The organism is Kribbella sp. CWNU-51 (assembly GCF_054073265.1).
The window spans coordinates 115,344-171,739 of sequence record NZ_JBSXMZ010000024.1; the positions used below are offsets into that span (position 1 = coordinate 115,344).

Consider the following 56,396-nt stretch of genomic DNA (forward strand, 5'->3'; position numbering starts at 1 on the left):
CAGCCGGAGAGCGCTTACGCAAGGGGTTGGTTAAGGGAAATTACGCGGACAGGTCGCGCCCGTAACCCACAGTGTTTGCCGGTCCGATCCAGTCTCTGAGAACCCCGATCCCGCTCTACGGACGGTCACACCTGCCCGCTGTCAAGCAGTCCACGCAGCAACCCGGCCCGACCATTCGAGGGGATATCCGGCTCTTCTGCTGGATGTGTGGGCGAGGTGAGCCAGGCCGGCCGGTGTGCAGCTCGACAGGTGGTGTCGGTCCAGGGTGCTCGTCGGGCGAGGCATTCACGCCTGGCCCCGGCGCCCCGGTAGGGGCCAGGGCGGACACCTCCTGTCAAGCTGCACACCCCAGCCACCGTCCGCACTCCCGCAAACCACCGTCCACACGCGCGGGCTGCCACCGTCCGCGCCCGACCAGCTGGCACACCGCGGGCAAAGTGCGGTGACTGGCCGGGGGTTCGTCTTACCGGTGGTGGGACCGGTACCGGACCCCGGAACCTGGGACACCGCCTGGGCGCCTCGGACAGGCCGTGCCGTGTCCGAGGCCCCCACTACCTGTCCGAGGTCGAGCCTGGACGACCGGGGCCGGGCACCGCTGGCCGACAGCCTCGACCAGACGGGGGCGGGGACCTGGCATTTCTGATCCCAGCACACCAGGGGCTGTCTCAAGTCACCGGACCCGGGTCCGCCGGCCGACGCGGACATGGCAGGCAGGCCACCCACACATCGAGCAGAAGAGCCGGATATCCGTCGGACTTGTCCCTTCTCCGCTCGTATCCGAGGGGAGAAGGGACAACCCGATGAGATATCCCATCGAACGGCGCCGGTCAGTCGAGGGCTGCGCGGCCGGCCTCGAGGCGGGCGACCGGGATGCGGAACGGGGAGCAGGAGACGTAGTCCAGGCCCACCTCGTGGAAGAAGTGGATGCTGTCGGGGTCACCGCCGTGCTCACCGCAGATGCCGAGCTTGAGGTCCGGCTTGCTGGCGCGGCCGCGGTCGACACCGGTGCGAACCAGCGCGCCGACGCCCTCGCGGTCGATCGACTCGAACGGCGACACGGCGAAGATGCCCTTCTCCAGGTAGCGGGAGAAGAATGCGCCCTCGACGTCGTCGCGGCTGAAGCCCCAGGTGGTCTGGGTCAGGTCGTTCGTCCCGAACGAGAAGAAGTCGGCCGCCTCGGCGATCTGGTCCGCGATCACCGCGGCCCGCGGCAGCTCGATCATCGTGCCGATCGGGATGCTCCAGTCGACACCGACGTCGGCGAGCACGCGCTCCACCTCGTCCCGGACCAGATGCAGTTCCTGGACCGCGCCGACCAGCGGGATCATGATCTCCGGCCGCGGGTCCTTGCCCTGCGCCCGCAGTTCCATCGCCGCGGACGCGATCGCCCGCACCTGCATCGCGAACAGGCCCGGGACGACCAGGCCGAGCCGGACCCCGCGCAGGCCGAGCATCGGGTTCTCCTCGTGCAGCCGCTCGACCGCGGTCAGCAGCGCGGCGTCGTGCCCGAGCTCCTCACCACGCTCACGCGCCAGCGCGACCTTCACCGCGAGCTCCTCCATCGACGGCAGGAACTCGTGCAACGGCGGGTCGATCAACCGGATCGTCACCGGCTGCCCGTCCATCGCGGCCAGCAACTCGAGGAAGTCGCCCCGCTGCAACGGCTCGAGCTCCGTGAGCGCCGCCTCGAGATCGGCGTCGTTGTCCGCCAGGATCAACCGCTCGACCGACTCGCGCCGCTCCCCCAGGAACATGTGCTCGGTCCGGCACAGCCCGATCCCCTCGGCGCCGAACCGGCGCGCCCGGGCCGCGTCGTCCGCGGTGTCCGCATTGGTCCGTACGCCGAGCCGCCGTACCTCGTCGGCGTGGGTGATCAACCGGTGCACCGACGCCACGAGTTCGTCCCCGGCGTCCGGGGACAGCGAACCCTCGAAGTACTGCACGACCGGTGACGGGACGACCGGGACCTCGCCGCGGAACACCTCGCCGGTGGTGCCGTCGATCGAGATCGTCTCGCCGGCCTCGATCACCGTGCCGTTGACGTTGATGGTGCCTTGGGCAACATTCACGTCGAGTTCCTCGGCGCCGCAGACGCAGGTCTTGCCCATGCCGCGGGCGACCACGGCCGCGTGCGAGGTCTTGCCGCCGCGGCTGGTCAGGATGCCCTGCGCGGCGATCATGCCGTGCAGGTCGTCCGGGTTCGTCTCGCGCCGGACCAGGATCACCTTCTCGCCCTTGTCCGCCGCCTCGACCGCGGCCGCGGAGGTGAACACGACCGTGCCCGAGGCCGCACCGGGCGACGCGCCGATCGCCTTGCTGATCAGGTCCTTGTCCGCGTCCGCGTCGAACCGCGGGAACATCAGCTGCGCGAGCTGGGCGCCCTTCACCCGGCGCAGCGCCTCGTCGGTGTCGATCACGCCCTCGTCGATCAGGCTGGTCGCGATCCGGAACGCCGCCGCCGCGGTCCGCTTGCCGACCCGGGTCTGCAGCATCCACAGCTTGCCGCGCTCGACGGTGAACTCGATGTCGCACAGGTCGCGGTAGTGCCCCTCGAGTTTCGCCATGATCGCCATCAGATCGTCGTACGACGTCTTGTCGATCTGCTCGAGATCCGCGAGCGGGACCGTGTTCCGGATGCCGGCCACCACGTCCTCGCCCTGCGCGTTCTGCAGGTAGTCGCCGTACACGCCGGGCTGACCGGTCGAGGGGTCGCGGGTGAACGCGACGCCGGTGCCGGAGTCCATGCCGAGGTTGCCGAACACCATCGAGCAGATGTTGACCGCCGTACCGAGGTCGGTGGCGATCCGCTCCTGGCGGCGGTAGAGGATCGCACGGTCGGAGTTCCACGAGCCGAAGACGGCCTCGATCGCCAGGTCCATCTGGGTCCGCGGGTCCTGCGGGAACTCGCGGCCGGTGTGGTCGTGCACGGCCTGCTTGAACGTCTCGACCAGGCCCCTCAGGTCGTCGGCGTCCAGGTCGAGGTCGTTGCGGGTGCCCTTGGCCTGTTTGGCCGCCTCGATCGCGTCCTCGAAGACGTCACCCTCCATGCCGAGCACGGTCTTGCCGAACATCTGGATCAGCCGCCGGTAGGCGTCCCAGGCGAACCGCGGGTTGCCGGAGTGGTGGGCGAGGCCGTTCACCGAGTCGTCGTTCAGGCCGACGTTCAGGACGGTCTCCATCATTCCGGGCATCGACACGGCCGCGCCGGACCGGACCGAGACCAGCAGCGGGTCGTCGGCCTGGCCGAGCTTCTTGCCCATCGTCTGCTGGAGCAGGTCGACGTGGTGGTCGATCTCGTCGGCCAGCTCCGGCGGCACCGTACCGGTGGCCAGGTACACGCGGCAGGCGTCGGCCGTGATGGTGAAGCCGGGCGGCACCGGCAGACCGAGATTGGTCATCTCGGCCAGGTTCGCCCCCTTTCCGCCGAGCAGCTGCTTCATGCCCTTGTTGCCTTCGGCAAAGTCATAGACGAGTTTCGGCACGATCACTCCCTGGGTTTCAGGCGGTGCGTAGGCGCGGTGAGGTGGCCGCTGGCCCATCGACTCCGGTGGCGGGGGCGTGCTTTCAGAGTAAGCCAAAAAACCAGTCCAGTTGAACACTGGTCTCACGATGCCGACGTGACCCTTCCCACAGGTTGAAGGCCGGAAAACCCTTCCCTCGTTGACAACGGGAGACAATCGGCCTGTTCACCGAGGAAACCCCAGACCGACGCGAAAGCGCTCTTTCGTCTAGAGTCATCGGGGTGCGTATCGTCTCGTTGCTGCCGTCGGCGACGGAGATCTGCTTCGCGCTGGGCGCGGGCGACGACGTGGTCGGCGTCACCTTCGAGTGCGACTACCCGCCCGCAGCGCGGACCCGGCGGATCGTGTCGACGACGGCCCTGCCGGAGGGGCTGACACCGGGCGAGATCGACGCGTTCGTGCGGCAGCGGGTCACCGCCGGCGACGACCTCTACCACCTGGACGCGGGCGCCCTGCGCGACCTCGATCCGGACGTGGTGGTCACCCAGGACCTGTGTGCCGTGTGTGCGATCGATGTGGACGACGTTGCGGACGCGCTCGACTACCTGGGCTGCCGGGCCGAGGTGGTCAGCACCGATCCGCACGACCTCGACGAGGTGCTCGCCTCCATCGCAACCATCGGCAAGGCGATCGGACGCGAGAGTACTGCGCTACTCGACGGCCTTCGGAAGCGTTTGGGACAACTGCCTGGAACCACGACCGGTCGGCGGGTCGTGCTGTTGGAGTGGACGGATCCTCCGTACGCGCCGGGGCATTGGTTGCCGGAGATGGTCACCCGCGCGGGCGGGACCAACGTTCTGGGCAACGCCGGTCAGCGCTCGACGCCGATCACCTGGTCAGCCGTCGCCGCCGCACGCCCGGACGTGATCGTCTCCGCCCCCTGCGGGTACGACCTCGACGGTGCCACCCGACTGACAGCGGACCTCTTGGATCTCCTTCCAGCGGGCGTCCCGGTCTGGGCGGCCGACGCCAACGGGTACTTCGCCCGGCCGGGTCCGCGGCTCGTCGACGGGATCGAGATGCTCGCCGCCCTCCTCCACGCCGGCACGCCGGATCCGGGGATCGCGCGACGACTGCGGTAGTGGCGTTCGTCTCGCCGTACGGCGTTCGGCGGCGTGCGCGCGTACGTTCGTCAGTGCCGACGGTTCGCCCGGTCACGCGATCTGTGACCTGGCACCCGGTGCGAATCCGGGACTGCCCCGCAGCGGTGAACGGGAACGACCGCCGTCACGAGCACTGGACGCCCAGCGTCCGGGAAGCGACGGCAGCGCCGATACGTGCTTTCAGGTTCACAGCTGTCCTTCCGGGACGGTTTACGCATGTCGCCCGACAGCTTGCACCTTCATCGGTAGTATCACCGGTGATTTTACCACCCACTGACGGTAAGATCACAGTCTTCGGCGGGTGCGGAGGTAATCGCCGACGACCGCGGCGCCGAGGCCGTCCGGATCTGGGGCCAGGACGCGGCCGCCGCTGCGGCGGGCGAGGAGGTCGACGAACGCGTTCAGCCGCGGGTCGTCGCCGAGGCGGAACACGGTCAGCGAGGCGCCGAGCTTGGCCAGCCGGTCGACCTCGAAGATCGTCTTCCGCAGCGTCGCCGGCTCGGGCGGGTAGGAGAACTCGGCCGTTCCGTCCGGCTCGAGGTGCGCGGTCGGCTCGCCGTCGGTCACCATCAGCACGACCGGCTGCGCGTCCGGGTGCCGCCGCAGATGACGTCCGGCCAGCAGCAGGGCGTGGTGTGCGTTGGTGCCCTGCTCCCAGGTGCCTTCCATCCCGATCAACTGCGGCAACTCGACGACTCCGGCGTACCGCCCGAAGGTGATCAGCTGGAGCGCGTCGTTGCGGTAGCGGGTCGAGATGAGCTGATGCAGCGCGAGCGCCGTCCGCTTCATCGGCAGCCAGCGACCCTCCTGGACCATCGACCACGACGTGTCGACCAGGAGCGCGACCGCGGCCCGAGCCCGGTGCTCGGTCTCGGCGATCTCCACGTCCGCCACATCCAGCTTGACGGACCCACTGCGCGAGGCGGTCCGCAGTACGGCGTTCCGCACGGTCCGCGGAACGTCCCACGGCTGGGTGTCGCCGAACTCCCACTGCCGCGTGGACCCACTCAACTCACCGGCCGCGCCCGCGTTGGCCGCGTCGCGTTCACCTGAGCCCCGAGCAGTCCGCAGTACGTCGGCCAGCGCGGTCTGACCGAGTTGTCGCAGCGCCTTCGGCGACAATCGCAACGATCCGTCGGGCGCACGTTCCAGCAGACCCTGATCGCGCAGCTGCCGCTCGAGCTCGCTCAGCCGGCGCGCATCGACCGTCGCCTCTTCGCCGAGCTGCTGGGTGAGCGCATCGAGGTCGATGTCATCCAGCCGCGCACCCGGATAACTCTGCGAGAGTTGCTCGGCCAACGCATCCAGCTCGGCAAGATCCGACATCGCCCGTGCGCCCTCGGCGAGACCGAGTGGATCGTCCCCACTCATCCGCTCCGAACCGGACCAGTCCTCCCCCGGCCGGAGCGACTGCAGCTGAGCATCCAGCTGCGCGAGCTGCTGAGCCAGCTGCGGACTGCCGAACGCCTGCTGCGACAGCTCCATCAGCTCGGCCCGCTGCTCGGGTGTCATCGAGTTCATCATCCGCTGCGCCGCGGCCGCCCGCTGCGCGAGTACGTCGATCAGTTCGTCGACGTTCTGTGGATTCTCCGGGAAGAACTCGCCGTGCTTGGCCATGAACTCGTCGAACAGCTGCGGCACCTCCGGCCGCCCCTGCGCATGCGCCGCGAGCAACGCGTTGAGGTCGGTGAGCATCTCGTTGATCCGCTCGACGTCCTCCGGCGTGGTCTGCTGCAACGCCTCCTTCATGCCCTCGAACCGCGATCCGAGGAGCTCACGGCCGAGCAGCTCACGGATCTGCTCGTACTTCTCCCGCGCGTCCGACGACTGCCAGTCGTAGTTGGCCAACTCTCGTACGGCGGCCGCCGTACCGGCCGGGAGCGCGTCGAGCTGAGCCTCCCGGAAGCGGGCGTCGTCGGACGGGTTCGGGAACAGTTCGTGCCGCTCGGCCTCGAGTGCCTCGTCGAGCAGGCGCTGGACGTCCCGCAGCGTTCCGTCGAGGTTGTGCCGCCGCTGGATCTCGCGGCGGCGCTCCCACAACCTGCGGGTGAGGTCGTCCAGGCCCTGGGTGTTCCGGGTACCGCGCCGGAGCAACTCCTCCAGCGCGGACCGGGGCGACGATCCGTTCATCACGTCGCGGCCGATCTCGTCCAGCGCGTCGCGCAGATCCGCGGGCGCCTTGAGTGGATCCGGCCCGTCGTGCCACGGCCCATAAGACCAGCCCTCCGGAATGGACGCTGTCATGTCATCAGATCCCGTATATCGTGGTGTCGTCGTCGGCGTCCTTGGCGACGCGTTTGGACAGATAGAGCGCCTCCAGGGCGAGCTCGACCGCGGCGGCGATCCGGCCCGGCGACTCGTCCGGCTCGACGCCGGCGCGCGCGGCGACGTCGTGCAGCACCGGCAGCTCCGGCAACGCGGCCAGCACGTCCCGGCCGGGCACCCGCTCACCCGTGGTCACAAGGTTGCCGTCGGCAATCGCATGGGCCAGCGGGCTCAGGTCGAGACCGGCGAACCGCTCCCGCGCGGTGTCCGCGACCGACCGGCGCAGCAGGTACTCGAGCAGTTCGATCTCACGCCCTTCCTCACCGGGCTCGAACTCGAGCTTGCCGCGCAGTACGGCGGGCACGGCCTCGAGATCCACCGGACGGGCGACGGCCGGCTCCTCACCGGTGATCGCGCTGCGGCGCAACGCGGCGGCGGCGATCGTCTCGGCCGCGGCGACCGCGAACCGCGCGGACACCCCGGACCGCTGGTCGATCGCGGTCGACTCCCGCAGGTGCCGGACGAACCGGGCCAGCACCTCCAGCAGCGGTTCGCCGACCTCGGCGGTGAACTCGGCCTCCTGCCGGATGACGTCCACCTCGGCGTCGATGTCGAGCGGGTAGTGGGTCCGGACCTCGGCGCCGAACCGGTCCTTCAGCGGCGTGATGATCCGGCCGCGGTTGGTGTAGTCCTCCGGGTTGGCCGTTGCCACCAGCAACACGTCGAGCGGCAGCCGGAGCGTGTACCCGCGGACCTGGATGTCGCGCTCCTCCATCACGTTCAGCAGCGCGACCTGGATCCGCTCGGCCAGGTCCGGCAGCTCGTTGATCGCGACGATGCCGCGGTGCGCCCGCGGGACGAGTCCGAAGTGGATGGTCTCCGGGTCACCGAGACTGCGGCCCTCGGCAACCTTCACCGGGTCCACGTCACCGATGAGGTCGCCGACCGATGTGTCCGGGGTCGCGAGCTTCTCGGCGTACCGCAGGCTGCGGTGCAGCCAGGCGACCGGAAGATCGTCGCCGAGCTCGGCGGCGCGGCGGCGCGAGGCGGGCGTGATCGGGTCGAGCGGGTGCTCGGGCAGTTCGGCGCCCTCGATCACCGGGGTCCACTCGTCCAGCAGCCCGACCAGGGTCCGCAGCAGCCGGGTCTTGCCCTGGCCGCGCTCACCCAGCAGTACGACGTCGTGCCCCGCGAGCAGGGCGCGTTCGAGTTGGGGAATCACCGTGCGGGTGAATCCGACGATGCCGGGCCAGGGATCACGCCCGGCCCGGAGCTCTGTCAGCAGGTTGTCACGAATCTCGGCCTTGATCGACCGGGGTAGATATCCGGCGGCCCGGAGGTCACCGGCCTTACGAGGAAGTTCAGCAGGTGCACTAGTCACATGTGAGACGTTAGCTCGCCTGCCCCAGCAACGCCCGCGGTATTTCAGACCTTGGGCGTGACTCGGCCGGAGCTGAAGAGGTGAGTCGGGGTGAAGGTCAGCGGCACCCAGGGGTGGTTGGGCGAGGCTCTGACGACGAAATGGTCGCCGTCCGCGGGCTCGGTCGGGAGCAGGTCGTACTCGGTCGCGGCCTCCTCGGCGAACGCCAGCCGGTCGCCGGTGGCGTGCTCGACGAGGACGAGGCGGTCCTCCCGGCGTACGACGTCCAACCGCACGCTGGTCCGTTCGTACCGGCCGACGTGGCGATCGTCGGTCGGAAGGTCGACGGGCTGCGGCGGCGCCGGGTGCGCGATGCCGGCGTACTCAGTAAACACCTCGGACGCCAACGGCTCGAACAGCGCCGGACCGTTGCCGGAGTTGGTCAGCAGGCAGACCACCAGCCGCGCGGCGGGGTCGATGCGGAGGAACGCCGTCTGGGAGATCGTCGAACCGTCGTGACCGAACAGTGGCCGCCCGCCCCAGTCGTAGATGCGCCAGGCCAGGCCGAGGTTCGTGAAGCCGCCGACGCCGCCCGCGAACGGCACCTGCGGCTCCTGCATGGCCGCGTACCGGTCATCGGTCAGATGCATCAGGGCGAACTGCAGAACGTCACCGGCACCCGCCGTGATCAGCCCGGCCGCTCCGATGCTGCGAGGCAACTGCCACGTCTTCACCGGCGCCCCGTCGCTCGCGACGTGGCCGCGCGCGGCACGATGCAGGATCGCCTCCTCCGGCAGCGTGACCGTCTGCGTCAGGCCAAGCGGCTCGATCAGCCGGGCCTTCAGCGACTCGTCCCAGGTCCGGCCGTCGAGAACTTCGATGATCCGGCCCAGCACCACGTATCCAGCGTTGCAGTAGGAGTACGCCGTACCCGGCTCGAACAGCAGGTCCACGTCACCGAGAAGAGCGACGTACCGCTCGACGCAGTCGTCGCCGCGGCCGGTGTCGGTGAACACATCGCCATCGATGCCGCTGGTGTGGGTGAGCAGGTGCCGAACCGTGATCCGCGGATCAATCGGTGCCTCAGGCAACAACTTCACCACGGCGTCGTCCAGGTCCAGCCGGTCCTCGGCGGCGAGCTGGACGATCATCGTCGCGGTCCACGTCTTGGTGACCGAACCGATCTGGAACAGCGAGTCGGCGGTGGTCTCGACCCCGGTCGACGCGTTCAGGACGCCGTACGGCGTGACCGTCGTCTCCCCGTCGCGCCAGATCCCGAGCACCGCTCCGGGGACCCCGGCCGCCACTGCCAACTCACTCAACCGCTCAGACCAGTCAGGCATGCACCCAAACCTACTTCGCTGCCTCCTCGAGCAGTGCACGCAGGGCAGTCCAGGCTGCCGTCTCGTCGAGACCCTGCTCGAGCAGGACCTTCGTCGCGAGGCCTGCCGAGTCCCGGTAGAACGCCAGCAACAGGTGCTCCGTGCCGACGTAGTTGTGGCCGAGGGTGACAGCCTCCCCGACGGCACCTTGCAGGACATGCGCGGTACGGCGGGTGTACGGCGGATCCTCGGCGTCCAGGGTCTTCGGCGGATCGGTCGGCGTACCGGCCGGGCTGAGGACGTCGACGGCTTCGCGGACCCGGTCCTCGGTGATGTCGTGCCGCAGCAGGACCTTGGTGGCCAGCGCCTCGGGCTGGGTGTAGAACGCGAGCAGCAGGTGCTCGGTGCCGATGAAGTCGTGGTTGCGTTCGCGGGCGACGTCGGCCGCGGCCTGCACGACGGCCTTGGTTCGCGGGGTGTAGCGCTCGAACGCGGGCTTGGTCGTCCAGGAGTCGGCGAACCGCTTGTGCGCGGCCTGCTTGCTCACCCCGAGCACCGCGCTGATCTCGACCCACGACTTGCCGGCGCCGCGGGCGCGGTCGACGAAGAAGCCGAGCGCGGCGTCGCCGGTGCTGGTCAGTTCGCTGATCGTCGTCGCCGCGGTGGCTAGCTGCCGCAACTCGTCGTCGCTGCCGGCGTCCGCCTTGATCGTGGTGATGAGCTGCTGCAAATCAGGTCCAGGAGTCATGGCGTCAACCTTAGGTTGACGATAGCGTTGCGTCAACCCTGGGTTGACGATCTGGCTCTTCGTCGCCCGCAGTTGCATCCCGACTCCCCGGCGGACTGAACAACGAGAACGACTGAGGCGTACCGAAGGACGGGTAGAAGTCACCGATCGGCGGGTCCTCCCGGCCTCAGGCAGGCGTGGCGCCGGTCAGCGATCACCACTACTACTCGTCCTTCGGTACGGTGTGCCGCGTGCAACCTCTGCCGGATGTAATCAGTGACGGGTTGCGGGTGCTGTTCTGCGGGATCAACCCGGGCCTGATGTCGGCGGAGACCGGTCATCACTTTGCTCGGCCGGGGAACCGGTTCTGGCCGGCGTTGCACCTGAGTGGGTTCACGCCGCGGCAGTTGCGACCGGCCGAGCAGGATGAGCTGCTGACCTATCGGCTCGGAATCACCAACGTGGTCGATCGGCCGTCCGCGCGCGCCGACGAACTGACGCGCGCGGAGTACGTGGCCGGCGGGGAGAACCTGCTGAAGAAGGTGCTCCACTTCCAGCCGGAATGGCTCGCTGTCGTCGGCGTCACGGCGTACCGGGATGCTTTCGGCGAGCGGACCGCGCAGATCGGGCGGCAGGAGCGCCTGATCGGCTCCACCCGGGTCTGGATCCTCCCGAACCCGAGTGGTCTCAACGCCCACTACACGTTGCCGAAGCTGGCCGCCGCGTTCGCCGAACTCGAGCAGGCCAGTTGAGCGCCTTCCACAGCGCCGACACGGCCAACTCGATGGCCTTGTGCGCCTCGCTGCCGGCCTGACTCGGCAGGATGGACTCATGCGAGCCACGGATCTGCTGCGGTCGATCGACCACCTCCCGCACGGCCAACGCGTCCGGAGCGTCGCACTTGAAGGCCGACGCCTGCGTGGGACGGACGAGTTGCGCGAACTGCTCGGCGAGCTCAGCCGCGGTACGGCGTTCGAGCGGACCCTCGGTCTGGTTGTCGCCCAGGTGGCGGGCGAGGTCGACCACGTGACGCGCATGCTGCGCGATCCCGTGCCGTCGGTCCAGCAGCGCGCGCTCGCGGCGGTCCGCGCCGGCGTCCCGGTCTCGGACGACGATCTCCGGATCCTGTACGACGACGCACCCGCGGAACTGCGGACGAAGCTCATGCAGGTCATCCGGAAGAACGGCCGGACGTTTCTGGCCGCTCGCCTGATCGATGAGCATCGCGAACGCTGGGGCGACCGCGCCGCCGCGAGCCTGCTCAACTCCACCGACGATCAGACTGTCGAGCGTCTGCTCCCGGAGCTTGCCTACTGCCTGGGCAGCGGCCAGTGGCGGCGCCTGGGCGCCAAGCATCCGAAGGTGGTTCTCGCCTACGCGAGTACGACGTTGCCCACCGGCCCGGACAAGGACGAGTGGTGGCAGGGTCCGGCGTACGGCGTCGTCGGCGTACTGGACCGTGATCCGTCGCAGGCGGCCGCCCTGCTCACGACGGCACTGCCACCCGATCAGTTGCCGATGGCAATCGTCTCGGTTCTCGGCCGGCTGGTCGACGCCGACCCGGGAGGCGTACTGGCGATCCTGCTCGCACCCGATCGGGCGCCGGCACTGGGGACTGCACTGACAACCGCGGTTCGGCGTCGGCTGCACCGCTACTCCGACGACGACCTGATCAGGCTCGGCCGGCTCCTCTGGCCCGACCTGACCCAGTTGCTCGAAGATCTCCCGCCGTCTCGACGGGCGACCGTGTTCACCGCGGTCACCAGCAGCGTCGATCTGGGTCAGACCGTTCTCTCTACCGAACTGCTCGCCGTAGTGCCCCGCGAGCTCCGGTTTGCTCAGGCTCGCCGCATGCTCACGCTCGCGCCGATCGCGGAGGACCACCACGAGCGGTGGCGGATCACTGCCTTGCTCCCGTACGACGAGGCGTTCGCGCTGCTCGAGCCGGAGATCGCCCGGCCGGCCGCCGACGATCGCGCGCAGGTCTACCGGGCGGTCGTCGACGCGGCCGGTCACTCCCGGGAGGCCGCGGCGGTCGAGAGCGCGCTGTCGTGGGCGACGCGCGTACGGAACGACCGCGACAGCGTCCGGCAGGGGGTCTTGCGGGGTGTCGAGGAACTGCCGCCGTCGATGCTGACCAACCGGTTGGTTGTTTCGCTCCAGACGCTGTTGACCGACGCGCTCGAGGCCCGTGACACGGCGTGGTACACCCGCTCGGCGCTCGGCACGATCGCGGAGACCGCCGTACGGCAAGGGGCGTTGCGGCGTGACTCATCGTTGCTCGAGTGGGGTTTGCAGGCGCATGCCCGGATCACCGAGAACCAGGGCACGATCCAGCTGTACGGCGTGATCGACGGGCTGCCTCGCGGTCAGGAGACCGCGGTGTACGACGTACTGCGCAAGTACGTGGACGATGCGGTGGCGCGGCGGGAGTTCCGGCTGCCGTTGGGGATCGCCAGGGCTTTCGGCAAGCGTGGCTGGTCGAACGAGCACCTGCAGGCCGCGCTCGAGCAGGGCGTGTGGTCGAACCAGGAGTACACCGTCGCGGAGGCAGCTGAGCTGTGGCTCTGGCCGACCGCGACCAGGGGCGAGCGGACCGAGCGGATCATCAAGCGCGACGTCGGCATGGCCCGGTGGGATCCGGTGTGGCGCGCGGTCACCGAACTGCGGACCGACCTCCTGGACGCCGTACTCGCGAAGCCCGACCGGATCCGGCGGTTCGATCGGAACCACCCGGCGTGGCAGGTGTCCGACCGGGCGCTCAGCCGCTGGCTCCCCCGACAGCTGGCCCGGTACGCCGAACTCGTGGGGCGCGCTGCGGGGGACGAGCGGATGCCGGACTGGGCGCGGGCGAACGCGGTGTCGATGCTCGGGCACGTACCCGGGGCCGGACGCGCTGCCCTCGAACCGTTCTTGCGGCACGAGTCCGTGCTGCTGCAGGAGGCGGCACTGGGCGCGTTGGCCTGGACCGATGCGCCGCAGGAGGCGCTGCCGGTGCTGCTGTCTCATGCGGGTGACGATCGGGCTCGGGTCGCGATCTACGCGGCGACTCGGGCCGCGCGGTTCGTGCGGCCGAGTCTGTTACCTGGACTGCTGCATCCGGTGCTGGTTGGTGCGGATGCGAAGGTGACGTCGCGCAAGGAGGCCGCGCGGCTGCTCGGCCAACTCCGTGCACCCGGGGCGAGCGCCGTACTGGCTGATGCTTGGGCGTCGGCGCATCGTGACGTGAAGGCGGCGATCGCCAGTGCGGCCTCGCAATATCTGCTGCACGAGCCGGCGAGTTGGGCGCTGTTGCAGCAGGCTGTGCATGACAGCGCGGCGACGGCGACGGTACTGACTCAGCGTGCGGCGTATGGCATGGCCTTGAAGTACCGGTCGCGCTACGCGGACCTTCTGGTCGCGATCACCAACCGGCCCGAGCCGGAGGTAGTCCGGGTCGCTCTGCGCGCGCTGCCGCGGTGGGCCTGCTGGAATCCTTCGGTGGCGCCAGTGTGTGCGGGTGTCATGACCGATCTGACCGCGCGGACGACCTGGAACGACGCGACCATTTCTTTGGTTGCCATCGTCGCCGGCGATCCGCGACTCGGCCTCGACGATCTGCTCGCCGCCGTGCGGTTGCTGGTCAGGCTGGAAAGCGATCCCAACCTGCCGAACGCAACCCCCGACCGCGACCACCCCGCGCGGCAACGTCTAACCACCCTCACCAGGCGCCTGACCGAAGCTTTCAACCCAAAGCCACCCGACGCACGCCAAACCCTCAAGCCCGTAGCTGCCGAACTCGACGACCCAGGCCTCCTCCACCTCCGCGTGGAACTCCTGGTTCACTCCATCGCCTGGCCCAACCTCCCCGCCGACCTCTCGAACCTCATCACCGCAGTAGCCGACCGCCCACTACTCGCCCACCACACCGCATCCCTCCTGGGCGCCCGCCTGAGCTGGACCCACCCCCAGTGGACCCCGTCCCTCCTCGAACAACCAGCCCGCAACCTGGTGCAAGGCGATTCTCTGATGGAGGGCCTACTCGCCTGGACCCTCATCGGAGAAGCCGGCAGCCGCACAAACTGGCCTCCAACCTGGCGCGACCTCCTAGTTGCCTTACGCAACCACTCTCGACCGGACGTTTGTCAGCTCGCCCTCGACCTGACGACATCCCCCGAGGTCTAGCTCTTCTCCTCTGTCGCCTTCTCCTCGGCTTCGCGGGCGCGTTTGCGGCGTTTTCCTTCGTGCATGGCTATGACGCGGGCGATGGGGATGGCGCGACCTTCTTCGAGGAGGTCTTCGGGGAGGGACTGGGGTGCGGGGAGTTGAGCTGCCCAGCGGTCTGCGCCGCCTAGTTGCGCGACCGCGGTGCGGACGGTGAAGTCACGCGGGGTGACCCGGTCGAGGTCGTCCCAACCGACCGGGAACGACACCGGCGTACCGGGTCGGACGCGTGGGCTGTAGGCGGCGACGACAGTGGCCCCGCCGGAGCGGGTCGAGTCGACGAAGACCTTCCCGTGCCGGTCCTCCTTGATGTACGCCGTGGTCGCAACAGACGGATCGAGTTTCTCGGCACGAGCGGCGATCGCCCTGGTGGCAGCCGCGGCATCCTCGATCGACACCGAATCGTCGATCGGTACGAAGACGTGCACGCCCTTGGCGCCGCTCGTCTTGACCGCACCGGACAGCCCGGCGTCGGTCAACGCCTGCCGGACCAGGAACGCGGCCTGCACCGCCATGGCGAACGTCTCCCCCTCCGGCGGGTCGAGGTCCAGCACCAGATGCGTGACGTGGTCCCAGCGGTCGGCGCGCACAAGCGTCGGGTGGTACTCGACCGCGCGCTGGTTCGCGAACCACAGCAACGTCCGACGGTCGTCGCACAACGCGTACGACACCTCGCGCTTGGACGCCTCCGCCCACACCGGCACCGTCTTCACCCAGTCCGGCGTGTACTTCGGCACGTTCTTCTGCATGAACGCCGGCTGCCCCGGCCGGATCCGGATCACCGACAACGGCCGCTCCCGCAGCTCCACCAGGATCCGCTCGTGCACCGCGTCGAGGTAGTCGACCAGGTCCCGCTTGGTCGCCTCCGCCCCGTCGAACAGCGGCTGATCCAGGTTGGTCAGGTCGACCCCGTCGCGCGTCTCATCCGGCTTGCTCGCCATGACCCGAGCTTAGAAGGCTGACCAGCGCATCGAGAACCACCGCGTCCTCTCCGGGTTCGAGCGTCTGCGGGTTGAGGGCAATGGCGTCGCCGGGCAGGCGGAAGGTACCGACCGCGATCCGCGGGTCGCGGTCCCACAACGCGGCCACCAGCCCGTCCCGTGTCCACCCGCAGGTTGTCGACAATCGGACGATGGCGCGGCTGTGTGGTTGGCCGGCCTCACTCGGGTAGCCGCGCTCGACGACCACTCCAGGCAGTCCTTGTAGACCGGCGATCCAGCGGTCGACCATCTGCTCGTAGCCCGCGAGCATCGCGTCCTCGTCCTGCTCAAGCGTCCACTCGACGGCGGCAAGGAGGGCGAGAAGTTCCTCCTTGCCGACCTTCATCCCCCGCCCGATCTCCTGGTACGGCGACGCATGGGCACGGCATCTGTCGACAATCCACCGCTTACCCAGCACGAGCCCACTGGCCTGCGGTCCGCGCAGCCCCTTCCCACCACTGAAGATCACCGCATCCGCACCAACCTCCGTCGTGAACCGCCACAACGAAGAAACCGGCGGAATCTGCGCCGCGGCGTCAACGATCACCGGCACGGCCCGTGGACCGGGAAGTGCCGGGCCAGTCCCGGAGAAACCTGGAGGCTCCGGAGCGGTCAGGTCCGGGAGACCTCCAGGCTCCGGGGCGGTCGTGTCGGGGAGACCTCGAGGCTCCGCGGCGGTCGTGCCGGGGAGTGATCCGGCGACTTCTCGGGCGACTCGGACCACGTCTTCGATCGGTAGGGCACCGGCCGCGAGGTGCTCTCCCGCGAACCACAGGACGCAGGAGGGGCGTCGCACCAGCGCCTCCCGCAGTTCGGCGATCGACGGGCCGATCTCCACGATGCGGGCGCCGGTCAGGCGGGCCGAGTAGTCGTAACCGTTGCGTTGGCCGGCGAACATCACCACCTCGGCGTCGGCCGGGAACGCCTGCGCGGGCTCACCAACGCACGACGCGACGGTGAGGGTGATCGCGGCCGCGGCACCGGACGTCACACACGCCGCCTCGTTGCGGGTGAGCTCGGCCAGGCGTTCGCCGACCCGGTCGTGGAGTTCGGGCAGGTCGACGAAGTGTGCGGCCGCGTCCGCCATCGCCTTCACCACCGGCGGCGGCATCACCGACCCACCGAGCACGGTCAACGTGGCGGACGCGTTGATCACCGACCGCACCCCGAACGGGTTCGTCATGCCGACCACCTCCCAGCTGCGCCGGTCATCCGGACCGGGCTGCTCTGGGTCGAGGCGGTCATCCGGACCGGACTGCTCTGGGTTGGGGTGGTCATGTGGTGATGAACTTTGAGAGGGGCTGGACGCCGGACCGCCCCGCAAGCCAGGCGTCCAGGTAGTCGTTGTCGGTGCCGTCGAGGTGGGTCAGTTTGTAGACCTCAGCAGCTGGCAGAGCCTCGATGAGCGAGGCGCACCAGTCGGGGTCGTCGACGGCGAGCAACGTCCGGCCGGTGACTGCGGGTGCGTGTCGGGCAGGGTCGAAGTAGGCAAGCGTATTGTCGACAATCTGCGCCGATGACCCCGCCCGTAGGTGATCGTTGAGCTCCTCGAGTGGGTAGTGACTGGACTTCAGCCGAGCCTCCATCGCGCGGTAGAGCAGCAACTCCGCCACCCGGACAGCGCTGAACCCGGGCCGCCGCGCGGCCGTCAGCACCGCCAGATCGTCGCCACTCATGGCCACCCGCGCAGGATCCACCTCCGACAGACTCATCAGGAATTCGGCCGCCCGCAGACAGTCCGCTGCGATCCCGCGATAGATGTACGACGCCGGGTCGTCGATGCCCATCGTCAACAATCCTGGGTACGCCGCCGAGAACCCTTCATCGGCGAGCCGCTGACCACGGTGCATCAGACCGAGAACGACGTACCGGCTGCGATCGTTCGGATGGGGGACGTGGTTGACGCTCCCGTAGCGCGGCGTCTGGAGCAGCGCGGGGAACGGCCCTTCGCCGGCCGGGATGCTGAGGTGACCGAAGACGCGGTAGGGCCCGGTGCTGGTGAGCCGCACGGTGTAGCTGGTCGCCTCATCGGTGGTCCGGGCCGGCACGAGATCGAGCACCGGCCGGGAGGGTATCGCGGCCAGTTCCTCGTCGACCGCGGCCCAGTAGCTGTCGAAGTTCATCGGTTCACCGTCCCGGACTGAGGTGTTCGGCAAGGAAATCCTCCACGATCCGCATCACGCCGGGCAGCCCGGCGTGATGGGCGCACTGCGGATAGGTATGCAGGGTGGTTTCACAGGTCAGCACACGATGCAGCGCGAACCCGGTCTCCGGCGGGCAAACGTCGTCCTCGAGCCCGAGATAGAGCAGCGTAGGCGCCTGCACCTTCGGAGCGAAGTTGAGCCCGTCGTAGTACGCGACTGTCTCCCGCACTCGGTCGACGTCCTCCGGGTGCACCCGCAGGTACTCGTTGATCTCCTCGTACGGATACGACCGAGTGAGCGTCGGAGCCGTCATGATCCCGCACATGTACGGCGCTCCCGCAGCAACGCACCGGATCACATCCGGCATCAGCGCGGCCGTGCTGATCCCGAGCCCACCGCCCTGGCTCGACCCCTGCAGTCCGATCCGCAGATTGTCGACTTCCGGACGGTCGAGCAGGACCTCGACCGCACGCACCACGTCGAGATAGAACCCGCGGTACCCGTAGGTGTTGGGATCGACGATGTTGTGCGTCAGCAGCCCCGGGTAGCCCGGGTTGAACACGGAGTTCGACCGCAACTTCCCGCGGGGCGCCACCGTGAGAGCGGCGTACCCGAGCTCGGACCACTCCTTCGGGATGGTCGGCTCGGAGATGTAGCCGGGGATCGTGACCAGAGCCGGGTACGGCGCCGGCCCGCCGCGCGGGATTGTGTACCAGCCGGCGATCCGCAGACCTCCGTAGCTCGTGTAGCGCAGATCGTAGACAATCACCTGATCCGTGGAGAGTGCGGGCATCTCCGTCAGCACCGGGTCCAGCGGGTACGACGCGCAGTCGGCCAGGCCGGCCGCCCAGAAGTCGTCGAAATCGTCCGGCAGCTCGACCTCGACGGTCGCGTTCTCGGGGTCTGTCAAGAGCGTTCCTCTCGATGGGGTGGGGTCGTGTCTGGTGGTCCCGCGCCGTCGCGAACAGGTGCTCGGTGCATCGGCGTGCTGGACTGAAGCCTCGATGCGGTTCCATCGTGGCCTGCGCTCCGGTCGCGGAAACACAAGGTGATGTGCTGAGCGGAGGGAGCCAACACCAGTGGGCTGGGACATCCTTCGTGGCCGGGGACATGGAAAAACCCATCCCACCCCACCACGTCGTGTCCCGGGCCTCGACTTCCGCCCCCCGGCGGGAGTGTCCTTAGCCGCCGGAGATGCCGAGTTCGGCGTCGGCTAGGTCGGCGGTTAGGCCGTCGGTGTCGTCGAGCCAGCCCTGCGGGAGGACGATGTGGTCGCGAGGACTGCCCTGGCGGCCGCGGGGAGCCCCGAGTTCGGCGACGGGGAAGGGGACGGTGGGGTCCAGTTGGGCCAGCAGGTCGTCCAGCTGGGCGAGGGATTCAACCATGCCCAGGGCGGCGCGGAGTTCGCCGCCGGCGGGGAAGCCCTTCAGGTACCAGGGGACGTGTTTGCGGAAGTCGCGGAGGCCGCGCGGTTCGCCCATCAGGTCCGCCAGCAGTTCACCGTGGCGGCGCATGACGACCGCGACCTCGCCCAGCGTGGGGAGGTTGAGGGTCTCGCCGCCGGCAAAGGCGGCGGCGAGGTCGCGGAAGAGCCAGGGGCGGCCGAGGCAGCCGCGGCCGACGATGACGCCGGCGCAACCCGTCTCCGCGACCATCCGGAGTGCGTCGCCGGATTCCCAGATGTCGCCGTTGCCGAGCACCGGGATGCTCACGTGCTCCACGAGCGCGGCGATCTTGGTCCAGTCGGCCTGACCCGAGTACGCCTGGGCCGCCGTACGGCCGTGCAGCCCGATCGCCGCGGCGCCCGAGTCCTCGGCGATGCGGCCCGCGTCGAGGTACGTCTGGTGGTCGAGGTCGATCCCGATCCGCGTCTTCATCGTCACGGGTACGTCGTACGGCGTGGCGGCGTGGACCGCCGAGCGCAGGATCGCGCCGAGGAGGTTGCGCTTCCACGGCAGGGCGGCGCCACCGCCCTTGCGGGTTACTTTCGGGACCGGGCAGCCGAAGTTCAGGTCGATGTGCGCAACGCCGTACTCGTCGCAAAGGATCTGCACTGCGCGGCCGATGTACATCGGGTCGACGCCGTACAACTGGACCGACCGGACCGTCTCACGTGAGTCGAACGTCAGCATGTCGAGCGACTTCTGGTCGCGCTCGACGATGCCGCGCGACGTGATCATCTCGCACACGTACAGTCCGGCGCCCTGCTCGGCGCACAGCCGCCGGTACGCCGCGTTCGTGATGCCGGCCATCGGCGCCAGCACTACGGGGGTGTCGATCGTGAGATTGCCCAGCTTCAGCATGACTAGGCCTTCGTCACCAGGACCTGGCCGTTGCCGGAGACCTGCGCCTTGTACGGCTGGACCGCGTTCCCCGTCGTGGTGACGTCGCAGGCGAGAGGCGGACCGGCCGACTTCACCACAGCAACGTCTTCCATCGTGCAGGTGACCTTCGCCGCACCGGCGACCGTGCGGACGACCGCGTCGACCACCTTCGGCTTCACGATCGCAACCGATTCGGAGGTGAATTTGTACGAGGCGCTGTACTGCTGAGCGTCGATCGTCAACGTCCCGCTGTACGACTTCCCGGCGTACGTGACCGTGCAGGTCAGCTCGTGCTTCCCGGGCGTCTCGGCTTTCTCGATGCCTGGGCACTTCACCGTCGTGGTGGCGGCCTTGCCGGCCGTGATCTGCGCCTGCTTGGCGATCGCGAACCGGATCCGGTCGGCCAGCGGCGCGTCGTCCGCCGGCGCGCCGGTGACCTTCGGCGTCGGCCACGGCTTGGATGGCGTCGGCAGCGGGGTCAGCGACGGCGTCGACGCGGTCGGGATCGGCGCGCTCGAGCTTCCCGCGGGCGCGGACGGCCCGGGACTGTTGCCCGCCTCCGGCTTGGAGTCCGAGCACGCGGCCAGCAAGAACACCGCGACCGCGGACAGCCCGAAAACGGCCAGCCCGAAGCGCAACCGCTCCCGCGTGAACATCATCGTCAGCAACCCACCAGGTGCTGGGCGAGGTAGCCGGTGACCTCGGTCAGGGCGACACGCTCCTGCTTCATCGAGTCGCGCTCCCGAATCGTCACCGCCTGGTCCTCGAGCGTGTCGAAGTCGACGGTGATGCAGTACGGCGTACCGATCTCGTCCTGCCGGCGGTACCGGCGGCCGATCGCGCCCGCGTCGTCGAAGTCCACGTTCCAGTTCTTCCGCAACTCGGTGGCCAGATCACGCGCCTTCGGCGACAGGTCCGCGTTGCGCGACAACGGCAGTACGGCGGCCTTGACCGGCGCGAGCCGTGGGTCGAACCGCAGCACCGTCCGCTTGTCCACGCCGCCCTTGGCGTTCGGCGCCTCGTCCTCGGTGTAGGCGTCGAGCAGGAACGCGAGCACGTTGCGGGTCAGGCCGGCCGCGGGCTCGATCACGTACGGCGTCCAGCGCTCGCCCTTCTCCTGGTCGAAATACGACAGGTCGACCCCGGAGTGCTTGGAGTGGGTGGACAGGTCGAAGTCGGTCCGGTTCGCGATGCCCTCGAGCTCGTCGAACTCCTTGCCGCCGAAGTGGAACTTGTACTCGATGTCGACGGTGCGCTTCGAGTAGTGGCTCAGCTTCTCCTTCGGGTGCTCGTAGAACCGCATGTTGTCCGGGTTGAGACCGAGGCCGGTGTACCAGTCCCAGCGGGTCTTCAGCCAGTACTCGTGCCACTCCTCGTCCGAGCCCGGCGCGACGAAGAACTCCATCTCCATCTGCTCGAACTCGCGGGTGCGGAAGATGAAGTTGCCCGGGGTGATCTCGTTGCGGAAGCTCTTGCCGATCTGGGCGATGCCGAACGGCGGCTTCTTCCGGGCGGTGCCCATCACGTTCGCGAAGTTGATGAAGATGCCCTGCGCGGTCTCCGGGCGAAGGTAGTGCAGGCCCTCCTCGGACTCGACCGGGCCGAGGTAGGTCTTGAGCAGGCCGTTGAACATCCGCGGCTCGGTGAACGTGCCCTTGTTGCCGCAGTTCGGGCAGGCGATCTCGGCCAGCTTTACGTCGTCGACGTCCTTGTTCTTCCGCCGGGCGTAGTCCTCGCGCAGGTGGTCGTCGCGGAACCGCTTGTGGCACGACTGGCACTCGGTCAGCGGGTCGACGAACTCGGACAGGTGCCCGGACGCCTCCCAGACCTTGGTCGGCAGGATCACCGACGAGTCCAGGCCGACGATGTCGTCACGGCTGGTCACCATCGCCCGCCACCACTGGGTCCGGATGTTGTTCTTCAGCTCGACGCCGAGCGGCCCGTAGTCCCAGGCCGACTTGGTTCCGCCGTAGATCTCGCCGCACGGGTACACAAAGCCTCTCCGCTTACTGAGGCTGACGACGGCATCGACGGTTTCCACGGGCACTTTGAGACTCCAGAACAGGCCAGTAATGAACACACTTGCACTTCGGAAGGGTCCAGGCTATCGGTCCGAGGCGGCCGTCGTCGCATCAGTGCTACGGAAGCAACTCGGCGAGGTCCTCATACGCGGTCGGCTCGTCGACAGCCTGGGAAAGGAGCGGTACGGCGGTCAGCTTCACCTCGTACGGCGACAACGCCCGGCGATAGCTGCCGACGTTCTCCCACTCCATGTTCAAGGCGAGCAACTCCGGGTCGTCGACATTCCGCCCGACCTGGGCCGCGACGAACCCCTTCTGCTTGGCCAGCACGTCGATGGCAGCCCGCACCCGGACGGCGAACTCGGCCTGCGCGTCCTCCCCCACCCGGAACCTGATCACCACGAACACGCCCGCCACCCTAGTTCACCCGCTCCGGCCACCCGGTCCCCACCACCCGCCCAGGCCGCCGCGCCCCACTCGCCTGCGAAAGACTCGGCGGCCGCGCCACCCCCAACGGGCTCGAACCCGAGAGGGTGGTGGCCGTTGGAATTGCCGCTCGCGAGGTCGACCATCTCGCGCACGATGCGCTGTCGCAGGATGGCTTCGGGGCCGTCAGGGTTGCGGCTCGCGGCGGCATCGATCCGGCGGTAGTCCAGGTCGAAATCGCGATTGCCCAGCAGCAGGTAGCCACTGGGCGGGCTCATGGGTTCGTGCCATCTTCGCGGCGGATCTCCTCCAAGATCTGCTGCGTGTCAGGACCCATGCGAGCTGCCCACTCGTCCACGGTGAACGGGCGGCTGTCTGGGAGGGGTTGGGTGGCGTAGGTGCGGACTGTTGGGTCGTCGACTACGCCCGCGGGCGGCTCGTCGTCGCCTCGGAGGTGGCGGTACTGGGCGACGGACAGTACGACCGCCTCGGGCACGCCCAACTCGCCCCACACCACCGGCGCGCCGTCGCCGGTGCGCGCCGCGGCCACCACCGCCGCCAACTCCCCCGCCAGCCGGCCCGGCTCCACCACCTCCGCACCCACGACGAACTTCGACTCACCGCCGAGGTCCTCGAATTCGTCGTACGTGAGGACGACGGCCTCCGGCAGGCCCGCGCCGAAGCTGAAGGCGCGGGTCCGGCCGGCACGGAAGCGGGTCAGGATCGCGGGGAGGTCGGCACGGACGTCGGCACCGGAAGGCAGATCGGTCATGCCCTTGAATGTATTGGTTCGCGCTGCGGAGCGTCCGGAGTTATCCACAGCTTCGGCGGCCTGGAACAATAGAGCAATGAGTTCCCAGGGCAGTCAGCCGGTGAGTCCGCTGCGGCAGCGGATCACCAAGTTCAGCTATCCCTATATCGCCCGGCTGCACGGCATGCCGAAGCTCACCCTGCCCGGCATCACCCTGGTCCTCGCGCTGGCCGGTGTCTTCGGCCCGGTCGCCGTTGCCGTCCCGGCGCTGATTCTGCTCGCGCTGTTGCTGTCCTGGCTCGGATTCCTGTCGTGGCCGGTCGTCACCACCGGAGCGCGCCTGCTCCGGATCTTCTCGATCCTGGTGATCCTGCTCTTCGCCGTTTCCCGCATCGCCAACGGCTGACGCTACGGGCGGCCCAGGCTGTCGTACGCCGCGTCGACGGCAGCGGATCGCAGTTCGTCGACCGGGACGTGGTCGATCATCACCGCGCAGTCGGAGAGCCCGCCGATCGCGACCATGCAGCGGACCTGGTCGGCGAAGGCCGCGGCCGGGCCGATCAGGAGGTCGGCGAGCTGCCCGCGCCATTGGATGAAACGGTCGGCGAGTTTCAGCTCGTGCAGGACCGCCAGGTCGCGGATCGCCAACTGGATCAGCGTGCGATGACGGTACGCGAGGTCGAAGTACGAGCCCAGTAGCTCCCGTGCCTCGACAGGGGCGGCCGCCTGCTGCTCGGCGGCGTACGCCTCGAAATCCTCGACCAGCGGCTGGACCAGGCTGTTCAGCAGGTCCTCCCGCGAGGCGAAGTGGTAGTAGAGCGCCGGCTTGGTGACACCGAGGCGGTCGGCGATGTCGCGCAGGCTCGTCTGCTGGACCCCCTGCTCGGAGAACAGCTCGATCGCGACCCGCTGGATCCGCGCCCGGGTGTCCCCGGTCCGTTGTCTCGGCATGCCACAAAGGCTAACTGACTTTCCGGTAAGTAAGCCATTGACATGGCCACAGCCGATCACTTACTTTCCGTTCAGTAAACGAATCAAAAGGGGGTTGCCGTGAAGATCCTGATCTCGGGTGCGAGCGTGGCCGGTCCGGTGCTCGCCTACTGGTTGCACCGCTACGGTTTCGAGCCGACCGTCGTCGAGCGCACCCCGCAGCTGCGGCACGGGCTCGGCGGTCACGCCGTCGATCTGTTCGGCCCGGGCGCCGAGGTGGCCCGCCGGATGGGCCGCTGGGATGCGATCGAGGCCGCCCGGACCCGGATCGACTCGATGACGATCGAGCGCTTCGGCAAGCGCCCGGTCCATGTCGACCTCAGCCGCCTGTACGCCGGCATCTCCGGAAGTCACGTGGAGATCCTCCGCGGCGAGCTCACCAAGATCCTGTACGACGCCACCCGCGCCGGCACCGACTACGTCTTCGGCGACTCGATCGCGACCCTGGATGACGACGGCGCCGGCGTCGACGTCACCTTCGAGTCCGGCGACGAGCGCCGCTTCGACCTGGTGATCGGTGCCGACGGCATGCATTCGACCGTCCGCCGGCTCGCGTTCGGCCCGGAGGAGTCGATGCGCCGGCCACTCGGCGGCTACCTCGCGGTGTTCTCGATGCCCGACGTCCTCGACCTCGGCAACGGGATGGTCGCGCACTTCTCCGTCGACCGGATCGTCGCGGGGTACGGCGTGCACCAGACCGGCCAGACCCGCGCGGGCTTCCTGTTCCGGACTCCGCACGAATTGCACTACGACTACCGCGACAAGGACGAGCAGAAAGCCCTGCTGGCCAAGGAGTTCCGCGACTACGGCTGGAAGGCGCCACTGCTCCTCGAGCACCTACCGGCGGCCGAGGACTTCTATTTCGACTCCATCTCGCAGATCACGCTCGACACCTGGCAGCGCGGCCGGATCGGCCTGGTCGGCGACGCCGGCTTCTGCCCGGCACCGGCTGTTGGTGGCGGCACCAGCCTGGCGGTCGTCACGGCGTACATCCTGGCCGGCGAGCTCGCCGCGGCGCGCAGCGATCTCCCCTCCGGACTGCGGAACTATGAGAGGACGGTCCGGCGGATGGTCGACCTGAGCCGGGCGATCGGGCCGAAGGTAATGCGCACACTGATTCCTGGCAGCCCGACCGCGCTCAAGCTGATGCCGTTCGCGGCGGCCGCCGTACCGAAGCTGCCGACCCCGGTGCAACGGTTCATCTGGTCGCAGAACGCGGTGGGCAAGGCACTCAGCTCGGTGCCGCTCCCCGACTACTCCGACCTGACCAGAGTGCCGCGCGCGGCCTAGTCGATCGCCTGCAATCCCAGCCCTGTCAGGCGATCGCGAAGCCACCGCAGTTCCTTGGCGATCCGCTTGGCCAGCTGCTGCTTTGTCTTGGGAGGGCGCGGCCACGCGTAGACCTCGGACTCCAAGTGATGCGTGAGCGGATGGCCACCGCCGACCAGTCTGGTCAGACAGTCCTCCAAGGCAAGAGTTGTCGCCGAGAGCGGAGGTGGCGGCGCGGTGTGGGCGGGGACGTGGGCATGCATGCGCCAGGCCGAGTGCCCAGACAGCTCGTACGCCTGCGCGACATCGTCCACCCCAGGCCCACCCCACTCACGGACCTGCCGCAGGTACTTCGGAGTTCCGAGCTGACCGAGCGCATAGCGACCGGCCGCGTCGGACGGGTCCACCAACGTCGGCGCCACCGCCAATTGTCCCTTCACCACATCAACGCCGGCCCGCCACAGTGTCTCGAAGGCGTCCGCGGGCTCCTCGAACTGCACCGCCAGATGACACGTGTCCAATCCCAGTCCGATCCGCGACGTACCGCCGTACGGACTGGAATAGCGGCTCAGCCAGGCGGCGGCCTGGCCGATCATCTCGAGGACGCAGCCGGGTTCGGGTTCGAGCGCGATCCGGATCCTCCGACCGGTCCGCGTCTCGGTCCGGGCGAGGTGCTGCTCGACACCGTCGAGCGCCTTCCGGGCCGCGGCGTTGCGCGCCTTCGACCACGGCACGCGCCAGGCGAGCGGCAGCGTCGAAATCGATCCGTACGACGCGTCCGCCGGGAGCAACTCGGCCAGGACGTCGACCAGATCGAGGGTGTACCGGAGTCGCTCGGGCTCGGTCCAGTCCGGGCAGAACACCTTGGTGCCGACAACTTGGTCGGTGAAGTGGGAGTGCGGGATGCCGTTCAGCGTGACGACTTCCAACTGATTCCGAGTGAGCGATCGACGGAGCTTGTTCAGCGAGGACGGCGAGTTCGCCAGCCGATCGGCCAGTGGACTCGCGAGCCACAGGCCGATCCCGAGCACCGCCACGTCCAGCTCCGCGCGGACCCGCCGCGCGCAGCCGTCGAGATCGGCGATCACCCCGTCGAGGTCGTCGGCCGGATGGACGGTCGCGCAGTACCCCACATGGACGGTCGACCCGTCCCGATGACGGAACCTCATCAGCACTCCTCACCCCGTAAAGCCACCGAAGGTAGTCGTTGGCGGACTCTCCGTGACCTGCCAGCACTGTAGGAGCCTGGCGCGCCGTGTGGAAGGGGTGATTTTCAGTTAGCCCGCGTGAATGTGTTCCGGCTCCGTGTTGACCAGCTCCCGGGAGCGGTCCGCGACGGCCATCGCGGCGAGGGCGGTGGTGAGCGGGACGGCCATGATGATGCCGAGGCTGCCGACGAGGCCGCGCACCACTTCCATCGCGACCAGTTCGGTCGAGACGACGTACCGGCCGGGCAAGCCCTGGATGGCGAAGATGAGCAGGATCGGCATCGCGGCGCCGGCGTACGCGAGGACGAGCGTGTTGACCACCGACGCGACGTGGGTGCGGCCGATGCGCAGGCCTGCGCCAACCAGCTCACGCCGGCTCGCCGCCGGGTTCGCGGCGGACAACTCCCAGACCGCCGCCGCCTGGGTGACGGTGACGTCGTCGAGCACACCCAGCGCGCCGATCACCATGCCGGCCACGAGCAGACCGGTCAGGTCGAGGTCGGGCGCGAACTGTTTGGCCCCCGTCGCGCCCTCGGACGCGAGCCCGCTCAACTGGCAAAGCCTGGTGAAGAACCAGCCGAGGACCACGGTCAGCCCCAGCGCCGCGATCGTTCCGGACAGCGCGATCGAACTCTCCGCATTGATCCCGTGCGTAAGGAACAGCGCTATCGCCATGATCACCGTGCCACCGACGACCGCGACCACCAGCGCGTTCGAGCCCTTGAGGATCGCCGGCAGGATGAACTGCGTCAGCATCACCGCGGTCACCGCCAGCGCGATCAGCGCCGCGAAACCACGCCAGCGCGACAGCGCCACGACCGCGATCGCGAAGATCACGGCCAGCAGCAGCAACGGCTTGGTCCGGTCGTGGTCGACGTAGCTGTACCGGTCGTTGATCGTCGTCGCGTCGGTGTTCACCGCGAGCATCAGCGGCTGCCCCACCTTGATCGGAATCGGGGCCTGGCCGGCCTTCGGGACCTGGACCGGCACGAGCTTGCCCTTGTCCGGGCCGCTGCTCAGCTTGACCGTCGCCTGATCGCACTGATCCTTCGAGCTCGGGCACGCCTTGAGCGCGGTGACCGCGCCGCGGGCGGTGTCGGTCTGGTACGACGTAACCTTCACGCCGCCACCCGGCCACAGCACGATCATCGCGACCACGGCGGCCGTGAGCAGCGGGATCAGTACGGCGGCGACCACGATCCGGACCCGCCGGGCGACGATCGCGTCCGAGTCCACCACCGAGGTGTCGAGCACGTGGTCGCCGTGCCCGTGACCATGCCCGTGCCCGTGGCCGGCGGGAATGTCGAGCTTGCGGCGGCGGTTGCTCCGGTGGTCGGCGCGCCGGCGCCCGACAGTACGGCTGGCCATCGGTCAACTCCCTGTTTTGACAATGACTTCCACTTAAATGAAAATGATTGTCATGAGATCTAGTACTCGTGCAGTCGTCGCCGGCGCCACCGCCCTGGCGGCCCTCACCCTGGTGGGGTGTGGTGGCTCGACCGCCAGTGGCTCCGGCGACGGCAAGCTCGACGTCGTGACTTCGTTCTACCCGCTCGAGTTCATCGCTCGCTCAGTGGGGGGCGACGCGGTGCACGTCACGACGCTGACCGCGCCGGGTGTCGAGCCGCACGACCTGGAACTCACTCCCAAGCAGGTCGGCCACGTCGCCACTGCGAACCTGGTCATCTACGAGAAGGGCCTGCAACCGGCCGTCGACGAGGCGATTGACCAGAACGCCAAGGACGCCGGCTTCGACGTCGCACCGGCCGCCCAACTGGAGGCGACGGGCGCCGACTTCGAGGAGCATCAGGAGCCTGGCGGCGCGGCACCGGCCGCGCACACCGAGGACGCGCTCGACCCGCACTTCTGGCTCGACCCGGTCCGGTACGCCGATGTCGTCAACGCGGTCACCGAGAAACTGGTTGCCACCGACAGCGCGAACGCCGCGGGCTACCACGCCCGGGCCAAGACCCTGCTGGCCGAGGTCGGCAAGCTCGACGCCGACTTCAAGACCGGTCTGGCCGACTGCCGGCTCAAGACCTTCGTGACGAGTCATCAGGCCTTCGCCTACCTCGCCAAGCGATACGGTCTGACGATGGTCGGCATCGCCGGGTTCACCCCGGACGCGGAGCCGACCCCGGCCCGGATCAAGGAGGTCCAGGACATCGTGAAGGCACAGCATGTGACCACGATCTTCTACGAGGAGCTGGTCAGCCCGAAGGTGGCCGAGACGATCGCCCGGGACGTCGGCGTGCAGACCGCCGTACTGAGTCCGATCGAGGGCCTGACGGACGCGCATTCGCAGGAAACCTACCTGACGCTGATGCGGCAGAATCTCCAGGAACTCGAGAAGGCGAACAGCTGCGCGTGACACCTCCAGAAACCTCCGCGAAGGCCGTTCAGGTCGCCGATCTCTCGGTCGACCTGGGCGGTCGTCTCGTGCTCCGGGGCGTCGACCTGCAGATCCGCCAGGGCGAGGTGGTCGCGGTCCTCGGCACCAACGGCTCCGGCAAGTCCACGCTGATCCGGACCATCGTCGGTCTGCTCCCGGCTGCTCGCGGAGAGGTCCGGCTGTTCGGTACGCCGGTCCCCCGCTTCCGGCAGTGGCGTCGGGTCGGGTACGTCCCGCAGCGGATCACCGCGGCCGGCGGGGTACCGGCGACCGTCTACGAGGTGGTGTCGTCTGGACTGCTGTCGAAGCGGCGGATGTTCACCCCACTCGGCTCTGTCGGCAAGGAGGCGATCGACGCGGCGCTGGAGATCGTCGACATGGCCGACCGGCGCAAGGATGCGGTGGCCGAGCTGTCCGGCGGGCAGCAGCAGCGGGTCCTGATCGCGCGGGCGCTGGTGTCCGACCCGGAGCTGCTGATCCTCGACGAACCGACCGCAGGGGTCGACTTGGCGAGCCAGCAGATCTTCGCCGACGCGATCCGGGAGCGGGTCACCCGCGGCACCACCGTGGTGATGGTCAGCCACGACCTCGGTCCGATGGACGCGCTGATCGACCGCTCGGTCGTCCTGCGCCGCGGCCGGATCGTGTACGACGGCCCGCCACACGCCTCCCAGACCCACGCCCATGTCCACCACTCCCACAGCGATGACGACTCCGGATGGCTAACGTCATGACTGTGCTTTTGGCCGGGCCTTCGGCGCCGGCGTGGTCATGGGGCCTTGGCTCCCGGCCTTCCCTCGTCGCTCCAGTCGCTTCGCTCCCTGCGCTCCTCAGTCCAGGCCGGGAGGCCCCATGACCCTGTTCCAGTTGGAGTTCATGCAGCGGGCGCTGGTCGCCGGGCTGCTGACCGGTCTGTCCGCGCCTGCCATCGGCACCTATCTGGTTCAGCGGCGGCTGTCGTTGATGGGTGATGGCATCGGCCACATCGCGATCACCGGTGTCGCCCTCGGTCTGCTGACCGGCACGGCGCCGGTGTTCACCGCGGTCCTCGTGTCGATCGCCGGTGCGACCGCGATCGAGCTGGTCCGCGCCCGTGGCAAGGCCAGCGGCGACGTGGCGCTCGCACTGCTCTTCTACGGCGGTATCGCAGGCGGTGTGCTCCTTATCGGGCTTGCCGGTCAAGGCGCCGCCACTCTGAACACCTATCTGTTCGGTTCACTGACCACTGTGTCCCCCAGCGACCTGTACGTCGTCGTCGGGCTGGCCGTGACCGTCCTGGTGGTGGCGATCGGATTGGGACCGCAGTTGTTCGCGGTGTGCCAGGACGAGGAGTTCGCCCGCACTACCGGACTCCGGGTCCAACTGCTCAACCTGGTGATCGCGGTCATGGCTGCCGTGACGGTGACCGTGGCGATGCGGACGGTGGGCCTGCTGCTGGTCAGCGCGCTCATGGTGGTCCCGGTGGCGACCGCACAGCAGCTGACCCGGTCCTTCCGCAGTACGTTCGTGACCGCATGTGGGATCGGTGTCGTGGTGTGCCTGGCCGGCATCATCACGTCGTACAACGCGAACGTGGCTCCGGGCGCGACCATCGTCGTACTGGCGCTGGCCTGCTTCGTGATCGCGGCGACGGTGGGCACGCTGCTCCGGCGGCGGTCCGGCCGGGCCCGCCCGCTCGCGGACGAGGAGCCGGAGGTCGGCGTACCGGCTCCGGAGCCGCATGTGGTGAGCTCTGGGCACCCGCACGCACACAACCCGGCCTGTGGGCACAAGAAGGTCGAGCACGGCGATCATCTCGACTACGTCCACGACGGTCACCTGCACGCGGCCCACGGTGATCACTGGGATGAGCACTGACTTGCCGACTTCTGCGAGAATTGGGTCTGACTTGAGGACAGGAGGAATGGTGGCCATCGGAACACGCTCGACCCGTCAGCGCGCGGCGGTCGCGCTCGCGCTCGACAACCTCGACGAATTCCGGACCGCGCAGGAGATCCACCAGGAGCTCCGGACCGCGGGTGAGGCTGTCGGCCTGACCACCGTCTACCGGACCCTGCAGGCGCTCGCGGACTCGCGCGAGGTCGACGTCCTGCGCACCACGGACGGCGAGACGGCGTACCGGCGCTGCTCGAAGGGTCACCACCACCACCTGGTCTGCCGCAACTGCGGCCGCACGGTCGAGGTCGAAGGCCCGGCGGTCGAGCGCTGGGCGGACAAGGTCGCGGCCGAGCACGGGTACGCCGACGTCAGCCACACGCTGGAGATCTTCGGGACCTGCGCGGACTGCCAGCAGCCCTAGTTCTCTGTGATGCAGGTCACCTTTGCCTTTGAGTGCACTCGAAGGCCTACGGTTGACGATATGGACACCACGGAGTTGCTCGACCAGTCGGTCGACGGGCAGTTGCTGGGGCTGCTCGAGCTCCCCGACGACCTCCCCGAGCGCCTCTCGATCGCCGAGGCCGCCGCGATCACCGGGCTCACCGCCCACACCCTGCGGTACTACGAACGGATCGGGCTGGTCCAGGTCGGTCGGGACGACGCCGGCTACCGCAGCTACGACCGGCACGCGATGGCCCGGATCGTGTTCGTCACCCGGCTGCGCGCGTCCGACATGCCGATCGGCACGATCAGTCACTACCTGGACCTGGTCGCGCAGGGCGATCACACCGCGCCGCAGCGGCTCACTCTGATGGAAGAGCACCGGGCCGGCATCCAGCGCCGGATGCGTGATCTGCAGGCGGCGCTCTCGGTGACCGAGTACAAGATCACCGTGTACGGCGGAAACGCCACTCCGTAATCCATTGATCGCTCAGCCGAGGCCCCCATGCGGTCCGTCGGCGGGCAGAGCCATGCATCGAGGAGTCGGTGCTGCCGACCTGCCGTGAGCTCGGCATCGGGATCGTGCCGTACTCCTCGCTCGGTCGCGGCATGCTGACCGGCGCGGCGCCGAAGAACCTCGCCGCCGACGACTTCCGGCGTACTCTGCCGCGCTTCAACGACGAGAACCTCGAGGCGAATCTCGCGCTGGTCGACGAGATCCGCGCCGTCGCGTCCCGGTACGACGCGACGCCCGGGCAGGTCGCCCTGGCCTGGGTGCTTGCTCAGGGCAACGACGTGGCGCCGATCCCGGGAACGAAGCGACGCAAGTACCTCGAGGAGAACGCCGCGGCGCTGGAGCTGGAACTGTCGGCGGACGACCTGGCCGCGCTCGCCAAGCTGACGCCGGCAGGCCCGCGCTACCCGGACATGACCTGGGTCGACCGGAGTACTGGCGCGCTGGCCTGATAAACTGACTGCAGTAAGCCTTCCGTACCGGATCTCCTTCCGGCGGGAGGCTTTTCTGCGTTCTCAGACCCTTGTGAGGAGATCTATGTTCGTACGGCGTGCCGACACGGAGGACCGTGTCGTCCTGGAGCGGTTGTGGCTGATGTTCCGGCACGACATGTCGGAGTTCCAGGGCCAACTGCCGCGGCCGGACGGGAGTTACCGGACCGAGTGGCTGGAGAAGGTGCTCACCGGGGACCCGGACTGGGCCGGGTACCTGTTCTACAGCGGCGAGAGTCCGGTCGGCTTCTGCTTCATGCGGGCGCTCTCGCAACCGGTGCGGGTGCTGAACGCGTTCTTCATGGTTCGGCCGGTACGGCGCAACGGACTAGGGCTGCGGGCAGTGCGCGAGGTCCTCGCACACCACCCCGGCCCGGTTGACGTCGCATTCCAGGAGAACAACCCGAAGGCGGTCCGGTTCTGGCACCGGGTCGCGACCGAGGTCTCCGGGGAAGTGTGGACGTCGGAGCGCCGCCCGATCGCCGGGAAGCCCGACGCGACACCCGATGTCTGGATCTCCTTTCAGAACACGACGACCGAGCGCAGCACGTCGCCGTGATGCATCTTGGTGAACGCGGCCTCCACGTCGTCGAGGGCGATCGTCTCGGAGACGAAGCGGTCCAGCGGTAGCCGGCCCTGGAGGTGCAGGTCGATCAGCAGCGGGAAGTCCCGGGTCGGCAGGCAGTCGCCGTACCAGCTCGACTTCAGCGAACCGCCGCGGCCGAAGAAGTCGAGCAGCGGCATCTCCAGCGTCATGTCCGGCGTCGGTACGCCGACCAGGACAACGGTGCCGGCCAGGTCACGGGCGTAGAACGCCTGCTTCCACGTCTCCGGTCGGCCGACCGCGTCGATCACCACATCCGCACCGAACCCACCGGTCAGCTCCTGGACCGCGGCGACGACTCCGTCGTGGTCGAGGCCCTTGGAGTTGATCGTGTGGGTGGCGCCGAGCTCCTGGGCCACGGTGAGCTTGCGGTCGTCGATGTCGATGGCAATCACTTTCGCCGCCCCGGCCAGGCGGGCTCCGACGACAGCCGCCGTACCGACTCCGCCCGAGCCGATCACGGCGACGCTGTCACCGCGTCCGACGTTGCCGGTGTTGATCGCGGCGCCGAGCCCGGCCATCACACCGCAGCCCAGCAGGCCGGCGACCTCCGGCTTGGCGGCCGGGTCGACCTTGGTGCACTGGCCGGCCGCGACCAGGGTCTTGTCGGCGAAGGCGCCGATGCCGAGGGCTGGGCTCAGCTCGGTGCCGTCAGCCAGCGTCATTTTCTGCTTGGCGTTGTGGGTGTTGAAGCAGTACCAGGGACGGCCGCGCAGGCAGGCCCGGCAGTTGCCGCAGACGGCCCGCCAGTTCAGGACGACGAAGTCACCCGGCTGAACGTCGGTGACGCCGTCGCCGACCGACTCCACGATGCCGGCCGCCTCGTGACCCAACAGGAAGGGGAAATCGTCGTTGATGCCGCCCTCGCGATAGTGCAGGTCCGTGTGGCAGACGCCGCACGCCTGGACCTTCACCACCGCCTCCCCCGGTCCGGGATCCGGGATCGTGATCTCCTCGATCGACACCGGTTGGCCTTTGCCCTTCGCCACCACACCACGCACCGTCTGAACCATTCCCCGACGCTATCCGGCTCCTGGCGATCCCGTCATCCTTCGCGGGCGTGGCGGCGTGCGCAACGACAGGACGTAGTCGTGTGCGTACATGCCCGCGCCCGCCTGAGCAACCACCGGCGACCCCTCGCCGAGCCGACTACCTCCTGTCCTTATGTACACCTCTGTCCACCGGTCGGGGGACACCGAGTCCATCGGGCGGTGCTCCCGGGGGACGGTGCCGGAACGGGAAGGTTGAGGCATGCAGACAGACGACGCAGTGCGGGTGCGGGGCCTGGTGAAGCGATACCCCGACAAGGTCGCGGTCGACGGGGTCGATCTGGACATCCATCGGGGTGAGGTGTTCGCCCTGCTCGGGCCGAACGGGGCCGGCAAGACGACGGCCACGGAGATCCTGGAGGGGTATCGCCGGGCCGACGAGGGTGAGATCAGCGTGCTCGGCACCGACCCGGGGCACGGCGACCGGCAGTGGCGCAGCCGGCTCGGGATTGTGCTGCAGACGTCACGCGACGAGGCCGAGTCCACTGTGGCCGAGCTGGTCAACCACTACGCCGGCTACTACCCCAACCCGCGCGACCCGGACGAGGTGATCGCCTCGGTCGGGCTGGAGGAGAAGCGCAAGACCCGGCCGCGCAAGCTGTCCGGCGGACAACGCCGGCGGCTCGATGTAGCGCTCGGTGTGATCGGCAACCCGGAGCTGCTGTTCCTGGACGAGCCGACGACCGGGTTCGACCCCGAGGCGCGGCGGCAGTTCTGGACGCTGATCGAGGGCCTGCGGACGAGCGGTACGACGATCCTGCTGACCACCCACTACCTGGACGAGGCCGAACACCTGGCCGACCGGGTCGGGGTGATCGCCGACGGCCGGATGCTCGAGGTCGCAACGCCGGAGACGCTCGGCGGGCGCGGAGCCCGGACCGCGCGGGTCTCCTGGAGCGACGCCGACGGCCCGCACGAGCTGCGCACCGACCAGCCGACGGCCGAGGTCGCCGCGCTGATGCAGCGCTTCGGCGGCGAAGTACCCGAACTCGAAGTACGGCGCCCGAGCCTGGAAGACATCTACCTGGACCTGATCGGCAAGGTCACCGCCGCCGACCGGGCCGCTGTTGCGATCGAAGCTGGAGCACACTGATGGCCGACACCACCACCAAGCCGCTGCCGTCGACGCTGTCGATCGGCCTGGCCCGCACCAAGCTCGAGGTCCGCGAGTTCTTCCGGGAGCGGGAGGCGCTGATCTTCACCTTCTTCTTCCCGATCATCTTCCTCGCCATCTTCTCCGCCGTCTTCGGCAGCACCGACTTCAACGGCGTCAACGCCGCGACCTACTTCACCCCCGGGATGATCGCCTCCGGCATCTTCCTGAGCAGCTTCCAGTCGCTCGCGGTCAGCATCGCGCTGGAGCGCGACGACGGCCTGCTGAAGCGGCTGCGCGGTATGCCGATGCCCCCACAGTCCTACTTCGTCGGCAAGATCGGGCTGGTCCTGATCACCTCGATCGCGCAGATCGCGTTGCTGCTGACGATCTCCGGGGTGCTGCTCGGCGTCGACCTGCCGACCGACCCGGCCAAGTGGGCGAACTTCGTGTGGATCTTCGTTCTCGGTACCGCGTCGGGGTCGGCGCTGGGGATCGGGTTCAGCGTCGTACCGAGGTCCGGCAAGGCGGCGTCCGCGGTCGTCGCTCCGGTGGTCCTGCTGCTGCAGTTCATGTCCGGCGTGTACTTCGTCTACAGCAGCCTGCCGCCCTGGATGCGCGGCGTCGCCTCGGTCTTCCCGCTGAAGTGGCTGGCCCAGGGCATGCGGTCGGTGTTCCTGCCGGACGGGTTCGAGGTGAACGAACCGGGTGGCTCGTGGCAGCTGGGCACCTGCGCGATCGTGCTCACGGTCTGGCTGATCGTGGGCCTGTTCGTCGCCCAGCGCGTCTTCCGCTGGACCCGGCGGGACGCGGGTTGATGAACGGGCTCTCCGGTACGACGCCGGCCGCACCGGCCCGGCGTCGTACCGTGCCGTCCGCCTGGAACGCGCCGCGAGCGTGGGTCGTGGTGTGGAGGAAGATGGTGGCCGTGGAGAGCTCTGGCAGTGGGGTCGACCAGCCCGTGTGGACGCGGACGCTGGTCGGCTGGCACATCGTGTTCTGGGTGCTGCTGGCGATGACGCTGGCGCTGTCCTTCACCGGGGACCTGAACCCGACGCGGCAGGCGGTGTTCGTCGGGGCGGTCGTGGTGCTCGGGGCGGCGTACCAGTTCATCGGGATGCCCGCAATCCGGTCCCGCCGGGCGCTTCCGTCGTACGCCTATCGGCTCGTGCTGATCGCCTGCCTGGTGGTGCTGGTCGCGCTGCATCCGCAGTCGGTGTTCCTGATGTTCATCGCGTCGGCGCAGATCTGGCTGCTGTGCGAGGACGTGCGCGAGGGCGCGGTGCTCAGCCTGCTGCTGGTGGTCGGCGTCGGCGCGGGGCAGCTGTGGAACGTCGGATGGGGCTGGGGCGCGTTCTGGGACATCCTGCCGTGGATGCTGGTCAGCCTGGTCGTGAGCCTGCTGTTCGGGATCTGGATCGAGAAGGTGATCACGCAGAGCCAGCAACGGGCCGAGCTGATCGAGCAACTCGAGTCGGCCCGGGACGAGCTCAACGAAGCGCATCACAGCGCCGGTGTGATGGCCGAGCGGGAGCGGATGGCGCGGGAGATCCACGACACGCTCGCGCAGGGAATGACGAGCATCGTGATGCTGGCCCAGACCGCCGCGGTCGAACTGCAGCGCGGCGGGACCGACGGCGCCGCGGCCCGGCTGGCGGCGATCGAGGACACCGCCCGGGAGAACCTGGCCGAGGCCCGCGCGCTGGTCGCCGCGTTCACCCCGGTTGCGTTGTCGGGGGCAACATTGTCAGAGGTGCTGCGGCGGCAGGCGGAACGGTTCGCGGCCGAGACGGGCGTCGACGTACAGGTGTCGCTGGACCTGCCGGACGAGGAGGTCGCGGCGCTGCCGCAGGCGCAGCAGGTGGTGTTGCTGCGGTCCGCCCAGGAGGCGCTGGCGAATGTGCGCAAGCACGCCCGGGCGACGCAGGTGCGGATCACGCTGGGGCTGTCGGACGGCGGGGTCTGGATCGAGATCCGGGACGACGGGTCCGGGTTCACGCCGGCCGCGGTGTCCGGTGGCTTTGGACTGAACGCGATGCGCGGGCGGGTCGAGGAGTCGGGTGGTTCGGTGCAGGTGGAGAGCGCGCCGGGGCGGGGTACTCGCGTTCAGGTGCTGATACCGGCTACGGCGCAGGAGGATGCGTGATTCGGGTTCTGGTGGTCGACGACCATCCGGTGGTGCGGTCCGGGCTGATCGGCATGCTCGCGGTGACCGACGACATCGCGGTGGTCGGCGAGGCCGGTGACGGCGCGGAGGCTCTCGCGCTGGTCGAGTCGACGCGGCCTGACGTCGTACTGATGGATCTGCGGATGCCTGGGCGGGACGGGGTGTGGGCTACTGGCGGGATCGTGGCCCGGTACCCGTCGACGCGGGTGCTGGTGCTGACGACGTACGACACCGACACCGACATCCTGCACGCGGTCGAGGCTGGTGCTGCGGGGTATCTGCTGAAGGACACGCCACACGCTGAGTTGTTGGACGGGATTCGCTCCGCGGCCCGTGGTGAGACCGTCCTCGCGCCGCCGGTCGCGGCGCGCCTGATGAACCGCCTTCGTACGCCGGCCGCGCCCGCCGCGGCCCAGCCGTCGCCTCGCGAGCTCGAGGTCCTCGCGGCGGTGGCTCGTGGCCTCAGTAACGCGGAGATCGGCCGGGAGCTCTTCATCGGCGAGGCGACGGTGAAGACGCATCTCCAGCGGCTGTTCACGAAGCTGGATGTGGACGACCGCACCCGAGCCGTCACTGTTGCGATGGAGCGGGGCCTACTCCCGAATCCCCGCGCTCACTGAGACACCTCGTTGGGGATAGCGCCGCCGTACCGGCGGTCGCGCTGGGCGTAGAGTTCGATCGCGCGCCACAGGTCGCGGCGGTCGAAGTCCGGCCAGAGTGTGTCGAGGAAGACCATCTCGGCGTACGCGAGCTGCCAGACCAGGAAGTTGCTGGTCCGCTGCTCACCCGACGACCGGACGAACAGGTCCACCTCGGGGATGTCCGGCGCGTACAGATGCCGCGCGATGGTCTGCTCGGTGATCCGGTCCGGCTTGAGCTTGCCTGCGGCAACATCTCGCGCGATCGACTTCATCGCGTCGGCGATCTCCGCGCGACCGCCGTAGTTCACGCAGAACTGCAGGGTGATCGTGTCGTTGTCCTTTGTCCGCTCCTGTGCGTACTCCAGCTCGTCGATCACGGTCTTCCACAGCCGCGGCCGCCGCCCGGACCACACCACCCGGACCCCCATCGCGTCCAGCTCGTCGCGCCGCCGGTGGATCACCTCGCGGTTGAACCCCATCAGGAACCGCACCTCTTCCGGCGACCGCGCCCAGTTCTCCGTCGAGAACGCGTACGCCGAGACGTACTTCACCCCGATCTCGATCCCACCCTTGATCACATCCAGCAGCGAAGCCTCCCCCGCCCTGTGCCCCTCGGTCCGAGCCAGCCCCCGCTGCTTGGCCCACCGCCCGTTCCCATCCATGACAATCGCCACATGCCGAGGCACCAACTCCTTCGGCACCCCCGGCGGCCGCGCCCCCGACGGATGCGGCTCAGGCGCCACCACCGCCTTCTTCTCCCCCACCCGAGCGCTACCCCAACCCCGACGACGACCAATAGGCGACATACCTAAATCCTCCCGCACTCCCCGCCGAAGCCCCGCGCAGACCCCCGATACAACTTCCTGCAACCTGTGGATAACTCCCCCGGACGAACACCCTCCGTATGACACCCTTACACCAACCGAACACAGATCGGAGCCCCGAATGACCCGCCGACCGGCCCTCGGCCGCGCCACCGCAGCCCTCTGCGCCCTCCTAGCGCTGACGGCCTGCCAAGGCTCCCCCGAAGCCGGCCGCCCCAACACCACCCCCACACCCACCCCAACCCCAACCGCCCACTCCACCCCCACCTGGACCCCCGAAGAAACCACCGCCGTAACCGCCGCAAAAGCCCGCTACCTCGCAGCCCGAGGGGCAACGGAGCAGGCGTTGCAGGCACCAGCCAAGGCCAATCGCGCGAGGCTGGAGGGTGCAGGAAACGGCGGCACGTGGTTGACAGACATCATCGAAGAGATCACGTTCTACCGAGAGCACGGCTGGTACCAGGCCGGATCAGTCAAGCTGTCACCGCCCAACGTCAAATCGGTTCGACTGGACACAGCGCAGCCAGAAGTGACTCTCGCGGCGTGCGTGGACACATCCGCCGTCGTCCTGCGGTATCAAGCGACTAAGAAGCCCGTTCCAGTCGGCCCGGACAATGGCGCGCGCCACCTGGCACAGGCGCGGATGGTTCTGGCACCTGGGCCAACCGGGCAGAAGACGTGGTTCCTGGTTGAGGAAGGCGGCGGCGACAAGTGCTGATCGCCCGACGACTGATGCGCCACCTGACGCCGACGATCCTGGTTCCCGTGCTCGGCGTTGCCGGAACGCTCACTGGTCCCAACCTTCCGCCCAAGCCCGGAGACGACTACGAGCCTCAGTGCAGCAAGATCCTCAAGAAATGCTGGTGGGTACCCAAGTCTGTTATCGAGTTGCCCGGCGTTCCCCCAAAACATGGCAAACCAAGCCAGCACAAGAAGACGGTCAAACCTGTGTGTGAGTTCAAAGGTGGCGCGCAGGCCTGCACCGACCCCGTCCTAGGGAACTGGTCCAACAGCCAGCAGTGCTACATGCGCCGCGAGGTACCTCAGCCGCTGCCGGGCGACCCACGCTGGCAAGGTCACACGGACGGCAGCATCTGGGCGTGTGTACGGCAGCAGGGCTATCACCTGGGCGAGCATCTCGTCACCAAATGGGTTTGGCTCCCGAGCGAACCTGACACGGTTGTGGTTGATCCAGTGACGCTGGTCTATCGAGCCATCGGCACGATGCAACTTGCCCCTCCGCAACTGAGGACGGCACCAGGAGTTGGCCAGGTCGGGCTTGTGAACATGCCGGTGTGGCTGTGGGTGCAGAAGACAGAGAACACCTGGGGACCTATCGAGCGCAGTGCAAGCGTGCCCGGCCTGAGCGTGACCGTCACGGCGCGAGTCAAGGCTGTCATCTGGTCGATGGGTGACGGAAACACGATCGGGTGTGAAGGCCCAGGTACGCCGTACACGAAGGCCATGGGGATCAAGGATTCGCCAGACTGTGGGCATCGGTACAAGAAGACGTCTCGGGAGCTTGCCAACTGCAAGTATCCGGTGAGGGCTAGGGCGCAGTGGGACATCACGTGGCAGAGCACGTTGGGTGATACGGGGCAGATTTCTCTGACGCAGGAGGCGGGTACTCAGCTGCGGATCGGGGAGGCGGTGCCGGTTCTTGTGGATCCTGATGGGGCCGAGGTCGCGGCGCCTGCGAAAGTGGGGTGCTGACGGGATTGGTGTCGCCACGCCCGGGGGACGTGCAGCTTCGGGGGGCGGTCCGTCGGCCCTGACTAGACTCCGGGAAATGCCAGGACCTACGACGGATGCGCGGATCTACCTGCTGGATGCTGACGAACGTCAGGTCTCGCCCGGTGGGCCTGCTGTGGTCGGGCCTGACGGCACGCGGGAGGAGATGCCGCTCGCGGCGTATCGCGCGGTTCGGCATGTGCTCGAGGCCATGCGGGCCGGGCGGGCTGTGAAGATCGTTCCGTTGCGAGCCGAGCTGCCGATCGACGAGGCGGCGGAGGCGATCGCGATCGGGCGGGACGATCTGCGGAAGTATGTTGCCGAAGGCGCGGTTCCGTTCCGGTCGACGGAGTATGTCGACTGGGTGCGGCTCGCTGATGTCATCCAGTGGGACAAGGAGCGGCGCCGGAACCGGCGTGCGGTGCTCGACGAGCTGATGGGTGACGATCCCGACGACGAGCAACCGTCGTGACGCAGCCGACTCGCCTGGCGGCAGGGACATGCTCAATCGGTACAAGCGTGACCCCGCACCATGTCCGCGCTGATCGACTCGTGCGCAGCACCCCAAGCGCGGGTTCGCCGAAGGCTAGGCGCAGGGGCGAGGCTCGGGTTGCTGAGTCGCCGGACCGGCCTCGGGGTCGACCAGCACCGGCCGGAGATCCGTCACGCGCAGAGGAATCGAGCGGCTGAAGTCGAAGGGAATGTCGCCTTCCATGCCGCCACCGGTCCAGTGGACGTTCCAGTACGCGGTCGCGGTGACCTGGTGGGCGCCGGACTTCTCACAGCGCGACGTCCTCCGATACTTGTACCAGAGGTCGGTGACGCCGGGATCTCCTTCAGCGACTTCCCCTCAGCCATCGCGCGGCTGAACGGAGTGCCAGCCCCCTTACAGGTAACAGTTTCACCGCCACCCATCGACCACTCGATCCGATCTACCGTGCCGGTCGCCTCGATCGCGACACCCTCGACGGCAGCCCGCTTGGTCTGCGGGCCGGTCGTCGTCGTGCCCAGATCTGTCACCCACATCCAGACCGGTACGTTGACGATCCCTTCGTGCGTAGCGCTCTGAACGTACGGCGACACCCCGAGCTGCGGCGCCACGAAGTCCATCGTCTTCACCACCTGCTGCGCCGCAACCCGCGGATCGATGGTCTGGGTCTGCCCCGGTTCGCGGATGACCGACTCGAACCTCTCAATACCCTGCGGCCGGCCCTCAACGACCCCGAGGATCACCCAGCACCGATAAAACTTCGTCCCCGCCGGATAACCACTGGCCAAGTTCGAGTTCACCAACGAGGTCGGCGCGTCCTGCGGCGTCAGATAACACCCCGAAGCCGCATCAAAGAACCCGTCCGCCGTCCGACACGGCACTGTTTGCCCCTTGAAGACGCACCCAGCTCCACCAGTCTTCTTCCCCCCGGGCGTCGTCTTTCGCGAAGTCGAAGGTGGGCGGCCGTCATCGCCCACGGTCAGCTCGCACTGACCAGTCACCCGATTGATGACACAGTCTGGTTCCTCGGTCTGCGGAGGGTCCAGAACCGCAGCTGTTGCAGTCGAAGCACTGAGGATGCAGAAGGCAGCGGACGCGACGAGGAGCCGACGAATCAACATGTCCCAGCCTTCCTGCTCTGCGGGTAGTCCGCCTTCCAAGCACCTTGAGTACGACGCATCCGCATCTCGTCGATGGATTGGGTAGGCGTCCCAGGAGCCTTGACGCTCTTGCCGCTTGCATCGACAGCGGTGGCTTTGGAGGAGTCGACGCATGCTTGGAGCGTCAGGTCGTTGATCTCGCCGCCGGCATCCTGTTTGCCGATGGTCAGCGCCTTGACCCACACGACCTGTTGACGGCCGACGCTGTGCCACCTCTTGCCTTTGAAGGTCTCTGCTTGGTTGAGTTCGGCCGCGAGCATCACGCCACTGGCGTACGTCTTCAGCTCAGAGACATTCACACCACCGCTGGCATAGGCGGCATCGGTCGCCGCGACAAACTGCCGGTATGCGGTCGACGCCGCGGCCACGGCCTGGGTCTCAGCTGTGTCCGTGGGTGTTGACGACGGCGATTTCGTCATCGTCGACGGTGTGAAAGGTGCTGGAGTGGCGGAGGGGGCGGAGCTACAGGCCGCGAGGAGGGTAGCGGTCAGGGTAATGACAGCAGCCGCGGCGGCTCGGGTGGGCATGGGTTCCTCCGCGTCGAGGGCTGGTTACTGAGTGTGCAACTCTGCCATACCGGCGGTTCGTGGAGCGCGGGTTATCCACAGGTTGCACCTTCCTGCAGCTCAGGGGTGATCGAGGCTGTCTAGGGCCAAGGGAGGCTCGCCGATGAGGGGCAGACGGCGGATGAGGACGGTGGTCGCCGGGTGGGGCGGTCGTGGAGCTGACCGGGGTGAGGGAGGAGATTCCGCCGGTGGTGTTGCGGCGGATCGGCACGTGATGGGCGATAGGGGGAAGGTCACGCCGTTGCGCCGTGAGGTGCCGATCGACGGGCTGCTGATGCGATCGGGATGGCTCGGGACGATCTGCGGGCTCATGTTGCCGAGGGCGCCGATCCGTTCCGGGCGTCGGCGTACGTCGACTGGGTCCGGCTGGCCGACGTCCTCGCCCTGAACGCCCGCGTCAACGCCGCCCGCAAACCGGCCCTTCACGACGTGTAGGGCCGTCTGTCAGGCACCGCCTGACGTGAGGTCTAGGTGGGGGAGGGAGCGGAGTTGGTGGTCTTGGTGGTAGGTGAAGAAGGCGGCGGTGAGGCTGGTGGCTTCTCGGCGGGTTCGGGGGTCGGCTTGGAGGGCGGTGGGCCAGTCGCCGGTGAGGAGGGCGGCCAGGTGGGTGACGGTGGCTGGGGCGGGCATCGCTGAGGCCGGGGGGCGGCAGGAGGAGCAGACCATGCCGCCGGCGGCGGGGTTGAAGGCTCGGTGGGGGCCTGGTTCGCCGCAGCGGGCGCAGTCGCCGAAGGACGGGGCGTAGCCGGAGATCGCCAGGGAGCGGAGCAGGAAGGAATCGAGGACCAGGCCTGGTTCGCGTTCGCCGGTGGACAGGACGCGGAGGGCGCCGGCCAGTAGCAGGTGCTGTTGGGTGGCGGGTTCCTTCTCCTCGACGACGAGGCGGTCGGCGGTCTCCAGGAGGACCGTGCCGGTGGTGTACCGCGCGTAGTCGCCGACGATCCCCTCGCCGTACGCCGCGATCGACTCGGCCTGGGTGACGACGTCGAGGGTGCGGCCGGTGGCGAGTTGCAGGTCGACGTGGCTGAACGGCTCGAGCCGCGCGCCGAACCGGGACGACGTACGGCGGACTCCCTTGGCGACTGCGCGGACCTTGCCGCGCCCGCGCGTCAGCAGCGTGGCGATCCGGTCCGCCTCACCCAGCTTCTGGGTGCGCAGCACGATCGCCTCATCCCGGTAGAGCGGCACGCGGCCAGTCTCTCACCCGCGACCGACATACTCCTCGAGGCTGATCGGCCGAGCACCGGTGATGTCCTCGACGGCCGTCGAGAGGTGGCTGAGCTCGCCGCTCGCGATCGCGGCGTACGACGTGACCCACCCGGCGACCTCCCACGCCGGAGCGCCGAAGCACTCGCGGGAGCGGTACGCCTCGTCCAGCGTCTCGGGCTCGTAGCGGACCTTCCGCCCCCACGCCTCCGTGAGTACGGCGGCCGCCTCGGCCAGCGTGAACGCGGCCGGGCCGGTCAGGTCGTACGTCGCCCCGGAGTGCCCCGAGTCCACCAGCACCCGGGCCGCCACTGCCGCCACGTCATCCCGCGCGACCGCGGCCGTCCGCCCGTCTCCGGCCGGACCGCGAATCACCCCGTCCTCGCCCGCGAACCCAGGCACGAAGTCGATATACAAGTTGTCCCGCAGGAACGTGAAGTCGACACCCGTCGACCGGATGTGCTGCTCCGTATGCCAATGGTCCCGCGCGAACGTGAACGTCGCCCCCGGCGCCGCCCCGGCGAACGACGTGTAGACGATCCGCCCGACTCCCGCCGCCACCGCCGCATCGACCGTTGCCTTGTGCAACGCAACCCGATCCGCCGATTCCGTTGCACTGAGCAACATCAAGGTGTCGACCCCGTCGAGCGCGTTCAGCAGCGCGGCATGCTCGCCGTACGCAGCCTGCGCCACCTGCGCCGAGGGCAGCGACGGAGCCCGTCCGGGATCCCGGACGATCAATCGCTGCGGCAGGCCGCCAGACGCCAGCCGCCGCGCGATCCGGGACCCGAGGCCGCCGGTCGCAGCGGTGACCCCGATCACTTCCCCACCAGGTCCATTCCACCGTCGGTGTACCGCTGCCCGGACACCGCCTCCGCCGGGAACGCCTGGTCGAGCGCGGCCAGCTCGGAAGCCGTCAGCGTGACGTCGACCGCACCGAGATTCTCGGCCAGGTACTTGCGCCGCTTCGTCCCCGGGATCGGCACCACATCGTTGCCCTGAGCAAGCAGCCAGGCGAGCGCCAGCTGCCCGGGCGTGACACCCTTCGAAGCCGCCAACGACCGCACCTGAGCCACCAGGTCGAGGTTGCGCTGGAAGTTCTCCCCCTGGAACCGCGGCAGCCCGCGTCGCATGTCGTCCGGCTCGAAGTCCTCCGGCGACTTGAGCTGCCCGGTCAGGAACCCGCGCCCGAGCGGGCTGAACGGCACGAACCCGATCCCGAGCTCCCGCAGTGTCGGCAGTACGACGGTCTCCGGGTCGCGCGTCCACAACGACCACTCACTCTGGACGGCGCTGATCGGGTGCACCGCGTGCGCGGCCCGGACCGTGTCTCCGTTCACCTCGGACAGCCCCAGGTACCGCACCTTCCCGGCCTGGACCTGCGAAGCCATCGCACCGACCGTCTCCTCGATCGGCACCTGGGGGTCGCGCCGGTGCAGGTACCAGAGGTCGACGTGGTCCACGCCCAGCCGGCGCAACGAGGCGTCCAGGGCCTGTACGGCGTACTCCGGCGAACCGTCGACCGTGTTCGGCAGGTCGATGCCGGGGGGCGGCTTCTTGAAGCCGAACTTGGTGGCGAGCACCACCTCGTCGCGACGGCCGGCCAGGGCGCGGCCGACGAGTTCCTCGTTCTCGCCGGCGCCGTACACGTCGGCGGTGTCGAAGAAGGTGCAGCCCGCGTCGATCGCCGCGTGCAGGGTGGCGACGGATTCGGCCTCGTCCGAGGTCACGCCGTACGACTGGGACATCCCCATGCAGCCGAGGCCGAGGCAGGAAACGGTCAGATCGCCGAGTTGGGATTCACGCATGCCCCGAACCTACCGCCGTCACTCGTTGCACCGGGCAACCCCCTCCGGGCGGTCACCGTCCGTGATCCGGATTGCTGTCTGGACAACAACTCTGTGACATTTCGGCCCGGCCCGGTACAGCCATCGGCCGGTTCCGTATCTTCGGGCGGGCGGGCGAGACGCTGGGGGTGGCTGAACAGATGTTCCTACGACGGGCGCTGCGGTACCGGTGGTCCCAGGCGCTGGTGCTGGCCGGTATCAGTCTGCTGATCGGGACCTGCGCGGTGTTCGGGCCGTGGTTCGCCCGCGCCGTCGAGCAGACCGTGATGACCGAGACCCTGACCGGGCAGCGCCTGTCGGCCGCGTGGCAGCTCGAGACGAGCCCGACCCGGAGTTCCGCCGGCACCCAGTCCCGACCCGAGGACCTGAGCAAGCTGGTACCGGCCGAGCTCGAGCCTCTCTTCACCAAGCCCGTGCTCGGCATTCACAGCGACGTCGTCTGGCGCGACGCGGACCCGTCGATCGTCAGCCGGCTGCTGTGGCGCGAGGGGTACTGCGACCAGATCGTCGTGGTCGCCGGCCGGTGCCCGCACGGACCGAACGAGGTGATCGCCTCGACGGTTGACCAGGCGACCTGGGGTGTCCAGGTCGGCGCGAAGGTCAACGTCGTACCGGACACGTACGCCGGTGGCGGCACGCTCACCGTGGTCGGGTTGTACCGCCCGAAGGACGTCGGCGCGGACTACTGGTTCGGCCGGCCGCCGATCGGTCATTCCAAGCCGCCGGGAGACAAGGCGCCGGGCCAGACCGACTATCTGCTGACCGACCGTACGACGTTCACGCCCGACATCTGGAATCAGCACACGACGGTGGACACCCGGCCGGCCCCCGGGGTGGCGAGGCTCGACGACCTGGACCGGCTGGAGGCGGCATCGACCGCCGTGAAGAGCCAAGCCACCGCACTCGGCGCCGACAACACCTCCGGGCTGATCGGGGTGATCGACCGGATCCGCAACGAGCGTCAGCAGGCCGCGACGATCATCCCGCTCGTGATGGTCCAGGTCGCTCTGTTCGGACTGGTCGTCCTCGCCTTGGCCCTCGCCGTGGTGGTCGACCAGCGCCGGCCCGAGATCGCGGTCGCCCGCCTGCGCGGATCCACTGCACGCCGTACCGGCCGGTCGTTGTCCGTTGAGCTGGGCGTGCCGGTGCTGGCCGGAACGCTCGCCGGTGCGCCGGTCGGCTTCGCCCTCCTGCTGATCGTCCGGGCGACCTGGCTGCACCGAGGCTCCCCCATCGAGCTGCCGTGGACGGTGCCCGTCGCGCTGCTGGCGGTCGCGGTGGTTGCTCTCTGCGTCGCGGTGCTCCAGGTCCGCGGCGTCGTACGGCAGCAGATCTCCGCGCTGCTGCGGCGAGTGGCGCCACACCGGCGCGGCAGGACGCTCGGCATGGTCGACCTGGCGATCATCGTGCTCGCCGTCGCGGGACTCGTCTCGGCGCTGACCGGTTCGGGCCGAGGGCCGTTGCCCGTTCTCGCGCCCGCCCTGCTGGCGCTCGCGGTCGGGCTGACGTTTGCCCACCTACTCCTGCCGCTCGCGGGATTCATCAGCCGGCGGGCCTTGCGTCGGGGACGTCTGGGTCTGGCACTCGGAGCTTTGCAAGTCTCGCGCCGACCAGCTGTCACCCGCATCGTCGCGGCGGTCGCGGTAGCGGCCGGGCTGGTCTCGTTCGCCGGTCAGGCCGCGTCGGTCGGCGAACACAACCGGCAGTCCCGCGCCGGCTACGAGACCGGCGCCGAGGGTGTGCTGCGGGTGAACGCCGGAAACCTCGGCGCCTTCACCCAGGCGATCAACCGGATCGACCCGGACCGGCAGTGGTTCACACCGGTCGTCGTGGCCCGTCCGCCGTCGCCCGACGCGCTGCAGACGATGATGATCGAACCGGACAGCTTCCGGCGGATCGCGTACCGCGGCGACCAGCTCACCGACGCCGAGGGGTTCGGCAGGCTCGCGGCACCGAGCGTCGCGCCGATCGAGTTCCGCAGTACCCAGCTGACCATCACCGCCTCGCCCGGCCCGATGACGCCGGTGCAGGCGAAGACCACGAACGGCGAGGAGCCGGCGACTCAGCCGGCCGCGAAGTCCGTCCTCCTGGTGGCGAACCTCGTCAGCCTGCGCAATGGCGACCGGACCGACATCACCTTCCCGCGGCTGCCGCTGGTCCCGGGACGGCAGACCGAGCTACAGGCCAAGGTCGACTGCACGGACGGCTGCCAACTGCTCCGGCTCGGCGTGACCCGCGACCTGAACGACCAGGCCGGGATCCGCGGCGCCATCCAGCTCGGCAAACTGTCCAGCGACGACCACCCGTCGATCCCACTCGGCGACCCCGACGACTGGCAGCCGATCAAGCAACTCGAGTCCAGTCAGGACTCCATCAAAGCGGCAGGCGGCGGAGCACTCACCCTGGCGGTGACGAACCTGGGCGGCGACCAGTACCTGCAGTACGCGACCGTGCCTCAGGTGACGCCCGCCCTGGTGACGCCGGACTACCGGTACGACGCCTCTGCCACGAGCCCCGCGCTCGACGGCACCCCGATACCGCTGGCCAAGCTCGACCGGCTGGGCGGTCCGGTCAACCGTTTCCCGCTCCGCACCGCAGTCGTCGATCTGGAGACGGTACGGCGCCTGGCCGGGACCGTGGACGAAGCGTCGACCGAGTTCGAGCTCTGGCTCAACGCCGACGGGCTGGCGAAGGCCGACACGATCATCGACCAGCTCACCAAGGCTGGGTACACGGCCGAGGTCGTGGACCGCAGGGCCGATCGGATCGCGTCGTACGGGCGATCGGCGAGTGCACTGGCATTGCAACTGACACCAGTGGTCGGGATCGCGGGCTGGGCGCTGGCGATCGTCGTACTGCTGCTCACCGTGGTGACATCGTGGCGATCGCGGGCCCAGGACAACGCGAGCCTGCGGATCACCGGCGTACCGGCCAACACCACCGGTAGGGCGGCGCGGTGGGAGCAGACCGGTCCGGTGGCGCTGGCGGTGCTACTGGGATCAGTGTGTGGTGTGGTCGGGGCACAGATCGCGTTGCCGCTGATACCACTGTTCGCTGACACCGGTGGGCCGATACCGCTGGAGCTCAGCACCAACTGGCCGGTCGCAGTCCTGCTCTGGCTCGCAGGTACGGCGGTACTCGCGGTCGCGACCCTGTTACTGGGCACCGGGGTCAACAGGCGCGCCGGCTTCGCCCGCATCCGGGAGGAAGCCCTATGACCGGCCTGGCGATCAGTACGACGGGACTCGTGCATATCTACCGTGCACACGGGCACGACGTCGCCGCGTTGTCCGGCATCGGGATCACTGTGCGTCCAGGTGAACTGGTCGGGCTGCTCGGACCATCTGGCGCGGGAAAGTCGACGCTACTGCAGTTGTGTGGCGGTCTGCTGACCCCGAGCGCGGGCCGGTTGCAGATCGGTGAGCACAACGTGGCCACGATGACCGAGGCCGAGCTCGACCGGATGCGGGCCGGTGACGTCGGCATCGTGCTGCAGGGTGCCGGGCGCAACCTCATCCCCTACCTGACGCCGGTGGACAACGTGCGCTACGCACAAGGAGCCGCATCGCGCGACCGCGACCTCCCGCCACCGGAGGCCGTACTAGAGCTCGTGGGGCTTCGCGAACACGGCACCTCGCCCTTGTCCTCGCTGACGCCGGGTCAGGTCCAGCTGTGTGCGGTGGCCGTGGGCATCGCGACGTACCCAGGACTGTTGCTGGCCGACGAGCCGACCAGTCAGCTCGATCACCAGGCACGCGACGAGGTCCTCGCGGCGATCCGGACGATCAACGCGGAGACCGGGATGACGGTGCTGCTGATCACCCACGACCCCGAGGTAGCGGCGACACTGCCGCGGACGATCACCATCCGGGACGGACGCATCGCCTCGGAAGGACGCTCCGGCGAGGAGTACGCCGTGGTCGCGACGGACGGGTCGTTGCCCCTGCCACCCCACGTCGCCGAACTGCTGCCGGCCGGGACGCTCGTGCAGGTCACCACCGAAGACGGCGAGATCCGGCTCACCCCGGTGGACCAGGAGGGAACGCGATGATCGAGGTCGACCAGGTGACCGTCAGCTACGGCGAGCTCGTCGCGGTGTCCGACGTGTCGTTCCGGGTCCCGCCGGGCTTCGTGCTCGCGATCAGCGGGCCGTCCGGCGCCGGCAAGAGTTCGTTGCTCTGGGCAATCGCCGGCGCGGTGCCGGTGAAATCCGGTCAGGTCGAGGTCGACGGGCTGGTGATCACCGACCGGCCGTCGGCCGCCGCGCACGGCGTCGTACTCATCCCGCAGGGCAACGGGCTGGCGCGCGTCCTGACCGCGCGGGAGAACCTGTCGATGCCGCTGCTCGCGGACCGCAGGCCGGCCGACGACGAGGCACTGGAGGAACTCGATCGGGCGATCGAGCAAGCACTCACCCAGGTCGGCCTCGAGGAGAGCGGCGACCACCTGGTCGAGGAGCTGTCCGGTGGTGAACAGCAACGGGTCGCGGTCGCTCGCGGCATCGCCCAGCAGGGCCGGGTGATCCTGGCCGACGAGTCCACCAGCGAACTCGACAGCACCAACCGCGAGCGCGTCCTCGAGCTACTCCGGGCCGAGGCCGACCGGGGCGCCGCCGTCGTCATCGCCACCCACGACCCCAACGTCGCGGACAGCGCCGACGGGCACGCCTTAATGGACGAAGGCCGGCTGACCTGGGTACGGCGCCTCTGACGGACGGCTGCTGACATCGGGACCGACCAGGACCGGGTCGAGCTGGATCCTGGTGACGCCGAGCTGAGCCAGCGTCTCGCGCAGGGCGGCCTCGGTGAGGCGCATCCACTCCTGGCGCGGACCGGTTGCCGCCCGCAACTGCGCGAGAGTGGTGAACGCGATGCCGACCCGGCGACCATCGGGCAAACGCCCGGTCTGCAGTGCCGCGGCGGCACCGGTCGAATGAACAGGGACAAACCAGTCAAGGCTATGTCGAGGCTTCACACGTCGAAGTTAGATCGCCGGCCCGGCTCCGTTCACCGTTCCTCACACACCTCCCACAACCTCCACACGCACTTCTCACAGCCCCAGTCGGGTCGGCGTGGTCGGTGGGCCGGTCTCCAACAGAACCCGGACCAGCTCGGGGAGATCCCGAGGGGCGAAGCGGCCTTCGTGGGACCGGAGTTCGTCGAGGGTCCACCAGCGGTGGCCGTACAGGTTCTCCGCCTGGAGCTCGGCCTCGGTGAGCGTGCCACCGACGGTGAAGGACTCGGTGCGGACCAGGAAGTAGTCGTTGATGACGCCGTCGTACCCGGGAGCGTGGCCCTCGGCAACGACCTCCTGGTGCCAGAGCTGCGGTGGGTCGTCGGGACAGTCCAGGCCGATCTCCTCGACGAGCTCGCGGCGCAGACCCTCGACCGCCGACTCGCCGTCCTCGATACCGCCGCCGGGAGTCGCCCAGAGCGGGCCGGAGTCGAACTCGAAGCGGACCAGGAGGATGCGGTCGTCGTGATCGAGGACGACGCCACGGGCGGCCGGCCGTAAGCGCGGGTAGGTCAGCTCCAGCTCACGGTGCTCCTCGACCGCACGGAAGCCGAAGCGGGCGTTGACCTTGCGCATCGGCGCGTTCGACAGCGCCGTCCACGTGTGCAGGAAGCGCTGCGTGGTCCGGTGCTTGTCCAGCTGGACGAGGTTGGCCAGCTTCAGGTGCGTGCCCAGCTTGTGCCCGCGATGCTCCCGGAGCACGAGCGTGTCGTCCTGCTGTGCGTGCTCGGCGTCGGCGCGCGGCAGGTACAGCAGCGTGTACCCGGCCGGCTCCCCGGACAGCGTGTGCGCCATCGTCACGAGCGCGAGATAGTTGCGGTCGATCCGCTGCTCACTCGCCTGCAGCTTCTCGACCGTCCACGGCACGACCTCCCGCGTCATGCCGCCCGTCGGTACGTTGTGATCCATCGCCGTGTGCAGATCGGCGTACGCCTGCTGGTGTTCCGGCGGGCACACGCCCGCCCACGACGTCAGCTGGTACTCGCCCAGCGGACCCGCCTCGAGCAGCAATTCGTCCAGCCGGAGCGCGTCGTACGGCAGCGGTACGACGAGTTGTTCCTCGATGTGCTCGACCGTGAAACCGAGCCGGGCGGCGAACTCGGCACCAGGCCACGGCTCCGACGGCACGCCGAGCTCGGTCTGGAAGATGGTCCGCCCGAGCTGGGCCGCCCGGGTCACCGCCCACTGCCACAGCGCCGTACCGATCCCCCGCCGCCGATGCTGCGGAGGTACGTCGATCTCGACCTCGACCGTGTCCAGGTTGTCGGTCAACCGGTACTCGAACAGCATCGCGCCGAGCACGCGATCGTCCTCGAACGCACCGACCGCGAGCCGCTGCTTCAACGGCCCCGGGTTGCGCAGGGAGTACCCGAGCGCCTCCCGGCCGACCACGAGCGCGGCCGTCCGGCCCGCGACCGCACCGGCCCGGAGCGCGTCGTACCACTCGTCGAACAGGGCCAGGTCGGCCGGGTCGATCTCGCGAACGCTGATCACCCGGCCGACCCAACCAAACAATCGGGTCAGTCCGCCAGTGGATATCTCAGACCGGCGCGACCTTGCCCTGGTACATGTACATGATCACGAAGTTGTCCGCGTACGGCGCGTTCTTCAGGATCGGGTCGTCGTCCGCCGGGAACTTGGCGACTCGGGTGCCCTCCAGCGCCGGGTTGTTACCGTAACGCTCCCAGAGCGGCATGATCGGGAGCAGCTCGTTGAACGCCAGCGCCGCGGCGGTCACGTTCTTCTTCTGCTCGTCGACGTTCAGGCCCTGGGCGGACTTGTCGACGACGGCCTGCAGGTCGATCGGACCCGCGGATGTCGTCTGCTTGAGCGGGAAGTTCATTCCCTTGCCGCCGGAGTTCGCCGCAGTCACGTAGTTGAACGTGTACAGGTCCTGGACGAACGAGAAGTACGGGTGCGGGTGCGACGACGCGCCCCAGCTCTGGATCGCCATGTCGAACTTGCCGGCCAGCACATCGGGGTTCAGCTGGGTGAAGGTGATGCCCCGCTTGGTGATGTTGAACCCGAACTTGTTCAGCTGGTCGGCCGCGTTGGTGGCGGCCGGGTTCCAGTCGGCGAACTCGGTCGGGAACTTGATGTCGTACGCCGCGGGCTTACCCGACGGCAGCTGCCACTTGTCGCCGGCCTTCTTCCAGCCCGCCGCCTGCAGCAGCTGGGTGGCCTTGGCCTCGTCCTTCTCGTAGGCCTGCAGCTTCTTCTGGTCCTCGTCGGAGATCCAGTCCGGTACGGCGATGTCGGAGAAACCGGCCATGAACTTGCAGGCCTTGCCGGAGTCGCCGAGCGCGACGGTGCCGTTCTCGTTGCGGTCGATGATGTAGGCGATCGCCTGCCGCACGCGGACGTCGGAGAACTCCGGGTGGGTGGTGAAGTTGTACACCAAGGCCGGACCCGAGTACACCGGCGGACGGAGGATCCGGAAGCCGGTGGACAGGAAGGTCTTCTCGCTGGCCACCGCGAAGCCGTGGGTGGCGTAGTCGACGTCCTTGTTCATCACCGTCGGGGTGATGTCCGAGGTCTCACCGTTGTACAGCAGGACCTTGCTGAAGCCGATCTTGTCGGCGAACAGGCCCTTGTCGTTCTTGACCAGGCTCATCTGGGAGTTGGTCATGGTCTTCGTGTCGTAGTTGAACGGGCCCGACACGACCGGGTTCTCCGGGCGGAACTTCTGGAAGTCGCCGTTCAGCGCCTTGCCCTCGGGGCTGTCCAGGCTGGTCTTGGCCTTGCGCATCGTCTCGGCCTTGGTGGCCCACTGACCGTAGACGGAGTCCGGCAGGATCGGCGCCCGGAGAATGTAGCGCTCGAGCACCGTCGACGGCGTGCCGATAGTGAACAGGACAGTGGTGTCGTCCTGTGCCTTGACGTCGGACAGGAACGTCCACGACTGCTGGCGCATCAGCCAGTGCAGGTTGAACGTCGACACGACGTCCTTGGCCGTGATCGGCGAGCCGTCGCTCCAGGTCAGGCCGGACCGGAGCTTCATCGTGTAGGTGTTGGCCGTCTCGTCCAGCTTGCTGGACTCGGCCATCATGTATTCCCACTTCTTGTCGGCCCAGTAGTACAGGCCGCCGCTGGGGTAGATCAGGTCGAGGTACGGGCTCTGCTGCTGGATGCCGTCAGTGACGCCGGCGGCCAGGTTGAAGTGACCCTTGGGTGGCAGTTGGTAGGGGTACGCGCCGTGGAACTCCTTGTTGCCACCCGACTTGCTGCTCTCCGCGGTCGGAGAGCTCGGTGAACACGCCTCCAGCGACCCGATGCCGGCGACGCCGACACCGGCGATGCCGAACAGCTGGAGCACGTGCCGGCGAGAGACCGCGTTGGTCCGGTCGCTAGCGCCGGATTCGTTGGTGCCGGTGGGACTCATCCTTCGTCCTTTCCTGAACTGACCGCACGCCCGCGTGGTCAGGCACTACTACTGGTGTTACTAACCGTCCTCGCGTTTCTCCCGGCGCCTGGTCAGGACGACCCCGGCGACGACGATCAGGCCCAAGAGCAGGCCCAAACACAAGGTGAACAGGGTGATCACGAATTCCGGTGTCCCCGGCGTCAGCGTGAAGAGCAGAACCACGCTGGCCAGGACCAGGAACGCCGCCCAGCCGAGAGCCACTCGGCCGATCTCGGGCGGCATCAGCCGGCCGGTTCATCCGGCCGGATCCGGTCGGCGCCGTCGCGGGCCACCACGTGGCACGCGGCCGACTGACCAGAACGTACTTGGACCAGACCGGGCACGTCGCCGTCACACAGGCCGCCCTCGAACCGGCCGCAGCGCGGATGGAAGGCACACCCGGCCGGCAGGTGAGCGAGGCTCGGAATCTCCAGGCTGCGCAGCGATCCGGCGCCCTTGGTCTTGGTCAGGTCGGGATCGGGCTCGGGGATCGCGTCGATCAGCGCCCGGGTGTAGGGATGCGTGGGCGCGTTGATGATCTGCTGGGTCGGTCCGAACTCGACGATCCGGCCCAGGTACATCACCGCGGTCTTCCCGTTCCAGCCGAAGTACTTCGCGATCGCCAGGTCGTGGGTGATGAACAGGAATCCGACGCCGAGGTCGTCGCGCAGCCGGCCGAGCATCGCCAGCACGCTGATCCGGATCGAGACGTCGAGCATCGAGGTCGACTCGTCGGCGATGATGAGCTTCGGGTCCAGCGTCAGGGCCCGGGCGACCGACGCCCGCTGCCGCTGGCCGCCGGACAGCTGGTGCGGGTACTTCTGCAGGAAGTTCTCCGGTGGCGTCAGGTCGACCTTCGTCAGCAGCTCGGCGGCGCGCGCGGCGGCGGCCTTCGAGCCTTTGACCACCCCGTGCTTGAGCAGCGGCGCGGTCAGCGTCTGCTGAATGCTGCGGGTCGGGTTCAGCGAGGCGTACGGGTCCTGGTGGACGTACTGGACGCTCCGCCGGAAGGTACCGAAGTCCTGCCGCTTCATCGACCAGATGTCGGTGCCGTCGAAGACCACCTGCCCATCGGTCGGCCGGGCCAGACCAGCCGCCATCCGCGCGGCCGTGGTCTTGCCGGAGCCGCTCTCGCCGACCAGGCAGAGCACCTCACCGGGATTCACGGACAGGTTGACGTGATCGACCGCCCGGATCGGGCCGGCCTTGGTGTCGAACACCTGGCTGACCCCCGCGAGCGTCATCAGCGGCTTACGTCCCTCGGCCGCGGCCGTCGGGGCCGTCTCCGTCGCGGTCATGCGGGCGTCTCCAAGTCGTCGCTGCGCACCTTTCGGTCGAGGTGCACCTCACTGGAATGGATGCAGGCGACCTCGTGTGCGTCGCCCGGCTGGTCGATCACCGCAAGCAGCGGCGGGTCTTCCGCCTTGCACTCCTCGGTGGCGAACTTGCAGCGCGGATGGAACGTGCAGCCCCGCGGCAACGCGGCCAGACTCGGCGGGCCACCCGGGATCGACTCGAGATCCGGCAGGTCGCCGACGATCGGCGGCACGGCGTTGATCAGGGCGAGCGTGTACGGATGCCGTGGCTGGTAGAACAGGTCCCGGACGCCACCGGTCTCGACGATGCGACCGGCGTACATGGTGGCGACCCGGTCGGCGAGCTCCGCGGCCAGCGACAGGTCGTGCGAGATGAAGATCATCGAGAAGCCGAGCCGCTCCCGGACCTCGTGCAGTACGTCGACGATCGAACGCTGCGTGAGGATGTCCAGGGCCGTGGTCGGCTCGTCCAGGATCAGGACCTCCGGCTCGAGCAGCAGGCTCATCGCGATCAGCACCCGCTGCCGCATGCCGCCGGACAGTTCGTGCGGGTAGCTGTCCATCACCCGGGCCGGTTCGAGCCGGACCAGTCGCAGCAACTCCCCGGCCCGGTCCTCGATCTCCTGCTTGCCGGCCTTGGTGTGGGCCCGCATCGTGTCGTGCATGTGCCCGCGGATCTTCAGCAACGGGTTGAAGGCGTTCATCGCGCCCTGGAAGACCATCGCCGCGTCCCGCCAGCGGAACTGCCGCAGGTCGCGGCCGTCGAGACCGAGGATGTCGATCTCGGCGCCGTCGCCGCGGTTGAACGTCACTGTTCCGGAGGCGTGGCCGAGCCGGGGCAGCAACCGCAGCAGACCGAGCCCGAAGGTCGTCTTGCCACAGCCACTCTCCCCCACCAGCGCGAGGCTTTCGCCGGGGTAGAGATCCAGGTCGACGCCCCGGACGGCCTGCACCGT

52 protein-coding genes, 1 pseudogene and 1 riboswitch (1 of these 54 only partly in view) are annotated in these 56,396 nt (G+C 68.6%); of the genes and pseudogenes, 23 read left to right on the plus strand and 30 right to left on the minus strand.

The annotated features are described in order from the left end of the window. Positions 1 to 827: 827 nt before the first annotated feature. Positions 828 to 3,539, minus strand: a complete 2,712-nt coding sequence (gene ppdK, locus ACXC9Q_RS26095; RefSeq protein ID WP_457059283.1) for a pyruvate, phosphate dikinase — start codon at positions 3,537 to 3,539, stop codon at positions 828 to 830. 203 nt (positions 3,540 to 3,742) lie between these two features. Here ppdK and ACXC9Q_RS26100 point away from each other — a divergent pair, with 203 nt between their 5' ends. After that, the gene (locus ACXC9Q_RS26100) at positions 3,743 to 4,603 is read left to right on the plus strand and encodes an ABC transporter substrate-binding protein (RefSeq protein ID WP_457059284.1); all 861 of its coding nucleotides are present in this window, start codon (positions 3,743 to 3,745) and stop codon (positions 4,601 to 4,603) included. 94 nt (positions 4,604 to 4,697) lie between these two features. After that, a riboswitch (cobalamin riboswitch) is annotated at positions 4,698 to 4,816 on the plus strand. A 93-nt stretch (positions 4,817 to 4,909) separates the two neighbouring features. Here the strand turns inward: ACXC9Q_RS26100 and ACXC9Q_RS26105 are convergent. The 4 genes from ACXC9Q_RS26105 to ACXC9Q_RS26120 are packed head-to-tail and all read right to left on the minus strand — an operon-like array spanning position 4,910 to position 10,319. Beyond that, entirely contained in the window at positions 4,910 to 6,868 is a 1,959-nt protein-coding gene (locus ACXC9Q_RS26105; RefSeq protein ID WP_457059285.1) for a hypothetical protein, read from the minus strand. 4 nt (positions 6,869 to 6,872) lie between these two features. Further along, positions 6,873 to 8,270 (minus strand): ATP-binding protein, encoded by a 1,398-nt coding sequence (locus tag ACXC9Q_RS26110; protein ID WP_329475379.1) that lies wholly within the window; start codon positions 8,268 to 8,270, stop codon positions 6,873 to 6,875. A gap of 44 nt (positions 8,271 to 8,314) precedes the next feature. Beyond that, positions 8,315 to 9,592 (minus strand): serine hydrolase domain-containing protein, encoded by a 1,278-nt coding sequence (locus tag ACXC9Q_RS26115; protein WP_457059286.1) that lies wholly within the window; start codon positions 9,590 to 9,592, stop codon positions 8,315 to 8,317. Between the two features lie 10 nt (positions 9,593 to 9,602). Next, complete coding sequence (locus tag ACXC9Q_RS26120) at positions 9,603 to 10,319, minus strand: Clp protease N-terminal domain-containing protein (protein ID WP_457059287.1); 717 nt, start codon at positions 10,317 to 10,319, stop codon at positions 9,603 to 9,605. A gap of 239 nt (positions 10,320 to 10,558) precedes the next feature. On the opposite strand from ACXC9Q_RS26120, the gene mug reads away from it, so the two are divergent. Together mug and ACXC9Q_RS26130 are read left to right on the plus strand one after the other, a co-directional pair. Beyond that, positions 10,559 to 11,050 (plus strand): G/U mismatch-specific DNA glycosylase, encoded by a 492-nt coding sequence (gene mug, locus ACXC9Q_RS26125; RefSeq protein ID WP_457059352.1) that lies wholly within the window; start codon positions 10,559 to 10,561, stop codon positions 11,048 to 11,050. Positions 11,051 to 11,129: 79 nt separating this feature from the next. Further along, positions 11,130 to 14,462, plus strand: coding sequence for a hypothetical protein (locus ACXC9Q_RS26130; protein ID WP_457059288.1), 3,333 nt, complete (start codon positions 11,130 to 11,132; stop codon positions 14,460 to 14,462). Here the strand turns inward: ACXC9Q_RS26130 and ligD are convergent. From ligD to ACXC9Q_RS26180, 10 genes are all read right to left on the minus strand, one after another. After that, entirely contained in the window at positions 14,459 to 15,442 is a 984-nt protein-coding gene (gene ligD / locus ACXC9Q_RS26135; RefSeq protein WP_457059289.1) for a non-homologous end-joining DNA ligase, read from the minus strand. The genes ACXC9Q_RS26130 and ligD overlap by 4 nt on opposite strands. After that, positions 15,423 to 16,664, minus strand: a complete 1,242-nt coding sequence (locus ACXC9Q_RS26140; RefSeq protein WP_457059290.1) for a hypothetical protein — start codon at positions 16,662 to 16,664, stop codon at positions 15,423 to 15,425. The genes ligD and ACXC9Q_RS26140 overlap by 20 nt, the downstream gene beginning before the upstream one ends. 91 nt (positions 16,665 to 16,755) lie before the next feature. Beyond that, positions 16,756 to 17,604 (minus strand): acetylxylan esterase, encoded by an 849-nt coding sequence (locus tag ACXC9Q_RS26145; RefSeq protein WP_457059291.1) that lies wholly within the window; start codon positions 17,602 to 17,604, stop codon positions 16,756 to 16,758. A 4-nt stretch (positions 17,605 to 17,608) separates the two neighbouring features. Beyond that, positions 17,609 to 18,535 (minus strand): acetylxylan esterase, encoded by a 927-nt coding sequence (locus ACXC9Q_RS26150; RefSeq protein WP_457059292.1) that lies wholly within the window; start codon positions 18,533 to 18,535, stop codon positions 17,609 to 17,611. A 271-nt stretch (positions 18,536 to 18,806) separates the two neighbouring features. Beyond that, entirely contained in the window at positions 18,807 to 19,928 is a 1,122-nt protein-coding gene (gene dusB / locus ACXC9Q_RS26155; RefSeq protein WP_457059293.1) for a tRNA dihydrouridine synthase DusB, read from the minus strand. Between the two features lie 2 nt (positions 19,929 to 19,930). Further along, positions 19,931 to 20,608, minus strand: a complete 678-nt coding sequence (locus tag ACXC9Q_RS26160; protein ID WP_457059294.1) for a hypothetical protein — start codon at positions 20,606 to 20,608, stop codon at positions 19,931 to 19,933. 2 nt (positions 20,609 to 20,610) lie between these two features. Further along, complete coding sequence (locus tag ACXC9Q_RS26165; protein WP_457059295.1) at positions 20,611 to 21,996, minus strand: glycine--tRNA ligase; 1,386 nt, start codon at positions 21,994 to 21,996, stop codon at positions 20,611 to 20,613. Positions 21,997 to 22,087: 91 nt separating this feature from the next. Then, on the minus strand, positions 22,088 to 22,378 hold the full coding sequence (locus ACXC9Q_RS26170) for an antibiotic biosynthesis monooxygenase family protein (protein WP_457059296.1): 291 nt from the start codon (positions 22,376 to 22,378) through the stop codon (positions 22,088 to 22,090). Then, complete coding sequence (locus ACXC9Q_RS26175) at positions 22,366 to 22,674, minus strand: hypothetical protein (protein ID WP_457059297.1); 309 nt, start codon at positions 22,672 to 22,674, stop codon at positions 22,366 to 22,368. Before ACXC9Q_RS26175 ends, ACXC9Q_RS26170 begins: the two co-directional genes overlap by 13 nt. After that, complete coding sequence (locus tag ACXC9Q_RS26180) at positions 22,671 to 23,168, minus strand: hypothetical protein (protein WP_457059298.1); 498 nt, start codon at positions 23,166 to 23,168, stop codon at positions 22,671 to 22,673. The genes ACXC9Q_RS26175 and ACXC9Q_RS26180 overlap by 4 nt, the downstream gene beginning before the upstream one ends. A 76-nt stretch (positions 23,169 to 23,244) precedes the next feature. Here ACXC9Q_RS26180 and ACXC9Q_RS26185 point away from each other — a divergent pair, with 76 nt between their 5' ends. Then, positions 23,245 to 23,553: a DUF6703 family protein gene (locus ACXC9Q_RS26185; protein WP_457059299.1), complete on the plus strand. Its 309-nt coding sequence runs from the start codon at positions 23,245 to 23,247 to the stop codon at positions 23,551 to 23,553. A gap of 2 nt (positions 23,554 to 23,555) precedes the next feature. Here ACXC9Q_RS26185 and ACXC9Q_RS26190 read toward each other — a convergent pair whose 3' ends face one another. Continuing rightward, positions 23,556 to 24,098 carry a TetR/AcrR family transcriptional regulator gene (locus ACXC9Q_RS26190; RefSeq protein ID WP_457059300.1) on the minus strand — a complete coding sequence of 181 codons (543 nt, stop codon included), beginning with the start codon at positions 24,096 to 24,098 and terminating at the stop codon, positions 23,556 to 23,558. Positions 24,099 to 24,197: 99 nt separating this feature from the next. On the opposite strand from ACXC9Q_RS26190, the gene ACXC9Q_RS26195 reads away from it, so the two are divergent. After that, a complete protein-coding gene (locus ACXC9Q_RS26195; protein ID WP_457059301.1) occupies positions 24,198 to 25,427 on the plus strand; it encodes an FAD-dependent monooxygenase in 1,230 nt (409 codons plus the stop codon). Here ACXC9Q_RS26195 and eboE read toward each other — a convergent pair. Next, positions 25,424 to 26,575, minus strand: a complete 1,152-nt coding sequence (gene eboE / locus ACXC9Q_RS26200) for a metabolite traffic protein EboE (protein ID WP_457059302.1) — start codon at positions 26,573 to 26,575, stop codon at positions 25,424 to 25,426. The genes ACXC9Q_RS26195 and eboE overlap by 4 nt on opposite strands. A gap of 108 nt (positions 26,576 to 26,683) precedes the next feature. Then, complete coding sequence (locus ACXC9Q_RS26205) at positions 26,684 to 27,982, minus strand: YibE/F family protein (protein WP_457059303.1); 1,299 nt, start codon at positions 27,980 to 27,982, stop codon at positions 26,684 to 26,686. A gap of 52 nt (positions 27,983 to 28,034) precedes the next feature. Here ACXC9Q_RS26205 and ACXC9Q_RS26210 point away from each other — a divergent pair, with 52 nt between their 5' ends. The 7 genes and pseudogenes from ACXC9Q_RS26210 (at position 28,035) to ACXC9Q_RS26240 (ending at position 32,889) form a co-directional block, all read left to right on the plus strand. Beyond that, on the plus strand, positions 28,035 to 28,985 hold the full coding sequence (locus tag ACXC9Q_RS26210) for a metal ABC transporter substrate-binding protein (protein WP_457059304.1): 951 nt from the start codon (positions 28,035 to 28,037) through the stop codon (positions 28,983 to 28,985). Next, the gene (locus ACXC9Q_RS26215) at positions 28,982 to 29,740 is read left to right on the plus strand and encodes a metal ABC transporter ATP-binding protein (protein WP_457059305.1); all 759 of its coding nucleotides are present in this window, start codon (positions 28,982 to 28,984) and stop codon (positions 29,738 to 29,740) included. The genes ACXC9Q_RS26210 and ACXC9Q_RS26215 overlap by 4 nt, the downstream gene beginning before the upstream one ends. A 118-nt stretch (positions 29,741 to 29,858) precedes the next feature. Then, positions 29,859 to 30,863 carry a metal ABC transporter permease gene (locus ACXC9Q_RS26220; protein WP_328527021.1) on the plus strand — a complete coding sequence of 335 codons (1,005 nt, stop codon included), beginning with the start codon at positions 29,859 to 29,861 and terminating at the stop codon, positions 30,861 to 30,863. Positions 30,864 to 30,912: 49 nt separating this feature from the next. Further along, positions 30,913 to 31,305 (plus strand): Fur family transcriptional regulator, encoded by a 393-nt coding sequence (locus ACXC9Q_RS26225; protein WP_457059306.1) that lies wholly within the window; start codon positions 30,913 to 30,915, stop codon positions 31,303 to 31,305. Between the two features lie 60 nt (positions 31,306 to 31,365). Then, positions 31,366 to 31,803 (plus strand): MerR family transcriptional regulator, encoded by a 438-nt coding sequence (locus ACXC9Q_RS26230; RefSeq protein WP_457059307.1) that lies wholly within the window; start codon positions 31,366 to 31,368, stop codon positions 31,801 to 31,803. 56 nt (positions 31,804 to 31,859) lie between these two features. Then, a pseudogene (locus tag ACXC9Q_RS26235) lies at positions 31,860 to 32,291 on the plus strand (aldo/keto reductase); the annotation flags it as partial. Positions 32,292 to 32,376: 85 nt separating this feature from the next. Beyond that, positions 32,377 to 32,889: a GNAT family N-acetyltransferase gene (locus ACXC9Q_RS26240; protein ID WP_457059308.1), complete on the plus strand. Its 513-nt coding sequence runs from the start codon at positions 32,377 to 32,379 to the stop codon at positions 32,887 to 32,889. Here the strand turns inward: ACXC9Q_RS26240 and ACXC9Q_RS26245 are convergent. Further along, positions 32,853 to 33,947 (minus strand): S-(hydroxymethyl)mycothiol dehydrogenase, encoded by a 1,095-nt coding sequence (locus ACXC9Q_RS26245; RefSeq protein ID WP_457059309.1) that lies wholly within the window; start codon positions 33,945 to 33,947, stop codon positions 32,853 to 32,855. The two genes, ACXC9Q_RS26240 and ACXC9Q_RS26245, sit on opposite strands and share 37 nt — an antisense overlap. Positions 33,948 to 34,185: 238 nt before the next feature. Between ACXC9Q_RS26245 and ACXC9Q_RS26250 the strand changes: the two genes are divergently transcribed. Genes ACXC9Q_RS26250 through ACXC9Q_RS26265 form a run of 4 tightly spaced genes read left to right on the plus strand, consistent with a single transcriptional unit; the run spans position 34,186 to position 37,863 of the window. Then, positions 34,186 to 35,076 carry an ABC transporter ATP-binding protein gene (locus tag ACXC9Q_RS26250; protein WP_457059310.1) on the plus strand — a complete coding sequence of 297 codons (891 nt, stop codon included), beginning with the start codon at positions 34,186 to 34,188 and terminating at the stop codon, positions 35,074 to 35,076. Continuing rightward, the gene (locus ACXC9Q_RS26255; protein ID WP_457059311.1) at positions 35,076 to 35,894 is read left to right on the plus strand and encodes an ABC transporter permease; all 819 of its coding nucleotides are present in this window, start codon (positions 35,076 to 35,078) and stop codon (positions 35,892 to 35,894) included. The genes ACXC9Q_RS26250 and ACXC9Q_RS26255 overlap by 1 nt, the downstream gene beginning before the upstream one ends. Beyond that, a complete protein-coding gene (locus ACXC9Q_RS26260; RefSeq protein ID WP_457059312.1) occupies positions 35,894 to 37,222 on the plus strand; it encodes a sensor histidine kinase in 1,329 nt (442 codons plus the stop codon). The genes ACXC9Q_RS26255 and ACXC9Q_RS26260 overlap by 1 nt, the downstream gene beginning before the upstream one ends. Next, positions 37,219 to 37,863, plus strand: a complete 645-nt coding sequence (locus tag ACXC9Q_RS26265; RefSeq protein ID WP_328522291.1) for a response regulator transcription factor — start codon at positions 37,219 to 37,221, stop codon at positions 37,861 to 37,863. The genes ACXC9Q_RS26260 and ACXC9Q_RS26265 overlap by 4 nt, the downstream gene beginning before the upstream one ends. Here ACXC9Q_RS26265 and ACXC9Q_RS26270 read toward each other — a convergent pair. Continuing rightward, positions 37,857 to 38,690: an isoprenyl transferase gene (locus tag ACXC9Q_RS26270; RefSeq protein ID WP_457059313.1), complete on the minus strand. Its 834-nt coding sequence runs from the start codon at positions 38,688 to 38,690 to the stop codon at positions 37,857 to 37,859. The genes ACXC9Q_RS26265 and ACXC9Q_RS26270 overlap by 7 nt on opposite strands. Before the next feature lie 364 nt (positions 38,691 to 39,054). Between ACXC9Q_RS26270 and ACXC9Q_RS26275 the strand changes: the two genes are divergently transcribed. The 3 genes from ACXC9Q_RS26275 (at position 39,055) to ACXC9Q_RS26285 (ending at position 40,911) form a co-directional block, all read left to right on the plus strand. Then, positions 39,055 to 39,426 carry a hypothetical protein gene (locus ACXC9Q_RS26275; protein WP_457059314.1) on the plus strand — a complete coding sequence of 124 codons (372 nt, stop codon included), beginning with the start codon at positions 39,055 to 39,057 and terminating at the stop codon, positions 39,424 to 39,426. After that, entirely contained in the window at positions 39,420 to 40,421 is a 1,002-nt protein-coding gene (locus ACXC9Q_RS26280) for a hypothetical protein (protein WP_457059315.1), read from the plus strand. The genes ACXC9Q_RS26275 and ACXC9Q_RS26280 overlap by 7 nt, the downstream gene beginning before the upstream one ends. A 76-nt stretch (positions 40,422 to 40,497) precedes the next feature. After that, positions 40,498 to 40,911, plus strand: coding sequence for a hypothetical protein (locus tag ACXC9Q_RS26285; protein ID WP_457059316.1), 414 nt, complete (start codon positions 40,498 to 40,500; stop codon positions 40,909 to 40,911). Positions 40,912 to 42,043: 1,132 nt separating this feature from the next. Here ACXC9Q_RS26285 and ACXC9Q_RS26290 read toward each other — a convergent pair. Then, entirely contained in the window at positions 42,044 to 42,508 is a 465-nt protein-coding gene (locus ACXC9Q_RS26290) for a hypothetical protein (RefSeq protein ID WP_457059317.1), read from the minus strand. A 432-nt stretch (positions 42,509 to 42,940) separates the two neighbouring features. Between ACXC9Q_RS26290 and ACXC9Q_RS26295 the strand changes: the two genes are divergently transcribed. After that, positions 42,941 to 43,090, plus strand: coding sequence for a hypothetical protein (locus ACXC9Q_RS26295; RefSeq protein WP_457059318.1), 150 nt, complete (start codon positions 42,941 to 42,943; stop codon positions 43,088 to 43,090). 9 nt (positions 43,091 to 43,099) lie between these two features. Here ACXC9Q_RS26295 and recO read toward each other — a convergent pair whose 3' ends face one another. The 3 genes from recO to ACXC9Q_RS26310 are packed head-to-tail and all read right to left on the minus strand — an operon-like array spanning position 43,100 to position 45,669. Further along, entirely contained in the window at positions 43,100 to 43,843 is a 744-nt protein-coding gene (recO, locus tag ACXC9Q_RS26300) for a DNA repair protein RecO (protein WP_457059319.1), read from the minus strand. A 12-nt stretch (positions 43,844 to 43,855) separates the two neighbouring features. Next, complete coding sequence (locus ACXC9Q_RS26305; RefSeq protein ID WP_457059320.1) at positions 43,856 to 44,683, minus strand: SDR family oxidoreductase; 828 nt, start codon at positions 44,681 to 44,683, stop codon at positions 43,856 to 43,858. Then, complete coding sequence (locus ACXC9Q_RS26310) at positions 44,680 to 45,669, minus strand: aldo/keto reductase (protein ID WP_457059321.1); 990 nt, start codon at positions 45,667 to 45,669, stop codon at positions 44,680 to 44,682. Before ACXC9Q_RS26310 ends, ACXC9Q_RS26305 begins: the two co-directional genes overlap by 4 nt. A gap of 179 nt (positions 45,670 to 45,848) precedes the next feature. Between ACXC9Q_RS26310 and ACXC9Q_RS26315 the strand changes: the two genes are divergently transcribed. Genes ACXC9Q_RS26315 through ACXC9Q_RS26325 form a run of 3 tightly spaced genes read left to right on the plus strand, consistent with a single transcriptional unit; the run spans position 45,849 to position 50,418 of the window. Further along, the gene (locus tag ACXC9Q_RS26315) at positions 45,849 to 48,926 is read left to right on the plus strand and encodes an FtsX-like permease family protein (RefSeq protein WP_457059322.1); all 3,078 of its coding nucleotides are present in this window, start codon (positions 45,849 to 45,851) and stop codon (positions 48,924 to 48,926) included. After that, complete coding sequence (locus ACXC9Q_RS26320; RefSeq protein ID WP_457059323.1) at positions 48,923 to 49,759, plus strand: ABC transporter ATP-binding protein; 837 nt, start codon at positions 48,923 to 48,925, stop codon at positions 49,757 to 49,759. Before ACXC9Q_RS26315 ends, ACXC9Q_RS26320 begins: the two co-directional genes overlap by 4 nt. Beyond that, entirely contained in the window at positions 49,756 to 50,418 is a 663-nt protein-coding gene (locus tag ACXC9Q_RS26325) for an ABC transporter ATP-binding protein (RefSeq protein WP_457059324.1), read from the plus strand. The genes ACXC9Q_RS26320 and ACXC9Q_RS26325 overlap by 4 nt, the downstream gene beginning before the upstream one ends. Here the strand turns inward: ACXC9Q_RS26325 and ACXC9Q_RS26330 are convergent. From ACXC9Q_RS26330 to ACXC9Q_RS26355, 6 genes are all read right to left on the minus strand, one after another. After that, on the minus strand, positions 50,377 to 50,682 hold the full coding sequence (locus tag ACXC9Q_RS26330; RefSeq protein ID WP_457059325.1) for an SAV_915 family protein: 306 nt from the start codon (positions 50,680 to 50,682) through the stop codon (positions 50,377 to 50,379). The two genes, ACXC9Q_RS26325 and ACXC9Q_RS26330, sit on opposite strands and share 42 nt — an antisense overlap. A gap of 75 nt (positions 50,683 to 50,757) precedes the next feature. Then, positions 50,758 to 52,215: a GNAT family N-acetyltransferase gene (locus tag ACXC9Q_RS26335; RefSeq protein ID WP_457059326.1), complete on the minus strand. Its 1,458-nt coding sequence runs from the start codon at positions 52,213 to 52,215 to the stop codon at positions 50,758 to 50,760. A gap of 46 nt (positions 52,216 to 52,261) precedes the next feature. Next, entirely contained in the window at positions 52,262 to 54,103 is a 1,842-nt protein-coding gene (locus ACXC9Q_RS26340; protein ID WP_457059327.1) for an ABC transporter substrate-binding protein, read from the minus strand. Between the two features lie 60 nt (positions 54,104 to 54,163). Continuing rightward, on the minus strand, positions 54,164 to 54,367 hold the full coding sequence (locus tag ACXC9Q_RS26345) for a hypothetical protein (protein ID WP_328522306.1): 204 nt from the start codon (positions 54,365 to 54,367) through the stop codon (positions 54,164 to 54,166). Beyond that, on the minus strand, positions 54,367 to 55,422 hold the full coding sequence (locus ACXC9Q_RS26350; protein ID WP_457059328.1) for an ABC transporter ATP-binding protein: 1,056 nt from the start codon (positions 55,420 to 55,422) through the stop codon (positions 54,367 to 54,369). Before ACXC9Q_RS26350 ends, ACXC9Q_RS26345 begins: the two co-directional genes overlap by 1 nt. After that, positions 55,419 to 56,396, minus strand: the 3' portion of a protein-coding gene (locus ACXC9Q_RS26355) for an ABC transporter ATP-binding protein (RefSeq protein ID WP_457059329.1). 108 nt of this gene lie beyond the right edge of the window; 978 of the gene's 1,086 nt are visible here — the last part of the coding sequence; its start codon lies beyond the right edge, outside the window — the gene reads right to left on this strand; its stop codon occupies positions 55,419 to 55,421. Before ACXC9Q_RS26355 ends, ACXC9Q_RS26350 begins: the two co-directional genes overlap by 4 nt.

Coding starts and splice junctions, on each gene's coding strand:
- ppdK (WP_457059283.1), bottom strand. CDS start 3,539: ATGGGCCAGCGGCCACCTCACCGCGCCTACGCACCGCCTGAAACCCAG.
- ACXC9Q_RS26105 (WP_457059285.1), bottom strand. CDS start 6,868: ATGACAGCGTCCATTCCGGAGGGCTGGTCTTATGGGCCGTGGCACGAC.
- ACXC9Q_RS26115 (WP_457059286.1), bottom strand. CDS start 9,592: ATGCCTGACTGGTCTGAGCGGTTGAGTGAGTTGGCAGTGGCGGCCGGG.
- ACXC9Q_RS26120 (WP_457059287.1), bottom strand. CDS start 10,319: ATGACTCCTGGACCTGATTTGCAGCAGCTCATCACCACGATCAAGGCG.
- ACXC9Q_RS26130 (WP_457059288.1), top strand. CDS start 11,130: ATGCGAGCCACGGATCTGCTGCGGTCGATCGACCACCTCCCGCACGGC.
- ligD (WP_457059289.1), bottom strand. CDS start 15,442: ATGGCGAGCAAGCCGGATGAGACGCGCGACGGGGTCGACCTGACCAAC.
- ACXC9Q_RS26140 (WP_457059290.1), bottom strand. CDS start 16,664: ATGACGAACCCGTTCGGGGTGCGGTCGGTGATCAACGCGTCCGCCACG.
- ACXC9Q_RS26145 (WP_457059291.1), bottom strand. CDS start 17,604: ATGAACTTCGACAGCTACTGGGCCGCGGTCGACGAGGAACTGGCCGCG.
- dusB (WP_457059293.1), bottom strand. CDS start 19,928: ATGCTGAAGCTGGGCAATCTCACGATCGACACCCCCGTAGTGCTGGCG.
- ACXC9Q_RS26160 (WP_457059294.1), bottom strand. CDS start 20,608: ATGATGTTCACGCGGGAGCGGTTGCGCTTCGGGCTGGCCGTTTTCGGG.
- ACXC9Q_RS26175 (WP_457059297.1), bottom strand. CDS start 22,674: ATGAGCCCGCCCAGTGGCTACCTGCTGCTGGGCAATCGCGATTTCGAC.
- ACXC9Q_RS26180 (WP_457059298.1), bottom strand. CDS start 23,168: ATGACCGATCTGCCTTCCGGTGCCGACGTCCGTGCCGACCTCCCCGCG.
- ACXC9Q_RS26185 (WP_457059299.1), top strand. CDS start 23,245: ATGAGTTCCCAGGGCAGTCAGCCGGTGAGTCCGCTGCGGCAGCGGATC.
- ACXC9Q_RS26190 (WP_457059300.1), bottom strand. CDS start 24,098: ATGCCGAGACAACGGACCGGGGACACCCGGGCGCGGATCCAGCGGGTC.
- eboE (WP_457059302.1), bottom strand. CDS start 26,575: ATGAGGTTCCGTCATCGGGACGGGTCGACCGTCCATGTGGGGTACTGC.
- ACXC9Q_RS26205 (WP_457059303.1), bottom strand. CDS start 27,982: ATGGCCAGCCGTACTGTCGGGCGCCGGCGCGCCGACCACCGGAGCAAC.
- ACXC9Q_RS26210 (WP_457059304.1), top strand. CDS start 28,035: ATGAGATCTAGTACTCGTGCAGTCGTCGCCGGCGCCACCGCCCTGGCG.
- ACXC9Q_RS26220 (WP_328527021.1), top strand. CDS start 29,859: ATGACCCTGTTCCAGTTGGAGTTCATGCAGCGGGCGCTGGTCGCCGGG.
- ACXC9Q_RS26230 (WP_457059307.1), top strand. CDS start 31,366: ATGGACACCACGGAGTTGCTCGACCAGTCGGTCGACGGGCAGTTGCTG.
- ACXC9Q_RS26240 (WP_457059308.1), top strand. CDS start 32,377: ATGTTCGTACGGCGTGCCGACACGGAGGACCGTGTCGTCCTGGAGCGG.
- ACXC9Q_RS26245 (WP_457059309.1), bottom strand. CDS start 33,947: ATGGTTCAGACGGTGCGTGGTGTGGTGGCGAAGGGCAAAGGCCAACCG.
- ACXC9Q_RS26250 (WP_457059310.1), top strand. CDS start 34,186: ATGCAGACAGACGACGCAGTGCGGGTGCGGGGCCTGGTGAAGCGATAC.
- ACXC9Q_RS26255 (WP_457059311.1), top strand. CDS start 35,076: ATGGCCGACACCACCACCAAGCCGCTGCCGTCGACGCTGTCGATCGGC.
- ACXC9Q_RS26260 (WP_457059312.1), top strand. CDS start 35,894: ATGAACGGGCTCTCCGGTACGACGCCGGCCGCACCGGCCCGGCGTCGT.
- ACXC9Q_RS26270 (WP_457059313.1), bottom strand. CDS start 38,690: ATGTCGCCTATTGGTCGTCGTCGGGGTTGGGGTAGCGCTCGGGTGGGG.
- ACXC9Q_RS26285 (WP_457059316.1), top strand. CDS start 40,498: ATGCCAGGACCTACGACGGATGCGCGGATCTACCTGCTGGATGCTGAC.
- ACXC9Q_RS26290 (WP_457059317.1), bottom strand. CDS start 42,508: ATGACGAAATCGCCGTCGTCAACACCCACGGACACAGCTGAGACCCAG.
- ACXC9Q_RS26295 (WP_457059318.1), top strand. CDS start 42,941: ATGGCTCGGGACGATCTGCGGGCTCATGTTGCCGAGGGCGCCGATCCG.
- ACXC9Q_RS26310 (WP_457059321.1), bottom strand. CDS start 45,669: ATGCGTGAATCCCAACTCGGCGATCTGACCGTTTCCTGCCTCGGCCTC.
- ACXC9Q_RS26315 (WP_457059322.1), top strand. CDS start 45,849: ATGTTCCTACGACGGGCGCTGCGGTACCGGTGGTCCCAGGCGCTGGTG.
- ACXC9Q_RS26320 (WP_457059323.1), top strand. CDS start 48,923: ATGACCGGCCTGGCGATCAGTACGACGGGACTCGTGCATATCTACCGT.
- ACXC9Q_RS26325 (WP_457059324.1), top strand. CDS start 49,756: ATGATCGAGGTCGACCAGGTGACCGTCAGCTACGGCGAGCTCGTCGCG.
- ACXC9Q_RS26340 (WP_457059327.1), bottom strand. CDS start 54,103: ATGAGTCCCACCGGCACCAACGAATCCGGCGCTAGCGACCGGACCAAC.
- ACXC9Q_RS26345 (WP_328522306.1), bottom strand. CDS start 54,367: ATGCCGCCCGAGATCGGCCGAGTGGCTCTCGGCTGGGCGGCGTTCCTG.
- ACXC9Q_RS26350 (WP_457059328.1), bottom strand. CDS start 55,422: ATGACCGCGACGGAGACGGCCCCGACGGCCGCGGCCGAGGGACGTAAG.